The 48,459-nt window shown below is 31.4% G+C and carries 64 protein-coding genes, 3 tRNA genes and 1 pseudogene; 53 read left to right on the top strand and 15 right to left on the bottom strand.

The window, feature by feature from the left end; translation table 4 throughout:
- Positions 1-139: 139 nt before the first annotated feature.
- From secY to ACNQ2T_RS02535, 48 genes and pseudogenes are all read left to right on the top strand, one after another.
- Positions 140-1,540: a preprotein translocase subunit SecY gene (gene secY / locus ACNQ2T_RS02770; RefSeq protein ID WP_418006369.1), complete on the top strand. Its 1,401-nt coding sequence runs from the start codon at positions 140-142 to the stop codon at positions 1,538-1,540.
- Positions 1,534-2,199, top strand: coding sequence for an adenylate kinase family protein (locus tag ACNQ2T_RS02765; RefSeq protein WP_416755519.1), 666 nt, complete (start codon positions 1,534-1,536; stop codon positions 2,197-2,199). Before secY ends, ACNQ2T_RS02765 begins: the two co-directional genes overlap by 7 nt.
- 33 nt (positions 2,200-2,232) lie before the next feature.
- Positions 2,233-2,979: a type I methionyl aminopeptidase gene (map, locus tag ACNQ2T_RS02760; RefSeq protein WP_416755520.1), complete on the top strand. Its 747-nt coding sequence runs from the start codon at positions 2,233-2,235 to the stop codon at positions 2,977-2,979.
- 15 nt (positions 2,980-2,994) lie between these two features.
- Entirely contained in the window at positions 2,995-3,195 is a 201-nt protein-coding gene (gene infA, locus ACNQ2T_RS02755; RefSeq protein WP_465223544.1) for a translation initiation factor IF-1, read from the top strand.
- Between the two features lie 10 nt (positions 3,196-3,205).
- Entirely contained in the window at positions 3,206-3,319 is a 114-nt protein-coding gene (rpmJ, locus tag ACNQ2T_RS02750; RefSeq protein ID WP_078746966.1) for a 50S ribosomal protein L36, read from the top strand.
- Positions 3,320-3,332: 13 nt separating this feature from the next.
- The gene (gene rpsM / locus ACNQ2T_RS02745) at positions 3,333-3,701 is read left to right on the top strand and encodes a 30S ribosomal protein S13 (RefSeq protein ID WP_416738602.1); all 369 of its coding nucleotides are present in this window, start codon (positions 3,333-3,335) and stop codon (positions 3,699-3,701) included.
- Positions 3,702-3,703: 2 nt separating this feature from the next.
- Entirely contained in the window at positions 3,704-4,093 is a 390-nt protein-coding gene (gene rpsK / locus ACNQ2T_RS02740; RefSeq protein WP_257089267.1) for a 30S ribosomal protein S11, read from the top strand.
- Positions 4,094-4,121: 28 nt separating this feature from the next.
- Positions 4,122-5,132 carry a DNA-directed RNA polymerase subunit alpha gene (locus ACNQ2T_RS02735; RefSeq protein ID WP_416755521.1) on the top strand — a complete coding sequence of 337 codons (1,011 nt, stop codon included), beginning with the start codon at positions 4,122-4,124 and terminating at the stop codon, positions 5,130-5,132.
- Between the two features lies 1 nt (position 5,133).
- Entirely contained in the window at positions 5,134-5,496 is a 363-nt protein-coding gene (gene rplQ / locus ACNQ2T_RS02730) for a 50S ribosomal protein L17 (RefSeq protein WP_416738604.1), read from the top strand.
- Between the two features lie 191 nt (positions 5,497-5,687).
- Complete coding sequence (locus tag ACNQ2T_RS02725; protein WP_416755523.1) at positions 5,688-6,881, top strand: acetate/propionate family kinase; 1,194 nt, start codon at positions 5,688-5,690, stop codon at positions 6,879-6,881.
- Complete coding sequence (gene coaD / locus ACNQ2T_RS02720; RefSeq protein WP_418035901.1) at positions 6,871-7,302, top strand: pantetheine-phosphate adenylyltransferase; 432 nt, start codon at positions 6,871-6,873, stop codon at positions 7,300-7,302. The genes ACNQ2T_RS02725 and coaD overlap by 11 nt, the downstream gene beginning before the upstream one ends.
- On the top strand, positions 7,295-7,888 hold the full coding sequence (gene yihA, locus ACNQ2T_RS02715; RefSeq protein ID WP_416755527.1) for a ribosome biogenesis GTP-binding protein YihA/YsxC: 594 nt from the start codon (positions 7,295-7,297) through the stop codon (positions 7,886-7,888). Before coaD ends, yihA begins: the two co-directional genes overlap by 8 nt.
- Positions 7,875-8,798 carry an MAG1430 family protein gene (locus ACNQ2T_RS02710; RefSeq protein WP_418035900.1) on the top strand — a complete coding sequence of 308 codons (924 nt, stop codon included), beginning with the start codon at positions 7,875-7,877 and terminating at the stop codon, positions 8,796-8,798. Before yihA ends, ACNQ2T_RS02710 begins: the two co-directional genes overlap by 14 nt.
- A gap of 180 nt (positions 8,799-8,978) precedes the next feature.
- A complete protein-coding gene (gene pyk / locus ACNQ2T_RS02705; RefSeq protein WP_416755529.1) occupies positions 8,979-10,412 on the top strand; it encodes a pyruvate kinase in 1,434 nt (477 codons plus the stop codon).
- A gap of 123 nt (positions 10,413-10,535) precedes the next feature.
- A complete protein-coding gene (locus tag ACNQ2T_RS02700; protein ID WP_418035899.1) occupies positions 10,536-12,188 on the top strand; it encodes a ribonuclease J in 1,653 nt (550 codons plus the stop codon).
- Positions 12,189-12,258: 70 nt separating this feature from the next.
- Positions 12,259-12,600 (top strand): thioredoxin family protein, encoded by a 342-nt coding sequence (locus ACNQ2T_RS02695; protein WP_416755531.1) that lies wholly within the window; start codon positions 12,259-12,261, stop codon positions 12,598-12,600.
- A gap of 201 nt (positions 12,601-12,801) precedes the next feature.
- Complete coding sequence (gene rpsJ / locus ACNQ2T_RS02690; protein ID WP_416754667.1) at positions 12,802-13,110, top strand: 30S ribosomal protein S10; 309 nt, start codon at positions 12,802-12,804, stop codon at positions 13,108-13,110.
- A gap of 27 nt (positions 13,111-13,137) precedes the next feature.
- Positions 13,138-13,797 (top strand): annotated as a pseudogene (rplC, locus tag ACNQ2T_RS02685) (50S ribosomal protein L3); the annotation flags it as partial.
- A gap of 134 nt (positions 13,798-13,931) precedes the next feature.
- Positions 13,932-14,627, top strand: coding sequence for a 50S ribosomal protein L4 (rplD, locus tag ACNQ2T_RS02680; RefSeq protein WP_416755532.1), 696 nt, complete (start codon positions 13,932-13,934; stop codon positions 14,625-14,627).
- Entirely contained in the window at positions 14,627-15,100 is a 474-nt protein-coding gene (gene rplW / locus ACNQ2T_RS02675) for a 50S ribosomal protein L23 (RefSeq protein ID WP_416755533.1), read from the top strand. Before rplD ends, rplW begins: the two co-directional genes overlap by 1 nt.
- 106 nt (positions 15,101-15,206) lie before the next feature.
- Positions 15,207-16,052, top strand: a complete 846-nt coding sequence (gene rplB / locus ACNQ2T_RS02670) for a 50S ribosomal protein L2 (protein WP_416755534.1) — start codon at positions 15,207-15,209, stop codon at positions 16,050-16,052.
- Entirely contained in the window at positions 16,052-16,330 is a 279-nt protein-coding gene (rpsS, locus tag ACNQ2T_RS02665) for a 30S ribosomal protein S19 (RefSeq protein ID WP_416738616.1), read from the top strand. Before rplB ends, rpsS begins: the two co-directional genes overlap by 1 nt.
- Positions 16,330-16,671 (top strand): 50S ribosomal protein L22, encoded by a 342-nt coding sequence (rplV, locus tag ACNQ2T_RS02660; RefSeq protein ID WP_416755535.1) that lies wholly within the window; start codon positions 16,330-16,332, stop codon positions 16,669-16,671. Before rpsS ends, rplV begins: the two co-directional genes overlap by 1 nt.
- A 1-nt stretch (position 16,672) precedes the next feature.
- Positions 16,673-17,326, top strand: a complete 654-nt coding sequence (gene rpsC, locus ACNQ2T_RS02655; protein WP_416741781.1) for a 30S ribosomal protein S3 — start codon at positions 16,673-16,675, stop codon at positions 17,324-17,326.
- Positions 17,326-17,748, top strand: a complete 423-nt coding sequence (gene rplP, locus ACNQ2T_RS02650) for a 50S ribosomal protein L16 (RefSeq protein ID WP_416741782.1) — start codon at positions 17,326-17,328, stop codon at positions 17,746-17,748. The genes rpsC and rplP overlap by 1 nt, the downstream gene beginning before the upstream one ends.
- Entirely contained in the window at positions 17,748-17,942 is a 195-nt protein-coding gene (rpmC, locus tag ACNQ2T_RS02645) for a 50S ribosomal protein L29 (RefSeq protein ID WP_416755536.1), read from the top strand. The genes rplP and rpmC overlap by 1 nt, the downstream gene beginning before the upstream one ends.
- Before the next feature lie 2 nt (positions 17,943-17,944).
- Entirely contained in the window at positions 17,945-18,214 is a 270-nt protein-coding gene (rpsQ, locus tag ACNQ2T_RS02640; protein WP_416741784.1) for a 30S ribosomal protein S17, read from the top strand.
- Positions 18,214-18,579 (top strand): 50S ribosomal protein L14, encoded by a 366-nt coding sequence (rplN, locus tag ACNQ2T_RS02635; protein ID WP_416738622.1) that lies wholly within the window; start codon positions 18,214-18,216, stop codon positions 18,577-18,579. The genes rpsQ and rplN overlap by 1 nt, the downstream gene beginning before the upstream one ends.
- A gap of 19 nt (positions 18,580-18,598) precedes the next feature.
- A complete protein-coding gene (gene rplX, locus ACNQ2T_RS02630) occupies positions 18,599-18,931 on the top strand; it encodes a 50S ribosomal protein L24 (protein WP_416741786.1) in 333 nt (110 codons plus the stop codon).
- A 1-nt stretch (position 18,932) separates the two neighbouring features.
- A complete protein-coding gene (rplE, locus tag ACNQ2T_RS02625; RefSeq protein WP_416741787.1) occupies positions 18,933-19,478 on the top strand; it encodes a 50S ribosomal protein L5 in 546 nt (181 codons plus the stop codon).
- On the top strand, positions 19,478-19,663 hold the full coding sequence (locus ACNQ2T_RS02620) for a type Z 30S ribosomal protein S14 (protein ID WP_416738625.1): 186 nt from the start codon (positions 19,478-19,480) through the stop codon (positions 19,661-19,663). The genes rplE and ACNQ2T_RS02620 overlap by 1 nt, the downstream gene beginning before the upstream one ends.
- A gap of 2 nt (positions 19,664-19,665) precedes the next feature.
- The gene (rpsH, locus tag ACNQ2T_RS02615) at positions 19,666-20,061 is read left to right on the top strand and encodes a 30S ribosomal protein S8 (protein ID WP_416738626.1); all 396 of its coding nucleotides are present in this window, start codon (positions 19,666-19,668) and stop codon (positions 20,059-20,061) included.
- Between the two features lie 12 nt (positions 20,062-20,073).
- On the top strand, positions 20,074-20,613 hold the full coding sequence (gene rplF, locus ACNQ2T_RS02610) for a 50S ribosomal protein L6 (protein WP_416741789.1): 540 nt from the start codon (positions 20,074-20,076) through the stop codon (positions 20,611-20,613).
- Positions 20,614-20,637: 24 nt separating this feature from the next.
- The gene (gene rplR / locus ACNQ2T_RS02605) at positions 20,638-20,988 is read left to right on the top strand and encodes a 50S ribosomal protein L18 (protein ID WP_416741790.1); all 351 of its coding nucleotides are present in this window, start codon (positions 20,638-20,640) and stop codon (positions 20,986-20,988) included.
- A 2-nt stretch (positions 20,989-20,990) separates the two neighbouring features.
- Complete coding sequence (gene rpsE / locus ACNQ2T_RS02600; protein WP_416741791.1) at positions 20,991-21,626, top strand: 30S ribosomal protein S5; 636 nt, start codon at positions 20,991-20,993, stop codon at positions 21,624-21,626.
- A 3-nt stretch (positions 21,627-21,629) separates the two neighbouring features.
- Positions 21,630-22,070 (top strand): 50S ribosomal protein L15, encoded by a 441-nt coding sequence (rplO, locus tag ACNQ2T_RS02595; protein ID WP_474623435.1) that lies wholly within the window; start codon positions 21,630-21,632, stop codon positions 22,068-22,070.
- A 90-nt stretch (positions 22,071-22,160) separates the two neighbouring features.
- Positions 22,161-22,784, top strand: coding sequence for a uracil phosphoribosyltransferase (gene upp / locus ACNQ2T_RS02590; protein WP_416755538.1), 624 nt, complete (start codon positions 22,161-22,163; stop codon positions 22,782-22,784).
- 61 nt (positions 22,785-22,845) lie between these two features.
- Positions 22,846-22,929, top strand: a tRNA-Tyr gene (locus tag ACNQ2T_RS02585).
- 5 nt (positions 22,930-22,934) lie between these two features.
- Positions 22,935-23,009, top strand: a tRNA-Gln gene (locus tag ACNQ2T_RS02580).
- 78 nt (positions 23,010-23,087) lie between these two features.
- On the top strand, positions 23,088-24,533 hold the full coding sequence (gene proS, locus ACNQ2T_RS02575) for a proline--tRNA ligase (protein WP_416741793.1): 1,446 nt from the start codon (positions 23,088-23,090) through the stop codon (positions 24,531-24,533).
- A gap of 165 nt (positions 24,534-24,698) precedes the next feature.
- Positions 24,699-25,241, top strand: a complete 543-nt coding sequence (locus tag ACNQ2T_RS02570; RefSeq protein ID WP_416755539.1) for an MG284/MPN403 family protein — start codon at positions 24,699-24,701, stop codon at positions 25,239-25,241.
- A complete protein-coding gene (locus ACNQ2T_RS02565; RefSeq protein ID WP_418018325.1) occupies positions 25,234-26,493 on the top strand; it encodes an MHO_1580 family protein in 1,260 nt (419 codons plus the stop codon). The genes ACNQ2T_RS02570 and ACNQ2T_RS02565 overlap by 8 nt, the downstream gene beginning before the upstream one ends.
- On the top strand, positions 26,459-26,914 hold the full coding sequence (locus ACNQ2T_RS02560; protein ID WP_418035898.1) for an MHO_1590 family protein: 456 nt from the start codon (positions 26,459-26,461) through the stop codon (positions 26,912-26,914). The genes ACNQ2T_RS02565 and ACNQ2T_RS02560 overlap by 35 nt, the downstream gene beginning before the upstream one ends.
- A 13-nt stretch (positions 26,915-26,927) precedes the next feature.
- Complete coding sequence (locus ACNQ2T_RS02555; protein WP_416755545.1) at positions 26,928-27,146, top strand: acyl carrier protein; 219 nt, start codon at positions 26,928-26,930, stop codon at positions 27,144-27,146.
- 26 nt (positions 27,147-27,172) lie between these two features.
- Positions 27,173-27,247: transfer RNA gene (locus ACNQ2T_RS02550), tRNA-Trp, on the top strand.
- 46 nt (positions 27,248-27,293) lie between these two features.
- A complete protein-coding gene (locus ACNQ2T_RS02545) occupies positions 27,294-28,304 on the top strand; it encodes an NAD(P)H-dependent glycerol-3-phosphate dehydrogenase (RefSeq protein ID WP_418006449.1) in 1,011 nt (336 codons plus the stop codon).
- 62 nt (positions 28,305-28,366) lie between these two features.
- Positions 28,367-29,668 carry a trigger factor gene (tig, locus tag ACNQ2T_RS02540; protein ID WP_416755549.1) on the top strand — a complete coding sequence of 434 codons (1,302 nt, stop codon included), beginning with the start codon at positions 28,367-28,369 and terminating at the stop codon, positions 29,666-29,668.
- A gap of 103 nt (positions 29,669-29,771) precedes the next feature.
- The gene (locus ACNQ2T_RS02535) at positions 29,772-30,983 is read left to right on the top strand and encodes an SLAC1 family transporter (protein WP_418019770.1); all 1,212 of its coding nucleotides are present in this window, start codon (positions 29,772-29,774) and stop codon (positions 30,981-30,983) included.
- Between the two features lie 112 nt (positions 30,984-31,095).
- Here ACNQ2T_RS02535 and ACNQ2T_RS02530 read toward each other — a convergent pair whose 3' ends face one another.
- The 5 genes from ACNQ2T_RS02530 to gmk are packed head-to-tail and all read right to left on the bottom strand — an operon-like array spanning position 31,096 to position 34,954.
- Positions 31,096-31,761, bottom strand: a complete 666-nt coding sequence (locus ACNQ2T_RS02530) for a ribulose-phosphate 3-epimerase (protein ID WP_418006361.1) — start codon at positions 31,759-31,761, stop codon at positions 31,096-31,098.
- A 3-nt stretch (positions 31,762-31,764) separates the two neighbouring features.
- On the bottom strand, positions 31,765-32,613 hold the full coding sequence (gene rsgA, locus ACNQ2T_RS02525) for a ribosome small subunit-dependent GTPase A (protein ID WP_418035897.1): 849 nt from the start codon (positions 32,611-32,613) through the stop codon (positions 31,765-31,767).
- Positions 32,613-33,608: a serine/threonine protein kinase gene (locus tag ACNQ2T_RS02520; protein WP_416755559.1), complete on the bottom strand. Its 996-nt coding sequence runs from the start codon at positions 33,606-33,608 to the stop codon at positions 32,613-32,615. The genes rsgA and ACNQ2T_RS02520 overlap by 1 nt, the downstream gene beginning before the upstream one ends.
- The gene (locus ACNQ2T_RS02515; RefSeq protein ID WP_416755561.1) at positions 33,598-34,359 is read right to left on the bottom strand and encodes a PP2C family protein-serine/threonine phosphatase; all 762 of its coding nucleotides are present in this window, start codon (positions 34,357-34,359) and stop codon (positions 33,598-33,600) included. Before ACNQ2T_RS02515 ends, ACNQ2T_RS02520 begins: the two co-directional genes overlap by 11 nt.
- Positions 34,349-34,954 carry a guanylate kinase gene (gmk, locus tag ACNQ2T_RS02510; RefSeq protein WP_416741805.1) on the bottom strand — a complete coding sequence of 202 codons (606 nt, stop codon included), beginning with the start codon at positions 34,952-34,954 and terminating at the stop codon, positions 34,349-34,351. The genes ACNQ2T_RS02515 and gmk overlap by 11 nt, the downstream gene beginning before the upstream one ends.
- Positions 34,955-35,029: 75 nt before the next feature.
- Here gmk and truB point away from each other — a divergent pair, with 75 nt between their 5' ends.
- The 4 genes from truB (at position 35,030) to rpsO (ending at position 37,952) form a co-directional block, all read left to right on the top strand.
- Positions 35,030-35,866: a tRNA pseudouridine(55) synthase TruB gene (truB, locus tag ACNQ2T_RS02505; protein ID WP_418035896.1), complete on the top strand. Its 837-nt coding sequence runs from the start codon at positions 35,030-35,032 to the stop codon at positions 35,864-35,866.
- Position 35,867: 1 nt separating this feature from the next.
- Positions 35,868-36,686, top strand: coding sequence for a YcsE-related riboflavin metabolism phosphatase (locus ACNQ2T_RS02500; RefSeq protein WP_416755565.1), 819 nt, complete (start codon positions 35,868-35,870; stop codon positions 36,684-36,686).
- Positions 36,686-37,531, top strand: a complete 846-nt coding sequence (locus ACNQ2T_RS02495; protein ID WP_416755567.1) for an FAD synthase — start codon at positions 36,686-36,688, stop codon at positions 37,529-37,531. The genes ACNQ2T_RS02500 and ACNQ2T_RS02495 overlap by 1 nt, the downstream gene beginning before the upstream one ends.
- Positions 37,532-37,685: 154 nt before the next feature.
- On the top strand, positions 37,686-37,952 hold the full coding sequence (gene rpsO, locus ACNQ2T_RS02490; protein ID WP_416741809.1) for a 30S ribosomal protein S15: 267 nt from the start codon (positions 37,686-37,688) through the stop codon (positions 37,950-37,952).
- 43 nt (positions 37,953-37,995) lie between these two features.
- On the opposite strand, the gene ACNQ2T_RS02485 is transcribed toward rpsO, so the two are convergent.
- Both ACNQ2T_RS02485 and ACNQ2T_RS02480 read right to left on the bottom strand, forming a co-directional pair.
- Complete coding sequence (locus ACNQ2T_RS02485; RefSeq protein ID WP_418018169.1) at positions 37,996-38,844, bottom strand: ABC transporter permease; 849 nt, start codon at positions 38,842-38,844, stop codon at positions 37,996-37,998.
- Complete coding sequence (locus tag ACNQ2T_RS02480) at positions 38,845-39,780, bottom strand: ABC transporter ATP-binding protein (protein ID WP_416755571.1); 936 nt, start codon at positions 39,778-39,780, stop codon at positions 38,845-38,847.
- 284 nt (positions 39,781-40,064) lie between these two features.
- On the opposite strand from ACNQ2T_RS02480, the gene ACNQ2T_RS02475 reads away from it, so the two are divergent.
- The gene (locus ACNQ2T_RS02475) at positions 40,065-41,192 is read left to right on the top strand and encodes a DnaJ C-terminal domain-containing protein (RefSeq protein WP_418018168.1); all 1,128 of its coding nucleotides are present in this window, start codon (positions 40,065-40,067) and stop codon (positions 41,190-41,192) included.
- Between the two features lie 27 nt (positions 41,193-41,219).
- Here ACNQ2T_RS02475 and rsmG read toward each other — a convergent pair whose 3' ends face one another.
- From rsmG to ACNQ2T_RS02435, 8 genes are all read right to left on the bottom strand, one after another.
- Positions 41,220-41,912, bottom strand: coding sequence for a 16S rRNA (guanine(527)-N(7))-methyltransferase RsmG (rsmG, locus tag ACNQ2T_RS02470; protein ID WP_418035895.1), 693 nt, complete (start codon positions 41,910-41,912; stop codon positions 41,220-41,222).
- Positions 41,896-42,882, bottom strand: a complete 987-nt coding sequence (locus ACNQ2T_RS02465) for a ribose-phosphate pyrophosphokinase (RefSeq protein ID WP_416755577.1) — start codon at positions 42,880-42,882, stop codon at positions 41,896-41,898. The genes rsmG and ACNQ2T_RS02465 overlap by 17 nt, the downstream gene beginning before the upstream one ends.
- Before the next feature lie 97 nt (positions 42,883-42,979).
- Positions 42,980-45,277 (bottom strand): SGNH/GDSL hydrolase family protein, encoded by a 2,298-nt coding sequence (locus ACNQ2T_RS02460; protein ID WP_418035894.1) that lies wholly within the window; start codon positions 45,275-45,277, stop codon positions 42,980-42,982.
- A 54-nt stretch (positions 45,278-45,331) separates the two neighbouring features.
- Positions 45,332-45,808, bottom strand: coding sequence for a hypothetical protein (locus ACNQ2T_RS02455; RefSeq protein WP_416755580.1), 477 nt, complete (start codon positions 45,806-45,808; stop codon positions 45,332-45,334).
- Between the two features lie 4 nt (positions 45,809-45,812).
- Complete coding sequence (locus tag ACNQ2T_RS02450; protein WP_416755582.1) at positions 45,813-46,490, bottom strand: hypothetical protein; 678 nt, start codon at positions 46,488-46,490, stop codon at positions 45,813-45,815.
- 2 nt (positions 46,491-46,492) lie between these two features.
- Positions 46,493-46,837: a hypothetical protein gene (locus ACNQ2T_RS02445; protein WP_416755584.1), complete on the bottom strand. Its 345-nt coding sequence runs from the start codon at positions 46,835-46,837 to the stop codon at positions 46,493-46,495.
- Positions 46,838-46,839: 2 nt separating this feature from the next.
- Positions 46,840-47,346 (bottom strand): hypothetical protein, encoded by a 507-nt coding sequence (locus tag ACNQ2T_RS02440; RefSeq protein WP_416755586.1) that lies wholly within the window; start codon positions 47,344-47,346, stop codon positions 46,840-46,842.
- On the bottom strand, positions 47,339-48,442 hold the full coding sequence (locus ACNQ2T_RS02435; protein WP_416755587.1) for an SPFH domain-containing protein: 1,104 nt from the start codon (positions 48,440-48,442) through the stop codon (positions 47,339-47,341). Before ACNQ2T_RS02435 ends, ACNQ2T_RS02440 begins: the two co-directional genes overlap by 8 nt.
- Positions 48,443-48,459: the final 17 nt, after the last annotated feature.

Raw genomic sequence — 48,459 nt, 5'->3', positions numbered from 1 at the left:
AAGTTAATGTATTCAGACATTTTAATGAATTATTTAATTACTATTCAGTTTTCAACGAACATATAAATAACGCTAAAGGCGTTTTTTTATTTTCAAAAATAAGATATAATTACGCTGTAATACAAAAAAAGGGGAAATTTTGCGCACTTTAATATTTAAAATAAAGAACCAATGAAATAATTTCTGAAGCAATAAAGAACTAACCAAGAAGGTTATTTTTACCTCATTCCTTTTGATAATTTATATTATGGGTACAACAATTACTGTTCCATTTGTAAGACTAGTTAATGCAGATGAAATAGGTAATAACTCATTTTTAAACACCCTTAATTTAATTGGTGGTGGTGGATTAAGACAATTTTCATTATTTGCCTTAGGAATCAGTCCATTCATCAATGCCTCATTGATAATGATGATTCTTCAATCTAAAATCTTCCCACCAATTCATAAATTAAGTCAAAGTGGACCTCAAGGAAGAAGAAAGATAAATGTAATCACAAGATTTCTTACTCTTATTATTTCATACCCTCAAGCTGTCTTCTTGCTTAAGACTTTAACAGCTGGAGGAAGAAATTCATTTATTGGATTTGATCTAGCGGGTACAGGAATATCTGAAGCTACAATGGCTTATTTTATACTTCCAGTTATTCTTACTGCTACTTCATTATTTGCTCTTTTTATTTCTGAGCAAATTACAAATAAAGGTGTTGGAAATGGAACAAGCTTAATTATCTTTACAGGGATTGCTGCCAGACTTCCATTTCAATTTAAAGAAGCATTTATTCACTACATTGGATTAGAACCTTCAAAACTTTCTAGTTCATTAGTAGGAATTGTAAACTTTACAACATACATCCTAGTGTATTTAGTAATCATTATGATTATTGCAATTGTCTATACAGCTGAAAGACATATACCTATTCAACAAATTGGAGCTGGTAGATCAAAGAGCAAAAAAGATATGGGTAATTTACCTATTAAATTAAACCCAGGTGGAATTATGCCTATTATTTTCGCTATGATGGTATTATCATTCCCTACTATGATTGCTAATATACTTCCAGATACCAATGCTTCTAAGCAATGAATTAACCAAAACTTACAATTTACACAACCTATTGGATTTACACTCTTATTAGTTATTATTTTTGCATTCTCTTTAGTAATGGGAATTCAACAATCTAAAGTTGATAAAATTGCTGAAGACTTTGCTAAAAACTCAACCTTTATTCCAGGAGTTAGACCTGGAGAAGAAACACAAGATTATTTAATTGCTATTGTGTTTAGATTAAGTGTTTTCTCATCTATTTATTTACTAATATTAGGTGGAATGCAATTTGTTGAAATTATGGCAGGAATTTTACCAAGCGTAATTTCATTTGGTGGTACAGGATTAATGATTTTAGTTAGTGTATCACTTGAAACAGTGAGCCAATTGCAAGCTCGCAGAAAGACATATAGATTAGCTAAAGCTAAGAGAGAATCAATGAAAAATATTGAAAACTATGAAGCTAACAGCGTCGAAGGACTATTATGATAAACAATTTAAAAACTAACATTATTTTTATGGGGCAGCCTGGAGCTGGAAAAGGAACTGTAGCCTCATTAATTGCAAGTAAAAGCAATTTAATCCATGTTTCTACAGGAAATATATTTAGAAAAGAAATTGAAGAACAAACAGAATTAGGATTAAAAGTAAAAAATATTGTTACAACAGGTGGATATGTGCCTGATGAAATTACTAATGCAATCGTTAAGAATGCACTAGAAAAATTAAAGAAAGAAAATAAATATTTTATTCTTGATGGTTTCCCTCGAACAATAGCTCAAGCAGAATTTTTAAAAACATTAACTGACTTTAAATTTGTGGTTGTCGAACTAAAAGTTGACAAAGCAATTATTTTAGATCGTTTAAGTGGAAGAAGAACTTGTTCAAAATGTGCTGAAAGTTACCATGTAAAATACAAGCCTTCAAAAGACAATCGTACATGTGACTTATGTGGTGGAGAATTAATTCAAAGACAAGATGACACAGAAGAAAGAATCGCACATAGATTAGATTTATACGAAGAACAAACTAAACCATTATTAGATTATTATGCTAATTTAAACGAATTAAATGTAATAGATGCTTCGCAAACCCCTGATTTAGTGGCAGATAAAGTTCTTAAATTAATTGAAAAAAATGATAAAATATAAAAACTTTAGAATAAAGTAGAAAGGATTTTTACTATGATAACTATTAAAAATCCAGCAGAAATCGAAAAAATTTCTAAATCTTGCAAAATCTTGGCAGAAGTCAAACAAGTTATTTGGGACTTTGTAAGACCAGGTGTTTCTTTAAAAGATATTGATCAATTGGCTTTTAAAGAAATAATAAAACGGGGAGCTAAACCTGCATTTAAAGGTTTATATGGCTTTCCTGCTACAGCATGTATATCTGTAAACGAACAATTGATACATGGTATACCAAGCGATTATATTCTTAAAGAAGGTGACTTAGTTAGTGTTGACTTAGGTTGCATTTGAGAAGGATATAATAGCGATAGCGCATTTACTAAAGGAGTTGGTCAAATCTCAGCAGCTGATCAAAAATTAATTGATATAGCAAAAGAATCATTTTATGCTGGATTTAAAGCCATCAAAAAAGGCGCAAGAGTCGGAGACATCTCTTATGCTATCGGTAAATGCATTAAAGAAAATGGATTTTATACACCAGCTGAATTCTGTGGCCACGGAATTGGACGTAAGTTACATGAAGATCCTTATGTTCCAAATGATGGTGTAAAAGGTACAGGACCATTGCTAAAAGATGGTATGGTCATCTGTATTGAACCAATGATTACGCAATATCCTAAGATTAAAACTCTTAAGGATGGATGAACTGTAATTAGTGCTGATGGAAGTAATAATTCACATTATGAACACACAGTACTAATAAAGAATGGCAAAGGTGTCATTCTGACGAAAGGAATTTAATTGGCTAAAGACGCAATTAAACTAACAGGCATTGTTAAAGAAGCATATTCAACAGATGATTATTCTGTGGAATTAGAAAATGGCGTAGTAATTAAAGCGCATATCTCAGGTAAAATGAGAGTAAATCACATTAGAATCTTACCTGGAGATGCAGTAGATGTAGAAGTAAGTCCTTATGATTTAACTCAAGGACGTATTACATACAGACACAAATAAAGGAGAACTAATGAAAGTTAGAGCAAGTGTTAAAAAAATGTGTAAAGACTGTAAAATTATCAAACGTAAAGGAATTATCCGTGTTATTTGTGAACAACCAAAACACAAACAAAGACAAGGATAAGAAGGGAAATTAAATGGCTAGAATTTTAAACGTTGAAATTCCTAACAATAAACGTGTTGTTATTTCATTAACATACATTTATGGAATTGGAAACTCATTAGCAAAAGAAATCTGTGCTAAAGCAAACATCAGCGAAGATGCTCGTGTAAAAGATTTATCAGAAGAAGAATTATCAAGAATCCGTGAAATTGCTAAAGAATATACAACTGAAGGTGACTTACGTAGAGAAGTAAGCTTAAACATTAAACGTTTAATGGAAATTAAATGTTACCGTGGAATGAGACACCGTAAAGGATTACCTGTACGTGGACAAAGTACTAAGAAAAATGCTCGTACACGTAAAGGACCTAGAAAAACAGTTGCTGGAAAGAAAGGTAAATAATCATGGCACGTAAGACAAAGAAAAAGAACATTACAAGTGGTGTTGCACACATCCACTCAACAAACCAAAATACAATTGTTACATTTGCAGATGAAAATGGTAATGTTATTGCTTGATCATCAGCTGGAGCAATTGGATACAAAGGTACAAAGAAAAAGACTCCATATGCTGCTGGATTAGCTGCACAAGCTGCTGCAGAAGCTGCTAAAGAACACGGAATCAAAACAGTTAAAGTTGAATTAAAAGGACTTGGAGCTGGTAAAGACGCTGCAAGAAAACAAATCGAAGTTAGCGGAATTACAGTTACAGAAATCAAGGACGTTACACCAGTTCCACACAACGGAACAAGACCTCCAAAACGTATTTTAAAACGTGAACGTATGAAGAAATAATTCGTAAACATAAAGGAAGGTACAAACAATGGAAAAATTTAAAAAACCAAATTATTTAGAAAAACCACAAATTAGAGAAACTAGTGAATATGAAACTACATTTTCTTTACAAGGTTTAGAAAGAGGATATGCTAACACTTTAGGAGTTGCACTTAGACGTACACTTCTTTCAAGTGTTACAGCACTAGCACCATTCTGTGTTAGAATCGAAGGTGTTACACATGAATTCCAAACTATTAAAGATGTAGTCGAAGATGTACCAAGTTTATTTATGAACCTAAGAAAAGTTAGATTCACATATGATGCCAATGAAGTTTCAGATAATGAAATTATCAAGGTAACTTTATCTTCAAACGCAATTGGACCTGTGACAGCTAGATCATTAAAAGTTGTTAATAATCCAAGTGTGCAAGTTCTAGATCACAATGTGTATCTAGCAACAGTTTCAAGTGAAAATGCATTAAATCTAGAATTATATTTACGTCCTGGACGTGGATATATGTCATTTGATGAAAACAAAGCTTATGTATCAAGAAGAGAAGCAGAATTAGCAGCTTTAACAGACATTAAAAAGGCTAACTTTATTGCTATTGATTCAAACTTCTCACCAATTACAAAAGTTGCATATTCAGTTTCTGAATTAAACTCATCATCACCAAAACTAGAAGAAAAACTAGACTTTACAATCCACACAGATGGAACTGTAAAAGCTAAAGATGCTATTAAATCAGCTGCTGAAATCTTAATGGGATTATTCCAAGTAATTGGATCAGTAGAAGATATGAAACTTGACATTTTTGAAGAAGAAGCACCAAAGGTTGAAGAAAAAGAAGAAGATGATTTAGATATTGCTCAAATGGGACTTTCTGTTCGTTCAGCAAATGCTCTTAAGAGAATTAAGAGAACTAAATTATCTCAAATTAGAGAACTTACATTGAATCAACTTGAACAAACAAAGAACTTAGGTAAAAAGTCAATTCAAGAAATCATAGACAAATTAAAAGAATATGGTTACGAATTAAAAGAAGGAGATGAGTAATATGGCAAATCCAACTCAAATTTATTCACGTGATACAAAATGAAGAAATGGTGTAATGCGTTCATTAGTGAGCGAATTATACGTTAACGGTAGAATCGTAACAACTTTAACAAGAGCAAAAGAAGTAAGAAGACACGCTGAAAGAATGATTCAAAAGGCTAAAAACCCAACATTAGCTAACAGACGTGCTGTTGCTGCTTATTTACGTCCAATCCAAACAAAAGATGGAAAAGAAGTATTAAAATACTTATTCGAAGATATTGCACCAAAATACGCTGAAAGAAATGGTGGATACACAAGAATTATTAAATTACCTCGTCGTCAAGGTGATTCAACACGTATGGCAATTATTGAATTAGTTTAATTTTACAATTTTAATTACACGCAATTAGGTACTTATCGGATAATGAGATAAGTACTTTTTTATAGCTTTATCCTATGTTAAAAAATTGAATAATTGGTATAATTTAGCTATTAATTAATAGCTATTTTAAAAAATAAGCTTGTAAATTTGAAATAAGCAAGTGCTTATTAAAAGTAATAAAGGAGAAAGAAATGAATCAAAAAGTTTTAGTTATTAATGCTGGAAGTAGTTCAATTAAATTAAGTTTATTTGATAAAGAAACTTTAGAACTAATTGCTAGCGGTATTGCTGAAAGAATTACCTTACCAGAAGGGAACATCGTTTTAAAATACAATGGTGAAAAATATGAAAGAGTTGTAGCTATGCCTACACACGAAGAAGCAGTTAATGAGTTATATAAATTAATGCAAGAAATTAACTTAATTTCTAACCCTGATGAAATCTCTAACATCGGATTTAGAATTGTGCAAGGTGGAACATATTTTGATCGCACAACTAAAGTAACTGACAAAGAAATTGCTTTAATTGATGAATGTTCAATGTATGCACCTTTACATAACCCAGGAGCAGTTCAAGCTATTTTAGGATTTAGAAAAGTTTTCCCACATGCTAAATTATCTGCTGACTTTGATACTGCATTCCACACAACAATTGATAAAGTTAATGCAACATACGCAATCCCTAAAAAATTAACTGAACAATACAAAATCAAACGTTATGGTGCTCATGGAATTTCACACCAATACATCTCAGAAAAACTAGCTCAAATTCTAGGTAAAGAAACTGTAACATTTGTTAACTTACACTTAGGAAATGGTGGTAGTTTATGTGCTATCAAAGATTCAAAATCATTTGATACCTCAATGGGATTAACACCACTAGCTGGAATCATGATGGGAACAAGAAGTGGTGATATTGACCCTTCAATCCATGAATTCGTATGCAAACAAACAGGTATGGGAATTGAAGAATTTACTAATGTACTAAACAAACAAAGTGGTCTATATGGAGTATCAACAGTTTCAAGTGATATGCGTGATATTACAGCAGCTGCTCGTAATGGAAATGAAGATGCAGCCTTTGCTTTAGAATTATATGCACAAAAAATTGCTGACTATACAGCTCTATATGCTAACAAAATTGGTGGAAATCCAGATGCTATAGTATTTACTGCTGGAATTGGTGAAAACGTAGCATTAATTAGACAAATGGTAATTGATAAGCTATTTTTCAAAAACATTAAGCTAGATAATGCAGCAAATACTGCACCATTTGATGAATATGCATTAATTTCTGCACCAGATAGTGAAGTTAAAGTTTTCGTTATCCGTACTAATGAAGAATTAGTTATTGCACGTAATGCATTAGAAATCTATGCTAAATAATAAAACTGCCTTGTATGCTGGATCATTTGATCCGTTCCATCCAGGACACCAAGCAATTGTGACTAAAGCTTTACAATTGTTTGACTTACTTTATCTTGTAGTAACATGAAACCCTGATAAGGATAATTGCTTACAAGTTAGCAAAAATTATCAAATTATAACAGACTTGTATCAAAACGAGCCTAGGGTAATTGTGCTACAAAATACCACTAAATTAACTGCACACCTAGCTAAAGAACTAGGCGTGCAATGACTAATTCGTAGTGCCAGAAACAATAGCGACTATGGATATGAATTAGAATTAGCTTGCGGGAATAAAGAATTAAATCCCGAGCTAGAAACTATATTAATAGTCCCAGATTGCCAAGATATTAAATATCAATCTAGATTAATCAGACATAAGGAAAAATTCAATGTTTAAATTCGTAAAATCAGCTACTAAAAAAGAAAATTGATACGAGCATCCCTATAATGAGATTGCTTTTTGAGGGCGTTCAAATGTGGGCAAAAGCTCATTAATTAACACGATTGTTTCAAATAAGAAACTAGCTAAAGTGTCTAAAACACCAGGAAGAACGCAACTTTTAAACTTCTTTCAAAATGAATATGGAGCAGTCTTTGTTGATCTACCTGGTTATGGATATGCTAAAGTATCAAATTCCATCTTAGTTGAAATGAACAAAATGATTGATGAATACATTATTAATCGTAGCAATCTAAAATGCTTATATTTATTAATTGATGCAAGACATGGGATTACTAAAACTGATGTTGAACCAATTGAGTTTTTAACTCGTGTTGGTGTGCCTTTTAAAATTGTTTATACTAAAGCAGATAAATTAAAACAAAAGGAAAAACATCAATTATTAAAGGATATTCAAGCTGCTAGACAGCTATATGGGCCATTTCAATATTTTATTGTCTCAAGCGAAACTAAAATTGGAATTAATGACTTAATTAATGATATTAACGATACCTTATCAGGAGAAAATTATGAAGAAAAGTAATAAGCTATTTATAGCCTACGGAATAATTGGAGCCTTTGCACTTGGTGGAATAATTGGAACATCTATTTCAATTGCACAGCAACAAAAGAAATTAACTCTAGTACAAGAATTAGATAAGTATCAATTGCAAAAAACCTCTAGTTTAAACCAAGACGTCTTAGCATCACAATACGCAAGTAACCCACTGCAAGTAACAAGAGAAAAGTGAGATAGTGATGCTTGAAGCAAAGAATTAAAAATCGTTGAATTATTAACTCAAAAAGCAGTAGTTGATAATGATGGTAAAAAACCAAGGGTAGAATTTTATCTATATGATAAATCTAAACCATTAGCAGCAATTTTTAATAAAGATGATTATTCATTAATTAAATTTAAGTCATATGCTAACGATTTTGAGGGTGTTTTATATCTTGAAGTAACTTATCCAGTTACAAGCGCTATGAAAGCACAAGATGCTTCATTACAAGATAGTGCAACTAAAGTATATACACTTTCAGGATTTAAAAAGTTCCCTGAATTTAATCCATATCAATTAAATAATACTATTTCAATTTCTGCTAAAGAATCTGATATTACACATGACTTTGATTCGGTAGCTAAATTTAAAGCAAGTTATGATCAAATGCTAGCAGATATAGCAAAATCTAGCCAAGCTAGTCTGGATCGTGAAACTTGATTTAAGAAATATTTTGACTTTAACTTAGCTTCTGTAACAGCAATTGATTGAAATAAAGTTACTTTAGAATTCCAAAATGATACTGTCCAAATTCATTATACTTATGGTTACCAAGTACTTGCAGCAAGTAAAAGTGACCTAAGTAAAGTGGGAAGTTTTTACCCACAAAATGATGCCCAAGGTATGCAAACCTTTAATAATATTTTTAAAGCAGAAGAAAAAGTTACTGCCTAATAACATTCCTTGTTAATTTTCAAATTAACAAGGTTTTTTCTATGCCTTGTGCATTGATATAAAGGCGCCAAAATGCATTTTTTAAAAACTTTAAGTCCTAAAAATAGGTAAGAAATAAATTTTTAAAATTGTTGTTATTAGTGATAAAATACATATATAAAAATTACTTATAGGAGTATTATGAAAATTACTGATAAAAGAACTAAATTAGTAGCTACTATCGGTCCATCAAGTGATAACTACGACATGTTACTTTCACTTGTGGAAAATGGTGTTACAACAATTAGAGCTAACTTTAGCCACGGTTCACACGAAGAACAATTAAACAAATTCAAATTAGGAAAAAGAGTTTCACAAGAACTTAAAATCCCTGTTTCATTAATGTTAGATACAAAAGGACCAGAAATTCGTATTGGAAAAATGAAAGATGGTGCTCAAGTAGTACAATCAGGTTCTGAAGTTTTAATTCACACAACAAGTGATAAATACCAAACTTTAGAAGGAACAGCTACAGAAATCACAGTTGCTTACGATATGGCACAAGATTTAGCTGTTGGAAACCAAGTTTTAATCGATGATGGTAAATTATCAACAGTTGTTACAGAAGTAGGTAAAGGATACGTTAAAGTTAAAGCTGAAAACACACACAAATTAAAGACAAACAAACGTGTTAACTTACCAGGTGTTGACTTCTCATTACCATTCTTAGCTGAAAAAGACATTAACGACGTTAAATTCGGAATTGAAAATGGAATTAACTACGTTGCTGCTTCATTTGTTAACTCAGCACGTAATGTTAAAGAATTAAGAAAATTACTTGACGAAAATGGTGGAAGCCACATTCAAATTTTCTCAAAAATTGAATCTCACTTAGGATGTGTAAACATCGATGAAATTATTGAAGCATCAGATGGTATCATGGTTGCTCGTGGAGACTTAGGACTTGAAATCCCTTACTACGACGTTCCTTACTATGAAAAAATGATGATCAGAAAATGTCGTGAAGCTGGTAAACCAGTTATCGTTGCAACACAAATGTTAGACTCAATGGAAAACTCACCTCACCCAACACGTGCAGAAGTAACAGACGTTTACTATGCAGTTGAATTAGGTGCTGACTCAACAATGCTTTCAGGAGAAAGTGCAAACGGATTATTCCCACTTGAAGCTGTTAAAACAATGGCTGCTATCTCAAGAAGAGCAGAAAAAGAATTCTATGCAAGAAACTACTACGATGTGCAACTTGAAAAAGTTTGAGCAAACTCAGACCAATCAAACAAACGTTCACAAATCGCTTACAAAATTGCTGAAAAAACAAAAGATGGAAAATACAAATTTGTTGTTACATTATCTAGAACTGGAACATTATTAAAAGAAGTTGCTAAATTTAGACCAAATTCAACAATCATTGGTGTAGTTAACAACCCATTATTAGTAAACGCTTTTGGATCATACTCAAGTGTTTGAACATCTGTTGATTCTGAAGCTTTATTCCCATTAATTAAGAAAGATCACGAAAATGCTGTTACAGCTCTTGAACCATACGGAATTCAAAAAGGTGACCAATTCTTAGTTGTTGAAAACGATGTTATTACAGAACACGTTGTTAAATAATTAACTATTTAAATATTCGCTAATTGTGGCGGATATTTTTTTGCTTTAATGTTATAATTAAGCTAGTTAATAAATAATTATTAATTTTCATACAATCACAAAATAATACAACAGGAGAAAATAATGGATAATGTTAATATTTTTGCTCTAGGTGGGCAAGACGAAAATGGTAAGAACTGCTATATTTTTGAACATAATAATGATATTTATGTAATTAATGCGGGTGTAAAGGTACCAATTGATGCAAACAATGGTGTAGATACTTTAATTCCTGACTTTAGTTATTTAATTAAAAACAAGGACAAAATTAAAGGTATCTTTATTACTGATATTAAGAATGAATCATTCTCAGCTTTACCTTGATTATTAATGAAAATTCCTAACTTGCAAATTTATACTTCAGCCTTTAATAAAGTTATGGTGCTTGAAAGAATTTCAAAATACGGAATTGATCAAAAAAGCTTTAAAATCAATACTTTAAGAGGTAAAACTAAAATTGGATCAGTAGATGTTATTCCATTTAATTTAACTGGCTCAATGCCAGGAAACACTGGATTTAACTTTTCTACAGCTGCTGGTGATTACATCTTTATGTTTAACTATGTAGAAGGTGATTTAGGTATCTATGGCAGAACTAACTTTAAATCGCTAGCTAACTATTTTAGCCACAAGCCAGTTATTGCTTTAGTAACTGATGCAGGACGTAGTAATGTTACTGCTCGGGCAATTGATAAATATAAATCAAATCCTAAGCTTACTGCTGCCTTTGAAAATACTGCTAAAGATAAACGAATTATTGTAGGTGCTTATGGCGAAGAAATGGTTTCAATTCAACAAGTAATAGATCTAGCTATCAAACACAATCGTCCAATCATTCCTTATGGAAAAACATATGCTGACTTACTATATTTAATTTCTAAATTTAGCGATAATGTTAAGCTACCTGAAGTAGTTGATTATAAATCAATTGCAAAATATGATAATGCTGTTATTTTAGTTACAGCAGCTACTGAACGTTTATATAATCGTTTTGAAAGAATTGCTTCAGAAAAAGACGTTTATTTAAAACTTAATGCTGATGATACTATGATTCTTATGGCACCTCCAGTAAATGGACTTGAATCTAAGTATGCTGAAATGATGGACTTAGTTGCCAAAATCACACCTAATATTTATGAAATATTGGATAATGATTACTTCTATTTACGTCCAACTAAAGAAGATTTATTAAACTTAGTAAAACACCTTAAACCAAGTTACTTTATTCCAACTCAAGGTTTATATCGTTATTTAGTAGGGGCTAGTGAATTCATTTGTGATGAACTAAGCAAGAAACAAAGCATCGATCCAGTTGTGCTACTAAACGGGAAAATAGCGCACTTCCAAGGTGATAAGTTATTTAGCCACAATGGTAAGATTAAAGAAGTTGGAAACACCATTATTGATGGTTTTGGAGTAGGTGATATTTCTTCAGAAGTTATTGCTGAAAGAGAAGCTTTAGGAAGAGAAGGGGTCATAGTTATTAATGGGCTTTACTCACCTAAAACTAAGAAAATTGTTGGACAATTACATATCAGCTATATTGGTGTAATTGACCAAAGTGAAATTGAAGAAACTAATGCATTAATTACAGATTTAATTGTTGAAGTATTTAAGACTAAATCATTTACCTCAATGAGAGAAGTTAATGAAAAATTAAGAAAAACTATTCGTAAAAAGATCTTTAAACTCAAAGATAAAGACCCGATGGTAGCTTTAACATTAACTACAATTTAATAATTCAAAAAACACATTTATACTGTAAAATAATACAGATAAATGTGTTTTTATTTATAAAGGAGAAAATATGTTTAAACAAATGTCTTGAAAAGATGCGCAAGCTGTTATTGAATCTAACCCCGCTGACCATCTTTTATTCCTAAATTTCACAACCACTTGATGTGGTGATTGTAAGATGATGAAACCAATTGTTGAATCAGTAGCAAATGAATATGAGCATAATAACAAAATTACTTTCATTAATATTGATGCTGAAGAAGCTAAATTATTTAGAGAACACGATAATAAATGAAAAATACTTAAGGTACCAACTATGTTATTACTTCAAGGAGACGAGATTTTAGAACGTGGTTACGAGTACATGCCAATGCAAATTTTGAGCAATTGAATTAGCAAAAAAATCTCATAATAGCCCTTGTGATACACCAAGAGCAGTTGTTAAAAAAATAAGCAGAAAAAACCCTTCTGTTTTTTTATTTTTTCAATATAATACAAAAGCAACTATAGCTGTGATTTTTAAAGGTTGCTAGCTTGCCAAGATTCAGTTGTCGAGGACAAGTTAGGTTTTTTAAAAGGAGCTATTGTTCAAAAGAACAAAAGGAGACAACACATGAGTAAACTAAATATCAAAGTTAAAGGGTTTGACCACTCATTAGTTGATCAAGCTGCTAAGAAAATTTTTACAGTAGCAAAATCAGCTGGTGCTGAAAAAGTTAGTGGACCAATTCCTTTACCTACAAAAAGAGATGAAGTTACTATCTTAAGATCTGTTCACATTAACAAAAAATCACGTGAACAATTTGAAAGCAGAACACACCAAAGATTAGTTGTAATTACCAATCCTTCTGCTGAAACACAAGATAAATTAAACAGACTTGAATTACCAGCTGGTGTGGATATTCAAGTTAGAGTAAAATAAATTTAATACCCAAATTAAGGAGAACAAATGAAAGGAATCTTAGGACGTAAAGTTGGTATGACTCAAATTTTTACAGAATCTGGAAAAAGCGTTCCAGTTACTGTAATAGAAGTACAACCAAATGTTGTGTCAAAAGTTTTAACAGCTGACAAAAATGGTTACGTTGCTACTCAACTTGCTGTATTTGATAAAAAAGCAAGTCGTGTTAACAAACCTGAATTAGGTCACTTTAAAAAAGCTGATACAACACCTAAGCGCTTCGTTAAAGAAGTTCGTGATATGTCAGGTTATGAACTTGGAAGTGAAATCAAAGCTGACATATTCGCATCAGGTGAATTAGTAGATGTTACAGGAACATCAAAAGGAAAAGGATTCGCCGGAACAATTAAAAGACACAATCAACACATTGGACCAAAATCTCACGGTGGAGGTGGAGGATCTCAACCTGTTAGACAAACTGGATCACTTGGGGACATCGCAGGTAACAGAGTGTTTAAAGGTATGACAATGCCAGGGCAACTTGGAAATGTTAAAACAACAGTTCAAAACCTTGAAATCGTTAAAGTTGATGTGAAAAACAATTTAATTTTAATTAAAGGTTCAATTCCAGGACCTAAAAAATCTTTCGTAGTAGTTAAGGAAGCTGTTAAAGGTCTTCCAAACCGTGAAGGAATCAAACTTGTTGACATTGAAGAAGTTATGTTAATGAACGAATTAATCGAAAAAGCTAAGAAATTCAACATTGAAGTTACAGTTGGAATGAACTCAACTGAATTATCAGCATTAATTCAAGAAGCTGAAGAAAAAGGAGATAAATAGTTATGGCTGAAACAGTTAAAAAATCAACAAAAGCAACAACAGCTAAAAAAGCTACTGCTCCTAAATCAGCTAAAGTAACAGTTGCTAAAGACAAAAACGTTACTAAAGCTGCATTCAAAGCTGAATTACCTGCTAAATTATTTGCAAGCGAAAAAATTTATGAACAAGCAATTTTCGACTCTATTCTTTCAGAAAGAGCTTCAAGAAGACAAGGAACACACAAAGTTAAATCACGTGCAGAAGTTTCTGGTTCAGGTAAAAAACCATGAAGACAAAAAGGTACAGGACGTGCAAGAACAAGTTCAACACGTACACCTATCTGAGTTGGTGGTGGTAGAGCATTTGGTCCTACAGCCAACAGAAACTACTCATTAAAAGTTAATAAGAAAGTTAAACTTGCTGCATTCGTTTCAGCATTAACATTATTAGCTCAAGACAACGCAGTATTAGTTGACGATCTTGCTTTAGAAGCAGTATCAACAAAAGCTATGGCTGCTAAATTAGCTGAATTAAACTTAAGCAACTTAAGAAACGTATTAATCGTTACTGAAAGTGAAGCAGTTTACAAATCAGCAAGAAACATCTCAAACGTTGTTTTATCAAAAGCTAACTCATTAACAGTTGAAAGATTAATCGGAGCAGACGTTATGGTTATTTCAAATGAAAGCTTAAAACTATTAGAAGGGAAAGTTAAATAATGGAATTAACAAGAGTTATCATTGCACCAGTTCTTACAGAAAAATCAGATATTCAAAGAGCTAACGGTGTTTACACTTTCAAAGTAGATTACAAAGCTAACAAACACCAAATCGCTGAAGCTATCGAAACAATCTTCAATGTAAAAGTTGAATCAGTTAGAACAATCAAAGTTGAAAAACAACCTAAAAATGTTGGACGTTTCCACGGATTTACAAACCGTTACAAGAAAGCTATGGTTACTTTAAAAGCTGGTTCAGATATGAACTACTTACCAGCTGATGAAGAAGAAGCAACATTAGTTGCTGAAGAAACTAAAGCAAAAGAAGCTGCAAAAGCTGACAAAGCTGCTAAAAGCGCTGACGTTGAAAAGAAAGCTGCTGCTAAATTAGCTGCTAAAAAATCAACAGCTACAAAAGCAACAAAAACAGTTGCTAAAAAAGCTACTACAAAACGTAAAGTTGGTGGAGAATAATAATACTCCGATGAACTTTCGGAAAACAATTTAATTTAATGGGGTAAAAAAGCTTGCTTAAAAGACAGACCCCCAACTATTTTTAAGCAAAAGGAGAAAAGACACAATGGCGATTAAACATTATAAGCCAACGACAAATGGTCGTAGAAACATGTCTTCTCTTGATTACAGAGCAAACTTATCAGGTCACGCTCCAGAAAAATCACTTTTAGTGAATTTAAGAAACAACGCTGGACGTAACAACCAAGGTAAGATTACTGTTAGACATCACGGAGGGCGTGTTAAAAGATACTACAGAATTGTAGACTTTAAACGTAACAAAGATAACATCCCTGCAATCGTTAAAACAATTGAATACGATCCAAACAGATCAGCAAACATTTGTTTATTAGCATATGCAGATGGTGAAAAAAGATACATCCTTGCTCCTAAGGGTATTAAATTAGGACAAATCGTAGTTTCAGGAACAGAAGCTGACATCATGGTAGGTAACTCATTACCACTTGCAAACATTCCTGAAGGTACATTCGTACACAACATCGAAATGCAACCTGGAGGTGGAGGAGTTATAGCTCGTTCAGCTGGAACTTCTGCACAAATCTTAGGTAAAGACGAAGATGGTAAATACGTAGTGTTAAGATTAAAATCAGGTGAAACACGTCGTATTTTATCACGTTGTCGTGCAACAATTGGTGTTGTAGGAAACGAAGAACACTTACTTGTTAATGTTGGTAAAGCTGGAATCAACAGACACAAAGGTATTAGACCAACAGTACGTGGATCAGTTATGAACCCTGTAGACCACCCACATGGTGGAGGGGAAGGTAAGCAACCAGTTGGACGTAAAGCTCCACTTACACCTTGAGGTAAAAAAGCTCTTGGAGTTAAGACAAGAAAAACTAAGAAATCTTCAAATAAACTTATTTTAAGAAGAAGAAAGGATTCTAAATAATGGCACGTAGTCTTAAAAAAGGTCCATTTGCTGACGAACACTTACTTAAAAAAGTAGATGCAATCGTTGAAGGAAATGCACCAAAAAAACCAATTAAAACTTGATCAAGACGTTCTACAATCTTCCCAAGCTTCGTAGGATTAACATTCGCAGTACACAACGGAAAACAATTCTTAGAAGTTTACGTAACAGATGACATGGTAGGACACAAATTAGGAGAATTCGCACCAACAAGAACATTCTCAGGTCATGGTGCAGATAAAGGTAAGAAGAAATAATGGCACAACAAGCAAAAGCACACGTTAAATTACAAAGAGTTAGCGTTTCTAAAGCAAAATTAGTAGCAAACCTCTTCAGAGGAAAAGATGTTACAGATGCATTAGGACTTCTACACAACGTTAACAAAAAATCAGCTCCTATTTTTATCAAGTTATTAGAATCAGCAGTTGCAAACGCTACACACAACCACGGTATGGATGCAACTAAATTATATGTAAAAGAAGTTTATGTAAATGAAGGTCCTACTCTTAAGAGATTCCAACCAAGAAGTCAAGGACGTGCTTACTCAATCTTAAAACGTACATCTAATTTATCAATAGTATTAGAGGAGAGAAATTAATATGGGACAAAAAGTTAATCCAAATGGATTCCGTTATGGTGTTACAAAAGCACACAACTCAACATGATTTGCAGACAAAGATAACTTTGGAACATATTTAGTTGAAGACGCTAAGATCTACAAATTTTTCGATAAATTAGTACGTCAATACCAAATTGGTCAAGTAGAAGTTAAACGTAACAGAGATAATAAAGTTACAGTTGTACTTCACACAGCAAAACCAGCAGCAATTCTTGGAACAGAAGGTAAAAATGTTCAAGAATTAACAGTTCAATTACAAAAGAACTTAAAGAACAAGAACTTAAATGTAAACATTCAAGTTGTTGAACTTAAAAACCCTGATTTAAACGCAAGATTACTTGCAGAAATGATTGCTACAAAATTAGAAAACCGTGAAAGTTTCCGTTCAGCACAAAAAATTGCTATTAGAAATGCAATGCGTGCTGGAGCAAAAGGAATTAAGACATCAGTTAGTGGACGTCTTAACGGTGTTGATATGGCTCGTACAGAAGGATATTCTGAAGGTGAAATGAAATTACATACATTAAGACAAAATGTTGACTACGCTACAGCAACAGCTAGAACAACATACGGTGCTATCGGTGTTAAAGTGTGAGTATCATTAGGTGAAATTTTGGAAGGGGAAAATAAATAATGCTTCAACCAAAAAGAACAAAATACAGAAAACCATTTGTTGTTAAACACGACAAACGTAGAGCTACAAAAGGAAACACAGTAGCATTTGGTGAATTCGGATTACAAGCTACAACATCAGCATGAGTAACAGCTCGTCAAATCGAGTCAGCTCGTATTGCTGCTACACGTAGAATGGGTCGTGAAGGACAAGTTATTATCCGTATATTCCCACACTTTGCCAAAACATCTAAACCTATCGGAGTTCGTATGGGTTCAGGTAAAGGTACACCAGAATTATGATATACAGCAGTTAAAGTAGACACAATGATGTTTGAAGTTGGTGGAGTTCCAGAAGATATTGCACGTGATGCTTTACGTCTAGCTGGACACAAATTACCTGTTAAATGAAGAATCGTTAAAAAAGAAGAAGGAGATAAATAATGCTTTACAACGAATTAAAAGAAAAATCAGTTGAAGAATTACAAACTCTTGTAGCTCAACTTAAAGCAGAATTATTTACTTTAAGATACAGAAATGTTACAGGTGATTTAAAAGAAACACACAAAATTGCACTTATTAGAAAAGACATTGCTAAAGCTCTTACAGCTTTAAACGAAAAAAAAGGAGCTAAATAATTATGGAAAGAAACACAAGAAAAACACTTGTTGGTACAGTTGTTTCTGCTGGTAAATCAGCTAAAACAATTATTGTTGCAGTTGACACATACAAAACACACCCATTATATTCAAAACGTTTCAAATCTACAAAGAGATTTGCAGTACACGATGAAAATCAAGTTGCTCAACTAGGTGATATCGTTTTAATCATGGAAACTAGACCACTTTCAAGAACAAAACACTTCAGACTAGTTGAAGTTAAACAAGCAGCTACAGAAGGACAAAACTAATGTTACAAGAATTATCAAGAGCAAACGTTGCTGATAACTCAGGTGCTAAAGAAATCGGAGTTATCCGTATCTTAGGTGGGTCAAGAAAGAAAGTAGCAAACATCGGTGATATTATTGTATGTTCAGTTAAAAAAGCTATTCCTAACGGAATGGTAAAAGAAGGTCAAGTTGTTAAAGCAGTTGTTGTTAGATCATCATACGGAGTACACCGTGACAACGGTTCATACATTCGTTTTGACGACAACGCTGTAGTATTACTTAAGGAAGATTTAACACCACGTGGAACACGTGTATTCGGACCAGTTGCTCGTGAATTACGTGAAAAATTCCCTAAAATTGTTTCACTTGCACCAGAAGTATTATAGGATTTAAGGAAAACAAATTATGAACAAAATTAAACTTAGAAAAAATGACGAAGTAATCGTTATTGCCGGTAAAGAAAAAGGTCAAACAGGAACAATTGAAAAAGTATTACACAACGAAAACAGAGTTATTGTTAAAGGATTAAACTTTATCAAGAAACACAACAAACCTTCACAACAAAACCAAGATGGTTCAATTACAGAAAAAGAAGCTCCAATTCATGTTTCAAACGTGCAATTATTAGTGAAAAAAGCAACAAAAGACAAACCACACCAATCATCAAAATTAGGATACAAAATTGATGCTAAAGGAAACAAAGTAAGAGTAGCAAGAAAGACAGGAAAGGAAATCTAATATGCTTAAAAATGTTTATTTAGAAAAAGCAGTTCCTGCTTTAAAAGAAAAATACAATTACAAATCATCAATGGAAGTTCCTAGAATCGAAAAAGTTGTATTAAACATGACTGCTGGAAAAGAAATTAATAATTCAAAAGCAATCGAAGAAGTTTTAAATGAATTAACATTAATTTCATCACAAAAACCATATCAAACAACAGCTAAAAAATCAAACGCTTCATGAAAATTACGTGAAGGAATGCCTATGGGTGGAAAAGTTACACTTCGTAGAGACAGAATGTGAGATTTCTTAGACAAATTAATTAACGTGGCAATGCCTCGTATTCGTGACTTCCGTGGTGCAAATCCTAAAGCATTTGACGGAAGAGGAAACTACAACCTTGGAATTAAGGAAGAAATCATCTTCCCAGAAATCGAATTTGACAAAATTCGTAGAATCAAAGGACTAGACGTTATTATTGTAACAAACGCAAAAACTGATGCAGAAGCAAGAACATTACTTGAATCAATCGGTGTACCATTTGACAAAAAAGGAGCTAAATAATGGCTAGAAAAGCATTAATCGAGAAAGCAAAACGTCAACCAAAATTCTCATCACGTGCATACACACGTTGTGAATTATGTGGACGTCCACACTCAGTATTAAGAAAATATAAAGTATGTCGTATCTGTTTTAGAAATCTTGCTCACGAAGGTAAGATTCCAGGTATGAAGAAAGCGAGTTGATAATTATGTTTATTACAGATCCAATTGCAGATTTAGTTGTTCGTATTAAGAACGCTAACATTAGAAAACATAAAACAGTTACAATTCCTTATTCAAAACAAAAAGAAGCTATCGTTAAGCTTATTTTAGATGAAGGGTACATTGCATCATACGCAATCGAAGGTGAAGGCGTAGATAAAAACATTGTTGTTACATTAAAATACAAGAAAAATAAATCAGCTATCGTTGACTTTAAGAGAGTTTCAAAACCAGGTCTTAGAGTTTATGTTAAAGCTGAAGAAATTCCAAGTGTTATTTCAGGATTTGGTACAGTTATTATTTCTACATCAAAAGGACTTATGACAGGAAAAGAAGCTAGAAAGGAAAATGTAGGTGGTGAAGTTATCGCTTACATTTGATAATAGGTAATTAGTATGTCTCGTGTTGGAAATCGTGTTATCAACGTTCCTGCTGGAACAACTATTACTGTTGAAGGAAACAAAGTTACTGTTTCTGGAAAACACGGATCTCTTGTTAGAGAATTCAGTCCTTTAATCACAATCAATGTAGAAAACAACCAAGTTACAACAGTTCGTGCAAACGAAGAAAAACACACCAAACAATTACACGGTACAACAAACTCATTAATTTCAAACATGATCAAAGGAGTTACAGAAGGATTCCAAATCGATCTTGAAATTAAAGGGGTTGGGTACAAAGCTGAACTTAGAGGAAATGAAATCGTTGTTAATGCTGGATATTCACACCCAGTATCTAAAAAGATACCAGCTGAATTAAAAGTTACAGTTGCTAAACCAACAGAAATTTCTGTATTCGGAAACGATAAAGAAATCGTTGGACAATTTGCTGCTGTAGTTAGAGCTATTAGAAAACCTAATGTTTACTCAGGTAAAGGTATTTCATACAAAGGCGAAAAAATTAGACGTAAAGAAGGGAAAACAGCTTCTAAATAATTTAGAGGTTGTTAGGTTACAATTATGAAAGCAAAATCAAGAAACGCAGCTAGAAAAGTTAAACATGTTCGTTTACGTCAACACATTAGTGGTACAGCTTTAAGACCACGTTTAAATGTGTTTAAATCACACCAAAACTTTTACGCTCAAGTTATTGATGACACTAAAGGTGTTACATTATTATCAGCTACAACACTTCAAAAAGGTGTTTATGCAGGTAACATTGCATCAGCAGCTGAATTAGGTAAAAGAATGGGTCAAGAAATGGTTAAATTAGGTATCAAAGAAGTTGTATTTGATCGTGGTGGATACTTATACCACGGTAGAGTAAAAGCTTTTGCAGACGCAGTTAGAGAACAAGGAGTTAAATTCTAATTATGGAAAACAATAAAGAAGTTAAAGCAACAGAAGTTGCAGGTACACAAGAAGTTGTAGCTAAAAGAGCTCCTAGAGCTCCAAGAAAAGCTAACGAAGCAGAACAACAACGTCCACGTCGTAACGCTGGCGCAGCTAGAAAACCACGTGCACAAAGATTTGAATCAGAATTTAGTGAAAAAGTTGTTGACATCGCTCGTGTTACAAAAGTTGTTAAAGGTGGAAGAAGATTCAGTTTCTCAGCATTCGTTGTTGTAGGAAACAAAAAAGGTCTAGTGGGATTTGGACACGGTAAGGCTAACGAAGTTCCAGATGCTATTAGAAAAGCTATCAAAGATGCTCAAAACAACCTTGTATCAGTTCCAGTTGTAAACGGAACATTACCACATGAAATCGATGCTAAATTCTTAGCTTCACGTGTATTATTAAAACCAGCTCCTAAAGGAAAAGGACTTATCGCTTCAGGTACAGTTCGTGCAGTTGTAGAACTAGCTGGTTACACAGACATCGTAACAAAAACATACGGGTCACGTTCAAAATCTAACGTAGTTAAAGCAACAGTAAAAGCATTACAAAACTTAAGAACAGTTGAAGAAATTGCAGAAATCAGAGATAAACAAGTAAAGGATTTTCAATAAGATATGGCTATAAAATTAAATAATTTAAAATTTTCTGAAGGTTCAAGACCTGACAAACACCGTAAAGGTAGAGGTCACGCAGCTGGTAAAGGTAAACAAGCTGGTAAAGGACAATCAGGACAAAACAAACGTAAGGGTCACAGACTAGGATTCGAAGGGGGACAAACTCCTTGATTCCGTAGAATTGGTAAACGTGGATTTACAAACGTTAACCACATTGAATATCAAATTATCAACTTATCTGACTTAGAAGCAAAATTCAATGATGGTGATACAATCACATTAGAAACATTATTTGATACAAACTTAATCAAAAGACAAATGCCTGTTAAACTTTTAGGTAACGGTGAATTAACAAAGAAATTAACAATCTATGTTCACAAAGCTTCTGCTTCTGCTAAAGAAGCATTCGCTAAAGTTGGTGGAACAATCAACGAATTATAATAATCATTTCAAGCCAAGCGCAAGCTTGGTTTTTTTATTTTAAAATAACGCTTAAGATTGTGTATAATAAAAAGAAATTAACGAGGTAATATGATCACAGTAATTAATCACCCTTTGATTAATATCAAACTTACAAAAATGCGCCAAGAAAGCACTACACATAGCGAATTTAGAAGCAATTTAAATGAGATTGCATCATTGATGGTGTATGAAATCATGCGCAATTATCAACCTAAAAATATAAAAATTACCACTGCACTTAAAAGTGAATATATTGGTTATGCTTATGATAAAGAAATAGTTATTATTCCGATTTTAAGAGCTGGACTTGGAATGGTTGACGGGATTGTTAATTTAATCCCTCAAGCCAGAGTTGGACACATTGGAATGTACCGTAATGAAGGTACTGAACAAGTAACTGAATACTTTTATAAGATTCCAAATGTAAGCCTAGATAGCAAAATGATAGTTGTTGATCCTATGCTAGCTACTGGAACATCAGCTTCAGATGCAATTAGCAAGCTAGAGTCACAAGGTTTTAAAGACATTACACTAGTTTGTCTAGTAGGGGTTGAAAAAGGAATTAAGAAAATTCAATCAATGCATCCAAATGTTGATATCTTTTTAGCTGCACAAGATGATTACTTGGATGAAAACAATTATATTAGACCAGGGCTTGGGGATGCTGGAGATCGCATCTTTGGTACAAAATAAAAAAATAAAAAAATTCTATATTTTTTAAAAAGTTGCTATATAATAATATAGCAATTCAAATGGGGGGATAGCAAAGCGGCCAAATGCGGGTGGCTGTAACCCACTTTCTTAGGATTCGGGGGTTCGAATCCCTCTCCCCCCACCATTAATTGCCCCATAGCCAAGCGGTAAGGCAGCGGGTTTTGGTTCCGCGATGCGTTAGTTCGAATCTAACTGGGGCAGCCATATCACCTTGAAAAAAGGTGTTTTTTTATGCAATTTTAAAACAAAAATAAGGGTTTTTGTTTTATAATATACCTGATTATGAAAATAGATAGAAAATTAGAAAAAATTACTCCATTAGAACAAGATTTCTCACAATGATATACAGATGTTGTCCAAAACGGAAAATTAATGATGTATGGTCCTGCAAAGGGAACAATGATTTTATTACCAAATGCTTATGGTATTTGAGAACTAATCCAAGCTGGATTAAATGAAGCTTTTAAAGAAAAAGGTGTGCAAAATGTAAACCTACCTCTTTTAATTCCGGAATCATTATTTAATAAAGAAAAAGAACACATAGAAGGATTTAATCCTGAGCTAGTTACTGTTACTATGGTGGGTGATAAAAAGTTAGATGAAAAACTTTTTGTGCGTCCTACTTCCGAAGTATTATTTGCTCATTTATATAAGAATTCTATTAATTCATATAAGGACCTTCCAATTATATACAACCAATGAGTAAATGTTGTTAGATGAGAAAAAACAACTAGACCTTTTTTAAGATCTCGTGAATTCCTATGACAAGAAGGTCACACAGTTCATGCTGATCCTAAAGAAGCACGCGCATTAACAAAGGATATGATTAAACTATATGCTAAATTCTTAAAGAAATATTTAGCTATACCAACAATTATTGGGAAGAAAACTCCTAATGAAAAATTTGCTGGAGCATGTACTACATGAACAATTGAAGCTATGATGAAAGACGGACAAGCATTACAAGCTGGAACTAGTCACTATTTAGCTCAAAACTTTTCAAAACCATTTGAAATTACATTTAAAAACGAAGATAATGAATTTGATTATGCATATCAAACATCATGGGGTGTAACTACAAGATTAATTGGTGCACTTATCATGACACATGGTGACAACCGTGGTATCATTATTCCACCTTTTGTTGCACCAGTGCAAGTAGATATATTAGAACTATTTGCAAATAAAGAACCAAAAGTATCACAAGTTGCACAAGAACTATATAAAAACCTATCAAGAAAATATCGTGTTAGATTAGATAGTTCAGATAAGAATCCTGGATTCAAAGCTTCTAACTCAGAAATTCAAGGAGTTCCTGTTAGAATCGAAATTGGACCTAAAGATGTTGAAAATGATTGTGTTACTATAGTTCGTAGAGATACTCTTGAAAAAGTTCAAGTTAAAATCGCTGATGTTAAGAAACATATTAATAAGTTACTAACAGATATTCACGACAACTTATATGAACAAGCTGAACAAAGACTTATTCATAATAGAGTATATGTTTACAATTATGATGACTTTAAATTTGAGATTGCAAATCACAAATTTGTTGTGGCTCCATTTTGCTGTGGTGGCGAAGTAGAACAAAAAATTAAAGATGAAACAGGTGCAACAGCAAGATGTATTCCAATGTCACTTAACAAACCAAATAAAAATGTTAAATGTATTAACCCGGAATGCAATAATGAGACAAATCGTTATGTAGTTTTTGCTAAAGCATATTAATGAAAGTAGCATTTTTGCTACTTTTTTTTGATCAAATTTGTATTTAGGGCCAAAAACTGCTCATTTTTTACCAAAAATCATCAAAAATTGCCTAAATAAAAAAATTTTAGAAAAAAAACATGCAAAAAATAAAAAAATTAATGTATTAAGTGAGAAAGGAGAATTATGGACAAAAAAGAAAAGACCCATAAAGCGACTTTAGCTCGTGGCTATAAAGAAGTTATTAAGAATCTTAATGCTGCGCTAGATAAAGAAGCTCAAGATATAAAAGAATATGCTAAAACGGGTAATATTGATGCTCTAAAGAATATTTATGACTCAAATGGTCTTAATTTAAAAAGCCTTTATGATGCAATAGAAAATATAATTAAATATATTATTACAGCTCATAAAGAAACAGAGTCAAAAAATAAGCAAAGATTAGCATTGCTATGAATTCAATATATGACTACAAAAGACGAACAAATTAAAGAAACCATTGATGAAATGGAACAAGGGCTAAAAAGAACCAACAGCATTTTTAGTTATATCTTGGCAATGATGAGTGCTGAAAACTCATGAATCATACATAAAACATATATTGATCCTGAGACGAAAGACAATAAGCATTGATATCTCGAACATTTCTCAAAAACTACGTTTTACAAAAAGAAACATAGTGCTATATTAGAGTTTGGAAAATTTCTCTTGCAATTAGATTATGATTAATATAGATTACATTAATCAAAACGACACCTATATAGTGAATGAAAGACGGATTAAAGTTAATACGTTAGTTTCTGATCAAGCTATAAGTGGTTTTAATGCAAGATTTGCAGTAACAATAGATCGAATTGCGTCAAATGGCTTGGCTGATATAACATTTGGATTTGAAGATAGCCTATACGAGTGACGTAAAGATTTAATTAATAGTACTGATATTAATACATTAATCACAGAGAGTATAATCCCTCATAATGTAGTAAAGTTGATTAGGGACAGTATCATTAAGCATAGTCTTGATGTTCATGCCTCGGTCTACATAAATAAAAAACTATTCGTGGAATTTAGCACGTATAATGGTACATTTAAAAAACAGATCAAACGTGTTCCATATTCCACGTTAAATCAAAAATTCAGTGATATCGATAATATAGTTATCCAGTTTTGAACCGAAAAAGCTTTTAGTGATAAAAGAACCTTATTAAAAGAATATCAGTTAATTCTAGAAAAAGATAAGAACGAGAAAATTGTAATTAACCCTTATTCAAACACAGCAAAATTAAAGGTTCCATACTCATATAATATAAATTTTGAAAGTAATAAGAAATATTGGAAAGAATTGTATTATCACAATATTATTCTAAATTTTGAACAATTAGATAATAAAGGATATCACAGCAATATTATTTCAGGCTACGAATATAATGATAAAAAGCTACTACGATTTCCTGGCGAGTTAAATTTTAATGAGTATATCCCAATAACATTTGACTCAATATTATTAAGCCAGTTTAATAGTGAAAAAATCAAGCTTTCAACACAAAATGAATACAAAAACAATATCATGTTAAATAATGATATATATTACAAAACGGGTATAGCATATAATGCTCACTTAGGTGAGCTGCTATACACGAATGAAGTGGAACAAACAATAACAAAAAGCAATCTATCTCAAGGATCGTATGCAATTAAAATACCATATAAGTATGACGGGACAATTGATGCAATATATGATATCGACTATGCCTACGGAAAAATACAAGCAATAAAAAAGTTTAATGTCGTTGGAACTAATGAACATGATGAACAATTTAACAAGAAATTGAAGATAATTGAAATAGAACCACAAAAAGAAATTAAATATAAATATCTTATTAATTTAGAAGCAGACTATATAAATGTGCTAAGTGATGAATTTAAAATACAGGATTATCTACTAATTGAAGAAAACAAAAAACGTAAGCTCCTGAATTAAGCCATTTCTTTTGGTTGCTGTTTTAATTGGTGTAGCTAGTTTGATTGGTACAAGTAGTTATTATATTTATTCCTGAAAAATTAATAAAACCAGAAAAGATGATATTGAATCACTAGACAGTTCTTTGTACAAGGATAAAAGATACTTTTCTCAATATAAAAAGGAAAATTTTATACCCAACATAGAACCAAGATTTTTTGAGAAGTTTTTAAAAACAGATCAAAAAAACAACAAATTTATGGACGAGACTGTTATCCAAGAAATTGTTAAAGATGTGGTAAGAAGGCTAAGAAAAAATGATGGTAAGCTTTATTTCGATTATAAATTACTATCACAAAAACATGCTATTATAGACTTCTTATATATCGCAAAAAACAAAACATCAATGGATGAAAAATCTTTTGAGATTCTTATTGATTAGCTATAATATAAATATGGACAATAAAAAAGAAATCATTTTATTAGAATTAAAAAAGCTATCAAAGAAAAAGAACATTTCAGAAGACGATAATATAAAGGAAATAGGAATTGATTCTTTAGATTTAGCTGAACTTTTATTTGAAGCAGAAGCTAAATTTGGTATCGAGATTTCTGATGAACAATTAAGAAATGTTGAAACTGTAAAGGATATAATTTCTATTTTTTCTAATTAATTTTTATAGTATAATTCTAATGCGCTAGGAGTATAGTTCAACGGTAGAACAACGGGCTTCAACCCCGTGTGTTGTGGGTTCGAATCCTGCTACTCCTGCCATTTTTTTATACTCTTTTTTCGATAATAAAGTAAAATTATTACACATATGAAAGAAAACAAATTAAAATTCGGTGTTTTAGGAACTGGAGCATTCGGTTCTGCACTTGCAAACATACTGGTAGAAAACGGGAATAAAGTTGTAATGTATGGGATTTCAGAAGCTGAAATTGCAGATATTAATAATGGGCTTAACTCAAAATATTTTGGTGAAGTAAAATTCAGCAATCCTGAGTTAATTTCAGCAACAGATAATCTAGACTTCTTCTTAGATCAAATAGATACAGCCATTCTTGCTGTGCCTTCTGTTGCGGTGGGTTCTTTATTAACAAAGGTATCTACAATTCTAGGAAACAGAAAGATTAATTTAATTAATTTATCAAAAGGCCTAGAGCCAAATACAAAACAATTCTTCTCACAATATATTAAAGAAAATTATGGAGGCAATATCGCTAACTTCTCATCAATAATGGGACCTTCGTTTGCTGCTGAGGTTTTTGCTGGCAAGCTAACTATGGTAAATATTGTTGGTGTAAATTTAGAATTCAATACAAAGATAGCTCAATATTTCAATAATTCACATTTTTATGTAAAACCATTTAGCGAAATTAAAGGGGCAGAACTATTTTCTGCATTAAAAAATGTCTTAGCTATTGGCCTTGGAATAACTTCTGTTTTATACCCAGGACAAAATTCTCATGCAGGATTACTAACTATGGGAACAGGAGAAATATTTAATGTTTATAAAGCTATGTACCCACATGGAGAAAATACAATAGGTTATAATTTCTCGTCATTTGGTGATATCTTTTTAACATGTTCATCACCTTCGAGCCGTAACTTTTCATTCGGTGCTAAAATAGCTGAAGTTGGAGTTAATAAAGCTCTGGCAGAACAACAACTTACTATTGAAGGGTATGATACAGCAAAGACGTTGCAAAAACTGATTGCTGAGTATCAAATTGCTAATATACCATTCTTACAAAACATTATCAGCATCTTATTTGAAGGCAAATCTGAGCAAGATATATTAGATTTTTTTAAACCTAAACAATTCTAAAAAAACTAAAAACAATGTAAAATATAGATATTAATATTTAAAGTACATTAATAGGAGAAATAATGATTAAACACATAGAAGAAAAAGATAAAGCACAAGTAGTTGTTACACTTACTGTTGATGCTTCAGAATTTCAAAAGAAACTAGATGAAGTTTCAAACAAATTAATGAAAAGTGTAAAAGTTAAAGGATATAGACCAGGTAAAGCTCCTGAAGAAAAATTAAGAGCTCATTTAGACCCTCAAGTTGTACTTGGTGAAACAGTTAAACACTTTAATGGTCAACACTTTGGTGAAGTTATTGAATATACAATCAAAAACAACATTAAAAGTTATTCACAACCTTTATTATCATATGATTTAAACAAAGATGGTTTAGTATTAGAATATAAATTTGTACTTCAACCAAACTTTGATGTAGACATGAAAGACTTAAAAGTTAAATATGCAGCAATTAAGATTGCTAAAAAAGATGTTGAAGAAACTATCAAAGAACTTGAAGAAAACATGTCAGTTGAAGAAGCTGTTGAAGATGCAGATGCTACAACTAAATTAGGTGATACAGTTAATATTGATTTTAAAGGATTTATCGATAATGAACCATTTGAAGGTGGAGAAGCTAAAGGATACGATTTAAAATTAGGATCAAACACATTTATTCCTGGATTTGAAGATCAACTTGTTGATAAGAAAATTGGATACAAAGGTGATGTAACTGTTAAATTCCCTAACGATTACTTTGTAAAAGAATACCAAAACAAAGAAGCAGTATTCCAAGTAACAATTAACTCTGTTAAGAGATTAAAATTATTTAAATTAACAGATGAAAATGTTAAAATGTTCCAAGACCCTAATGTAACTGATTTAAAATCATTAGAAAATGTTTTAAAAGGAAACTTAAGAGTTAGAAAATTTGTTGAAGCAAATGTAAACTTCTATGAAGAAGTTGTAAAACAAATTATTGAAAAAGCTAAACCAGTTATCCATGAATCATTAGTTGTTGCTCATGTAGAAAACAGCAAAAAAGAATTCGAAAATTCATTAAAACAATACGGAATCAAGAAACAAGAATACTTAAACTTAATCAAATCAACAGAAAAAGACTTAGAAGAAGAATTCAAGAAACAAGCTCTTGACCAAGTTTCGAAAGCTGAAGCTTACAGATCATTAGTTGAAAAATACCATGTTAATGCTACAGCAGAACAAATTAATGAATTTACTAAGAAATTCGTTACATTTGGATTCTCACAAGAAGCTGCACATGAATTTGTAATTTCATCATTAAGAATGTCATTAATCTTAAGTGACATTAACCCAGAATTAGCAGAAAAACTTGAAAAAGACTTCCAAGAAATTGTTAAATAATATTTTAATAGCACAATACGTGCTATTTTTTATGCCTAATTTTTAAGAGTAAAAAAAATAGTTTTTTTGTGATACGGAATTAAAAAAGTTCTAAAATTGCAATATGAAAAAATTAAGAGATAAATTAGTTAAAACACCCCTTGGAGTCAATGGAGTAGCCTTAGGTACAATGGGAATTGCAACCACAGGTACATTCCTATTAAGTTATATTAAAGATAATCCAGCAATTAATTGATTTGGATTAGCATTGCAAATTTTATGCATGAGTATTTGTATTTTCTATATATCATTAACAATCATTAGATATAGTTTACAACCAAAAGTTATTTGAGAAGAAATTAAACTGCCTCATGTAGCTGGAATGATTGGTGTTCTATTTCTTTGCTTCTGCTTGCTTGGAAATTCTTGTGGTTGAATAGTATCAACTTTTGTTACCAACAACCCATCTCTTAAATTTAAACTCTTAATTGCACCTAGCATAGTAGTATTTCTAGCTGTCACATGTCAATTTATTTATTTAGGATTCTTTTTAAAAATTGTTTTATTTAAAAAAGAGACCTTCAAAGGTGAAGCTTATGCTTCATGATTCGTCCCTCTTGTTGGGCTAGCTATTTCTGCAGCTTACGCAGACAACTTAGGCGATGTATTACCATTATATTATTGACAAGGTATTTGATTTGTAGGATTCATTATCTTTATAATTATGTATCCTTTTGTCTTCTACAAATTCTTATTTAAACCACATAGCAAGGAAGAAAATATTCCTTCAATGGCAATTTTTGCTTCTCCAGCAAATATGCTTGCAGTAGGTTTTCTAGTTTCATTTAACCCACATAGAAATGCACAATACGGACTTGAACAAACAGTGCTTAATGATCAATTATTTTTCCAAGTGATATCAATTATCTTATTTTGCTTTGGAGCTGTATCAGTTGCATTATATTATGCTATCTTAGTTAAATCCTTAATTTTAAAGAAATATTCAATGACCTGAACTTCTTTAACTTTCCCTGCAGCAGTATCTGCAACAGGAACAATTAAGTTTGATGAATATTTCTTTAATAACTCAACAAATGAATATACATATTTAGGTGTTTACTATGTACTATTTATTATTGGATTGTTCTTATTCTTTACTTCATTAGCTCTAGTTATCTTCTGTAATATAAAATATGCACGTATAATGTATCATATATGAGTAATTGAGTCAGAAACATTACCATCAACTTCTGGTATTACAGCAGCAAAACAACGTAAGTTATTAAAACAACTAGCAGAACACTTCCATCGAAACAATAAAATCAACCATCATTAGTTTCGTATTCTTATGTACAGTGCAACGCAAAAACTCTATGTCTATTTTTAAGGCATAGAGTTTTTAATTTATTTTTAAATTAATTGCGATTAAAAGAAAAAAGGCCGAAGCCTTATTTTGCAAATTTACCTAAAACTGTTGCAATACGTTCTTTTGTTGGTTCAACAACAATATAAGTCCCAGCTACACAAGCATCAGCACCTGCCATAAAGCTTTCTGGGCCTGTTACAGCGTTGATTCCGCCATCAACTTGAATTAGGTAGTCATAACTATTATCGTCTCTTAAATGCTTTAATTCAGCGATTTTATCTAAAGCTGCTGGCATGAATTTTTGCCCACCTGCTCCAGGTTCAACTGACATAACTAAAACTAATGCTAAGCGATCTAAAAATGGTTTTAAAGCTGCTACAGGTGTAGCTGGTTTAATAGCTAATCCAATTTTTAAATCATGGTGGTTATTAGCTAAGAATTCTTCAAAACGTTCTAAATCATCTTCAATAGCTTCATAGTGGAATGTAATGATATCTACTATATCTTTTACTTCCTCTACATAATCATATGGATTAACAACCATTAAGTGAGCATCCTTAATGTGTGGTTTTCCATTGTGAGCAATATTTGCTATTTCTTCAATTTGAATAGCTGTGTTTGGAACAAATTTACCATCCATTACATCATAGTGGATTCATTTAATTCCATTTTCAACAAGTGTATTAGCCATTTGAAGTCTTTTATCAGCTTCAACATTTAATAAACTTGGTGTAACATATTTTTGCATATATTATTTCCTTCCATTTGTAATTTCGTCTAATAATTTAATATAGTTATTATATCTTATTTGAGGTATTAGTTTGCTGCCAACTTGTTGTTTTATTGCACAATCTTGTAAGCTTTCATTGAGGTGCAAGCAATTACGAAACTTACAGTAATTGCTTAGCTCACGGAATACTTTAAAGCTTTTAGCTAACTCTTCTTTATCCATGTCTAAGGTTAATGAAGAAAACCCTGGAGTATCAATTAAATAACCATCTTTAAAGTTGATAATAGATACAACTCTAGTAGTATGCTTTCCTCTCCCTAAAGCCTTAGAAATTTCTTGTGTTAAAAAATTATGTTCACCCAGAGCATTTAAAGTAGTGGTTTTACCTACACCACTTTGCCCCATAAAGACTGAATATTTGCCATCAAATAAGTTTTCTAAATGTGGTAAATAATTATCTGGATTACTATTATCTATTAGTTCAACACGATATTGCATATTTCGATACAGAGAAGCAATTTCAGCTGCATATTCTGGGTTTAAGTCAGTTTTGGTAATAAATAATACTGGCACAATATTTTTGCTTTCTATAATAGCAAAGTACTTATCTACTAGGAATGGTTGAAATTTAGGCTGCTCTATTGACATAAACACAATCATTTGATCAATATTAGCTACTTTTGGACGAATAAAACTATTCTTTTGAGGCAATATTTCAGTAATAACACCATTTGTTACAATTACATCATCACCAACAACTGGGGATTGTTCAAGATATCTAAGCTTACCAGCAGCTGGTATTTGTAGCGTTTCAGTACCATTTGACACGGTATAGATGCCTGAAACTATTTTAGTAACTTTATATTGCATTAAATATACTCCAATACTACTAAGGTGACTGTTACTGCAATAATTAATATCGCAATAAAACATAAAGCAGTTATTAAGAAAGCATTTGAATTAATAATATCTGCTACCTTGCGTTTTTTCTTTAAGGTTTTTGGGCTTAATGGTGCTTCAAAACGACGTTCTGGACTTAAACAAGTCTTGAGGTCTTTTTGAAATTCGTACACACTTTGATAACGATCTTCTGGTCTTTTAGCAGTGGCCTTAATTACTACGTTACACATAGCTTGTGGAATGTCAACAAATTCTTTTGGTGAAGGGAAAGTGTTTTTATAGTGCATCATAATTGTATCTTGATCCCGAGCACCTTCATATGGATATTGACCTGTTAGCATTTCAAAAAGAACTACCCCTAAGGCATAAATATCAACAGCTTTAGTTATTGGGGCACCTTTAATCGTATATTCAGGTGCTGCATAGTATGGGCTGCACACTACAGCATTAACTTTAGTAAGACGTTGAGATTCTGGAGTTAAGCTAATACCAAGGTCAATAATTTTTACATTATGTGAGTCATCAATTATAATATTTTGACTCTTGATATCACGGTGGATAACACCATTATTGTGCAGTTCACCAATCCCTTCAGCAATTTTATTGATATAAGTTTTAGCCTTTTTTATATTTAATGATCCATTAGCACGAATTATGTTATATAAAGTATTCCCAGAAATGTATTCCATAACATAGTATTGTTCAACATTATCGCCATAATACTCAATAAGTTGTGGAATATGCTTAGAATGGACTTTTCCAAGTAAGCTAGCTTCATCATGAAAACGTTGATATGCTACTTTATCATAAACATTGGTCATAAGTTTTAGCGCATACTTTTTATTTGGATCAGATTTTAGTACCACTAAAAAGACAGTACCCATTCCACCACTACCTAAGATGCCTTTAATTAGGTATTTATTATGGATACGCGAACTTGAGGGAACATTATAATTAGTTGCCATTGTTGCCTCCTTGCTCAACATCTAATATTACTAATGTCATATTATCTGTAGATTCAGAGACAATAGCTAAATCAAGCACTTCTTTTGCAATTTCTTTTAATGGCTTATCTTGCAAGATAAAATATTCTAGTTCACTTTTTGACATAAAGCCATGAATTCCATCGGAAGTTAATAAAATCTTTTTAATATTATGAAACCCTTTTGGGGATACCTCAAAAATTTCAATTAAAGTATTATAGTTTGGCAAAATTGCACTTGTTAAATACTTACGCATTTCTGGATTATATTTTTCAATATCTTCACCTTCAGAAATGAGTTGATTTTCGACATTATGATCAATTGTGACTTGAACTAATTCATGTTCTTTGGCAATATAACATCTGCTATCACCTGAATTAAAAATAATAACATTTTGGGTTTCGTGCAAAATAAGACAACCAACAGCTGTTGTCCCCATTGATTCTTTTCCGACTTGAGTAGTTGATAACTGTTTTAAGGTGCTTTTGGCTTTATCAAATACTGAAAAGACCCATTGCTTTGCAGTCAGATTATTTTTAACATAAAAATTGTGCATGAATTCTTGTTTAAAAGTGTCTATAACAGTTTGAGCTGCTTCATCACCAAAAGAATGTCCACCAATTCCATCGCACAAAATAGCAAGTGTTGCTTTTTCGTTTTGAAAAACACTTGCTCGATCATCATTTTTAGCTCTGATTCCTTGCATGGACTCTAAGTAATAATTAATCTTCAATACCTAACTCCTTGTGAAGGATGGCACGAATTTCCTCAGCTGCTCTCTCAGGCACATCGTTAATAATTTTGTACTTGAATAGATATGAATCAGCTATTTCTTCTTCAGCCTTCTTCAATCTTTGTTTTAATGTTTCGCTGTTTTCTGAACCACGTTTTAAAATACGTTCACGTAAATCAGAAACAGATGGAGGTGCTAAGAAAATGGTAATTAAATTATATTTTTCAGCTTCTTTAGAATCTGAAGAGAATTTCTTGATAATTTGTTTTGCACCATTAGTTTCAATTTCTAACATTGGTACTTTATTTTTGGCATGAATTTTGTCTAATTCAGAATAAAGTGTTCCGTAATAATTTGATAAATGATATGAGAATTCAATAAATTTACGACTTTTGATTTTGTCTCTAAATCTATCAACATCAATAAAGTGGTAATGGATACCATCTAATTCCCCCTCGCGAGGCAGACGAGTAGTCGCAGAACAAGATAACGATAGGTTTAACTCATCGTATTCAAAAAGCAATCTTTCTACAGTTCCTTTACCAACGCCACTTGGTCCAGTGAAAATAATAATTGGGCTCTTCTTTGTATCCATAATTAAAGTTATTATAACATTATTTTATTTTTATATTGCTATAATTATTTTAATATTTATATTAAAAGAGGTCATATGTTTTACAAGTTTTATAAACCAACAGGAGTGTTTGCAAACAAAACCGTTCGCTCCTTGCAGAGAGAGCTAAAAGCAAACAAAATAGGTCATATTGGGATACTGGATCCATTAGCAGAAGGGCTCATGATTGTAGCCACTGATTTTGAAACAAAATTACTGCAATATGTTGATAATAAAAATAAAAGTTACATTGCTAAAGTTAAATTTGGCTATTTTTCAGATACTTATGATAGTGATGGTAATGTTCAAAAGGCTAATGAAGATCCTATAACTTTAGACCAGTTGCAAAAAGCTATTGATTATATAAGTCAAACTACTAGTCAAATCCCTCCTATTTATAGTGCTAAAAAGATAAATGGGAAGAAGGCTTATGAGTATGCTCGCAATAATGAAGAAGTTGAACTTAAACCACAAGCAATCAAGATAGATGAATATAAACTTTTAGATTTTAATTTTCAAACTCAAGAAGCAGAAGTTTCTTTATCAGTTTCAGAAGGTACCTATATTAGAACTATCTTAGTTGATACTGCAGCTTATTTAAACAAACATGCAATTATGACTGCATTAAAAAGAGTGCAAGTTGGAAATATTAAACTTGATAATTTAAAAGCCGATGAATATGGAACAATCAAAATTAGCGAACTTATTTCATTGCCAATCTTAATTTTAAAAAATGAAAATATTAAAGCGATAGAACATGGAAATTCATTTAAAATAGTAACTGCTGACGGGATGTATTTATTACAAAATCCTGCAAATAATTTAATATGTGCAATTGGTGAAGTAAAAGATAATGTTTTCTGGCCTAAAAAAGTTGCACTTGAAAGGATATAAAATGAAACAGCTAAAAGATTTAATCAAGATTGCTGCCTTTGACGTAGATGGAACAATTTTGCCAAATGGTACCACTACATTTTCACTTAATACAAGAAAGATTTTTCCACTTCTTAAAATGAATGGAATTACAACTGTAATTTCATCAGCTCGTGAATTTGCAACTATTGGGGACTTTCTTGATCAATTAGAACCTGTAGACTACTTTATTGGAGCAAATGGAGCATTTATTTTTGATAATAATAAAAAAGAATTTGTTTATAAAAATACCTTAAATCGTGATGAAGTAATTCAAATGTATCATGCTTTTAAAGACAAAGTTGCAGCCTTTGCGGTTGCTGACTTTAACAAAGTATTTAAGACGCCTGGAATGAACTTAAGTTCATGATTTATACGTCCATTTGTATCAAATTATTATAATTTTGATGAATCTGAATTAAGTAAGGATGATTTATATGTTATTACATTAAATGTCGATGGTTCAGATGAAATTGCTAAAGAAGTTGAACAATATATTTTAGATCATAATTTAAACATGGAAGTATCTGCTAAATGATCAAGAGGAATTTTTATTGGTCCTAAAAATGTATCTAAAAGTCATACTTTAAGCATTTTATGTGATATGTTAGGATACAAAATTGGTGAAAACTTAATCGCATTTGGCGATAGTTCAAACGATTATGAAATGTTACGTGATGCATATTATGGTGTAGCTATGGAAAGAGCAAATGAATGAATTAAGTCAGTTGCTAAAGATATTGCACTTGATTGTGAATATGATGGTGCATATTTAAAACTAAAGGAACTTAAGTTAATTTAATGGATCAATTAATTGTTTATGAATTAGAAGACTTTAATTCTCAAGCTGGTGATAATTTTATTCTAGGTTCATTTGAATCATTCCATCTTGGACATTATCAATTATTTAAACAAGCTAGAGCAAATGGTGGTAGAGTCATTCTGGTTTGTTTTAATGCTCAAAAAGGCATGCCAAAGTTTAAAGACTCAATTTTTACTGATAATTATGCTAAATATGAACAATTAGCTCGCTTGCCTTTAGATGCTATAGTGCAACTTGATTTTAATGAAGTTAAAAATTACGAAGGTATTAAATTCTTAGCTAAGCTAGCACAAGGAAATTATGTAACTTTTATAGCTGGGCAAGATTTTAAATTTGGTGCTAATGCAGCCTACACGTTAAGTGATTTTAGCACACCTGATTATGAAAACTTATTTAGAGTGCAAGAAGTAGAATTAATGCAAGATATAGGAACAAAAATTTCAACTTCCAAGTTAAAAGAAAGTCTAGAATTTGGTGATATCGATTTTATTAATTCACTACTAGTTTATGACTATGCTTTTTCTGGAATGTTGAAAGATAATAATATCGAAGTAATTGAACAACTGGCTAAAATTCATGCAGGATTGTATTGTGCATTATTCCATATTAAAGAGTTAGTTTACTATGGTATTTTGCATGTGACAAAAGTTGGATTAAGAGAAGTATTTTTGATCGGATACCAAATTAATGATTCAGTACAAGATACTGTTGTGGTTTGTGAACTCAAACATAAGCTTAGAGTTGCTATCTCAAACTTTGATGATAAGATTACTGAAGAAGATATTGCTCTAGCAAAAGATTATTTTGCCCGTAGCAAGAAGTAAAATATCTTTATTTTCTTATTTTATAAGTCTAAAAATATTTTATATAAAATCAAATATCTTATATAATACTTAAAACTATTAATTAAACATAAATTTTAAACTTGGTTGATATGTAAATACCAGCTAGGCTTAAAACATAATAAAGGAGAATATTATGGTTTCAAAAGAAAGAAAAGCAGAATTAGTTAAACAATTCGGAAAAAACGCTAAAGATACAGGGAATACAGCAGTTCAAATTGCTATTTTAACAGAAGACATCGAGTTATTAAAACCTCACTTCTTAAACAACCCTAAAGATAACCACTCAAGAAGAGGTTTCTTAGCTAAAATTTCTCAACGTAAAGTGTTATTAAAACACTTAAAAGAAAATGACTTTGATGAATACAGCAAAGTTATTGAAGCTTTAAACATTCGTAAATAATGAGTGTTTTAAAAAACAACAAGCTAAAACTTGTTGTTTTTTCTTATCTTGATTTCTTAGCATTAAATCTAAAAATGTATGAGAAAGCAATTGAAACTACTGCGAATGCTGAAACATAGACAAATGCAACTCAAGGTTGGAGTATTTTTCCAACTAGCACAATTTGATAGTATGATGGTGAATGTGACATAAAAGACATTCCTGACATTGCATAATATCTAATTAGGTTTGTAATTTGTGTCCCTGGTAATACAGATAAGACATATTTTAAACCTGTTGGGAAGATTTCAAGTGGTACAAAGGCTCCAATAAAGAATCCTGACATTGAAGAAATCATTCCCATTAATGCTGAATATATTGCAACATTTTTAACAAAACTGAAGATAAATGTGAAAATCGCTGAATTTAAGATGGCTCCTAAAACGACTACACCAAAGACATTAAATGCTGAAATAACTGTAAATAATTCAATTGTTCCATTTATGGCCATATAAGCAATAAATAGTATATAAAGCACAATGCAAATTAGTACATTTAAGAGAATGTTAACCATTAAGTAACTAAAACGAATTAGTGAAGGCTTAATTGGTGTTATAGCAAGATCGTTGAAAATTTTCTTTTCAGCATCTTGCACAATAAAGACAGCTAAAGATAGTGCGGTTGTAATGGTTGATAAACTTAATAAACCAGTGAGCATGGAAGCATCAACAAACATATCTTTTTCTAAATTAGATATAGGTAGTTGCTCTACTTGTTGAGAAAATAGATATTTACCAAATAATATGAAACAAAAGACAGTGATAATTGGTGAAATAAAAGTTGTTAAAATTTTTCTTGGGTCTTTAAAGAAGAGTAAAAAGTTTCTTCTGACTAATCAATGGAGTTGAAACATTTATTTTTCCTCCTTGTTATTTTTAGTTACATTTAAAAAGACATCATCCATAGAACCTTTAATTAATTCAAAATCACTTAAGATTGGGCCAAATTTCATAACAAATGATTGAGCAGCTTGGTTTGAAGCAAATTCAACAATATATCTTTTGTTTATATATGACATAGTCCCACCATTATCTGCAATGATTTTTTCTAAAACTGAATTTTGTTCTTGATAAATAATTACTTTGGTTTTACTATATTGATTTTTTAATTCAGCTGGAGTACCTTCAGCTAGCTTGTGACCTTTTTGCAATATGATTGCATAATTACAGAAGTTTGCTTCTTCCATATAGTGAGTGGTTAAAAGAATAGTTAAGTGTCTTTCGGCTTGAATTTTTTTCAATATTGATCAAACTAATTCACGAGAATTAGGGTCCAGTCCAGTAGTGGGCTCATCTAAAAATAAGATTTCAGGCTTATGCACAAGTGAACGTGCAATATCCACTCTTCTTCTTTGACCACCTGATAGAGACGCATAGCTTTTCTTTAATAAATCTTGCAATTGAAAATCATTAATTACGTCTTGAACTAAATTTTCAACTGGAGTATCTTTAAAATATTTTTTATACATTGCTGCACGTGACATTAAGTTATCGTAAACAGTTAGTTTACCATCTAAAATTGATTCTTGGAAGACGATTCCGATTTTACGGTTAATTTCATGTGCATTAGATTTATCAAGATCATGCCCGTCAACAATAATTTGACCTGAATCTTTCTTAGTAATCCCTAAAATAATGCTTAATGTAGTAGTTTTACCAGCACCATTTAGGCCTAAAAATCCAAATAATTCTCCTTTTTTAACTTTAAAGCTTAAGTCATTTAAAGCTTTATTTTTCTTAAAGGATTTATTTAAGTTCTTAATTTCTAATGTATATTCATTTGATTCCATAAATTGTTTTCTCCTTTTGTATAAATTTTAATATTAAAGCCAAAATTTCTAACTTATTTTTTAAAAATATTAGTTAATAATTGAATCAATATCGAATTTTTAACTTTTTAGTCCAAATTGGGTGCAGGCATAGACAGATCTCTAAATATTGATACTAATAATTTAATCTTTTTCTAGTTATATTATTGGTGGAAGATAACTATTTTTAGATTTGACATTAGATTCAACTTATTTTTATAAAAAATTAGCAAATGAAGTAAAAATATGCTAAAATATAAAACATTATGGAAAAAGATTATTACAAAGTACTTGGAGTAGAAAAAACAGCTACTGAAAAAGAAATTAAAACAGCTTATAGAAAACTTGCTATGCAATACCACCCTGACAAACTTAAAGATGGTTCAGGTGATGAAAAAATGAAAGAGCTAAATGAAGCTTATCAAATCCTTTCTGATCCTGAAAAAAGAAAGATATATGATATGCATGGTGCAGATGCAGCCAATGGAAAAGGATATGCAGGTGCAGGTGGATTCAATGGTCAATATCAATCAGGTGGATTTAATGCTGGTGATTTTCAAGATATTTTTGAAAACATTTTTGGTGGTTTTGGTGGCGGAAGAAGAAGTAGAACTTCTTCTCGCACGATGAGACAAAAAGGAGACAACTATAATTCAGTGTTAAATGTTTCATTCATGGATGCAATTCATGGAACAACATTAAAACAAAAACTTGACAAATGAGAATTATGCTTACATTGTGGTGGAAGTGGTGCTGAAAGTACAAGCGATATCTCTACATGTAATGACTGTAAAGGGCAAGGTTATACAACAAAAGTTGTAAATGGCTTCTTTGGTCAACAAATGGTGCAAGAACCATGTCGTACATGTTCTGGAACTGGAAAAATAATTAAAAATAAATGTACACACTGCCGTGGAGAAAAATATTTAAAAGTTCAAAAGACTGTTACAATCAAAGTTCCTGAGGGTGCTGATTCTGGACTAACACTAAAACTTGCTGGATATGGTGCTCCCGGAACTAATGGTGGAGAACCTGGTGATATGATGATTCATGTTCAAGTACAAGAACACCCATATTATCACAGAGAAGGACTTGATCTAGAACTAGATTTTCCAGTTTCATTTATTGATATAATGCTTGAAAATAGTGCAAAAGTTCCGACGCCTTGAGGAGATGTCTCAATCAAACTTAAAAAGAGCTACACTGATGAAAAAACTATTAAAATTCCTCAAAAAGGTGTTAGATATAAAGGATCACAAGGTGATTTACGTCTTAATTTAAGAGTTATAATTCCAGATCTTGATCGTAAGGATCGCAAAGCTATAGTAGAAACTATCGCTAATGCAAACGATACTTCAAATGAAAAATTTGTAAACAAAGTAAATATGGCTTAAAATAATATAAAAAATAGAGGATGGCCTCTATTTTTTCTTTATATCTTTTCATAAATAAGGAAATTCTTTTGGTGTTGAACGATGTTTTGTAATTGTAAGAATGAAATTATCACGTTTCACATCAGGCTTAATGAATTCTTTTAAGTCTATGGTGTAGTCGAGTTTGTCTAAAATTTCACTAGCTTCTTTTAATTCTTCATGAACCTTTATTCCTTTTAGAAGTGCCATATTACCTTTAACTTTTACTAAATGGAATGAAGACATTAATAGTGCTCTAACGTCAGCTACAGCACGGGCTGTAACAACGTCAAATAAATTCTTTTGTGTTTGTTCTTCTGAACGCATTTTTAAGACTGTGACATAGTCTTGCAAGTTAAGATTGCTAATTACTTCATTTAAAAAGTTAACTCTTTTTCCAATTGGCTCATAGATAGTTACATGATTATCAGGTTTAGTAAGAACATAAGGTATTGACGGAAAACCAGCTCCTGCACCAATATCTAAGATTTCACCATTATGTAGCCCTTTGGTGATTTCTTCCATAAAATAAAGTGATTCTAAGATTCCTTCTTCTCACAAGCGATCCCCTGTAAAGCCAGTTAGATTCATAACTTTATTTTTTTCTTCAATTAAATTTACATATTGTTCAAACAGTGAAAATTCCCAACCATGTTCATTACATAATTGTTGGACTTTTTCTTTTTTAGTCATTTTGTCCATATTTATTTATTTCTTCTTTCATTTGTTGATATACACTAGTAATTGAGCTGCCTTCTAGTGTTGCATTAATTACTCTTCCTAAAAAGTCTCCAAGTGAAACAATTTCTAGCTTAGTGTATTTTTCAACTAATTCAGCATTATCAATACTATCAGTAACTATAACTTTTTCTATATTAGGATTATTTTCAAATACATCAAATCCTTTAGTAAAAATACCATGAGTTGCCATAACAATGATACGTTTAGCACCATGTTCTTTTAAAGTATCCGCTGCTTTAATGATTGTACCACCGGTATCTATAATATCATCAACAATAACAGCATTTTGGCCTTCTATGTTACCAATAATTCCCATAACTTCTGTCTGGTTAACACCAGTACGTCTTTTGTCAATAATACAAATTTTTACAGTATTTGCAATTAGTTCTGCAAGTTTTCTTGCTCTAACTGTTCCACCATGGTCAGGAGAAACAACTGTAAAGGATGTATTGAGCTTTTTAAGAGCCATAGCAAGAGGATATTGACCTCTTAAGTCATCAACTGGTATATCAAAGAACCCTTGAATAGAAGGGTTGTGTAAGTCAACACATGTTAATTTTGTAACACCAGCAGTTTGTAATAAGTCAGCTACTAGTTTAGCTCCAATTGGTTGTCTTCCACTTACTTTTCTATCTTGACGTGCATATCCATAGTAACTTAAACAAACATTAATAGTTCTAGCACTAGCACGTTTAAGTGAATCAATAAATAATAATAATTCCATTATATTGTCATTTACAGGACGTGATGTGCTAGCAATAATAAAAACATCTTTGTCTCTAACAGTGTCAGCAGCCCCGATCATAACTTCTCCGTCAGCATAAACTGTACGGTTAATTTCAGATAGTGGAATTCCGATTAGATCTGAAATTGTTTGTGCTAATTTTTGGGCATTTTTCATTCCAAAAATAACAGTTTCTTTTTTGTTCATTTAAAACCTCTTTAATTTAATTCACTTGAATTTTACAGTTTTTTTCAGGCTATTTTTTAAATAAATCAAAAATCCAGCCAAAACTGACTGGATGATGTTATCTGATGTATCATAAGATTTTAAGTAATGATTTCTTGTCTTTTCAATTAAGTTTAGTAAAGATGAACAATAAGTATCTTCTAATTTTATGATTATGTAAAAGCTTACGTTTAAGACTAGAGATAAATTGTTGATAATCCTTGCTAGATAAGATGTCTTTAAAAACAACTTTAATAGTAGAGTTAATAAAGGTTAAAGCTTTTAATAAGTTTTCATCAGCTAACATAAGGTGTAAAACATTTTCAAATAGCTGATTAAATTCTATACTAGTAATTTTATCGCTTGTACTATTGAGCACTCATTTATTGGCTAAGGTAAATGTAATTTTCTTTAAAGGTTTTTGTGCAAACCATAATCTGACTCATTTTAAAATATATCACGATAAATCTGTGTATAAACGCATATAGTGCTTATTGCTAGAACTATTAGTTAATACATATAGTAACTTATCGTATGATGTTAATTGATTACTGTGTCTTATTAGTTGCTCTAGCACAATTAGAATCAAGGTTGGAATATCATTGGTAAATACATTAATTTGTGGCTCTTCTTTTAGCTCTTTTTTCAATTGAGCTATTTCTGCTTCATAATTTCAATTAAATTCTTTGGATGTTGAAATGGCTAAGTTAGATATCAGGTTAATAACTTTTGGAGCAATATAGGTGGCTAGATTATAAATAATAACCTTAGTAATTTTAATAAATTGTTCCTTATCATACTGTACTAGACTTGAATTAAGCAATGTATAAATGGCTTTTAGAATTAGATTTTTATTTCTAAAAATACTAAAAACAACTTTCAATATATCGTCGCTAGTAATGGTTTGTGTATGAATTAAATCATCTAAGCCCTCTTGCAGGTTATTAAGTACATCAGAAAGTAGGTCTGATTTAATTCCTGATTGCATAATTTGATTAATTAAGCTATCTATGTCTGTATATTGTTCAATATATTTAATTAGTAGTTTATCAGGATCTAATTTAGCATATAAATCAGTATTAAATATGTTACGTGAAATTTTAGTTGAGCTAGCTAGGATTCAACCTGTAAATTGAGATAGACGTAGAGGATAATTTTTATAATTTCTACGTGGAATCATGTTTTTATCAAACTCATTAATATTGTCTAAATAATCCTGTGTGTTAGGTCCAAAAATATCTAATAAGTTAGGATACTGCTCAAGTTGATATTGGTAGAACCTATAATCTGATAGCCAATAAGTTTTATTAAAGTCATATTCTGTTAAATTATGAATTGTTACTTGTTGAGTAGATAATTTAATATACAAGTCCATAGCCATCTTTTTGTAAGCAATGTAACTTGGGTGAATATCATAATAGATAGCACTCATTTGGCTAGCGTGTGCATGTCAATAATCATTATTATAAAGCGAAACATAGTTAAGCCCTGAACGATAGCTAATTGTCTTTAAGTTATTATTTAAAAGGCCAATTAAGCTTTCAAGTACATTAGTTCCTGAAGAAGAGATATTATCAAGCTTAAAGATATGTTCTTGTAAAGCATTTTGCAGCATTAGAAATGGTACAGGATAAGCAATAATATTAATGTTTGCATCTGGGGCTGCTAATTCTTTGATACGGTTAACAAATTCTTGCAGTGAATTTGTTGCTATATCCATAATGTTATCATAGCCATCTTTTAAATAATTGCTAAAGATTTGATATCCATCTTGAGACTCAATACTGTCTAAGAGTTCTTGAGTTTTGTTATTAAAAATGTATCAGAAAACTAAGTAAAAGAAATCCATAGCTCCTATTGTAATGGTAATTAAATTAGCTTGCTTAATGTCTAAAAGAACTTGCTCATGGGCATATCCTTCTTTTTCAAGTGCATCTTGAACAATATTATTTGTTTCAATTTTACTTTCATCATCTTCTAAATAATTTATTCAATCTGTAATACTGGTACCTGAAACTGCATAATTTGCAAAATGCACTAAATTATTTGTTTTAGCCAATATTTCAGCAAAATATGATCCAAGTGAGCAACCATTAACGACTTTACCATCAACAAATTGTCCTGGGTAATCTTTATCAATAAAGCCATCGAATCCTGCTGAGATTGAATCACCTAATGCAACATACCGTATAGGCTTATCAAGTGATATAACATTAGGTGAATGTTGCTTATTTAGTTCATTTATATCTAGCTCCAAGCCATTTAAGTATTTGTGGCTTATTTCACTACGGAGTTGGCTTTTGTCACTTTCGATCTTGTCAGAAAGGACTTTTCCCATCATTTCTAATAATCTAGCTATTAAATCTTTTTTGTTCATCTCAATTCCTTAATTAAATTATACAAAAAGTAGCCCATAAGGCCACTTTGTAATTTATTTTTTCAATGCACTTGGAAGAAATACAACATAGCATGTAATTTGTAAAATTAAGGTTACAAAGAAATCTATATTGAATGGATAAAATGTTCGTTCAAGAATTGTACGCTCATTTAATGAAACCATACCTTTAAATAATCCATAATTTATGATTAGTGAAAGGGTGATAAATAAGAAGATTTGAATAGGTTGAATAATCATTATCGCTATTGCACAATTTCTGGGTTCATATGTGTCAATCATCGTCTTAGCTATAAGGATTATAATTACAAGGCTAAACACAAATATCATTGTATAGCTTATAAGCAATATAATAACAGCTCAAAATAATTCACCAGTTGACGGATTAATTTTTGATTCACTAGCAAAATATGATTCGGATACTATTCTATATACTCCAATTGTTAAAAGTGCGATATTGAAGAATAAAACAGCTAGCATAAATTTTTTTCAAGGTTCAATAATCTTTTTCATAAAACTATCCTGCTACTGCACCCATTACTACCCCAACAATGATCATAATTATTAATACAATTGTGAGGATTCACCAAATAGCTTTTGATCCTTTTCTAACTGTTTCAATTTGATCGTTTCGTTTATTAATTACTTCAGCTTCAGCACCAATTGATTCTGCTGTTCTTGAACCAAAGTTTACTAATGTGGTTGTAGGTACAAGCAAGAATCCATTGTTAGAGCTAATTAAGTTTATTAGTTCCTTATCATTTGGATCACGGTGATTTTTTTCAGCAAATTGATCTCTTAAGATGTCTAAGAATGTGTAGTAATCATAAACAATTCCGGCTTCATATGCTCTTTGCATTAATTCACGTGGAATGAATAAATAGTAGGCTTGAATTCCATTTGTTAGAAAATGATGTGCATTATCTGGCATTATGCTTAGTCATTGATTTAAAATTGCTTCATGATTTAATGTAGCTGAATCATAGATAAAATCAGCTCCATCAATATAAGTTCCAATTATGTACTCATTGTTAAATTCTTGGCAAAGTTGTCTAAAGCCAATAGGAGTTAGATCTTGGTCAGTTAAATTTCTCCCATGTCTATTAAGCATTAATTGAATATTGAAGTTAGTAGCATCTAAAAATCCAAATTCATTATGTGGATCGACTATAACTAATAAGTTAGTGTCATTCATAGTTACTTCTTAGATGCAGCACATACAATTAGATAAATAATTGCTGCGGGTGAAAATATAATTAATAGAACAATAAATAAACCTCAATTTATTCAATCCTTGTTGCTAGTTTGAACATTGTTTGCATATGATGTGCTTGTGGCTTGTACAGGGACAGATGAATAATTACTTGAGTTAGTAAAGTCCATTTTTGGTCTATTTGCATTACCACGTGCACCTGCAGCTCCAGTTGGAGATTCATAATATTTATTAGGTTGTGCACAATATTTGCACGTACGTTGTGTCTTACTTATTGATGCTCCACATGATGAACATTCTAGTGTAGTAGTATTAGTGGTGTTTTCCATTTTTAATCTCTCTTTCTCATGTTAGAAAATCCATCTTCATCAGCAACTTCTTTTCTAACAGGAATGTCTTCAGGTTCTGCTATTTTGTCTCTTTCTAGCATTTTATTATTTACTTTGAAATATAGGCCAATTGGTATAAAAATTAGTGTAAAGGCAACTAGTAAGTAAATAACATATCATAATACTTCTAGTTTTGTTTCACCAAACGCATATCATCATACACGTCCGATTAAAGGAATTAGTTGAGCTGCAAGAACAGATAAAATGACAATAATCATAATACCTGAATTAGCAAATGGCTTTGGCTTAATTACATAATAGACAACAAAACCTATAAAGTATGCTCCACATAGTATTTTTGTAATAATGTATAAGATCAATCATGTTTTACATGAAGTACTGTTTCCAAATGGTCATTGACCTATCCCGATAGGGATTAGGTTGATAATTAAAAGTATGATGGCAGATACTAAGATAACGCCTCATTTTGACTTAATAGAACTAAACATTTTGAACTCCCTTTCCACATTCAGGGCAGAATTTAGCACTTGGTGTTAATTCAAAATTACATCCAGAGCAACGTTTAGAAGTAGGACTTCCACATTCTGAACAGAATTTAGCTGTTGCACGATTTGCAAAACCACATGCTGGACATTCTTTTGTTTCTTGCACTGGGCTTGCTACCGTAGTTGCTTTAGCAGGTTCAGGATTTTGAATCGGAGGAATAATATTGCTATTCATAGCGCCCATTCCTAATCCCATTCCCATAAAAGCCCCTGCAGTTCCTTGATTAGTTGCTGTTTTTTCTAATACATCATAGCCTTTAATTAATCTATAGTCATTTCCAAATGTATCAATTTCAGCTTTCTTTTCAAGGAATGAATTTATCTTTTGTCTGTCTTCTTCAGGAATGTTGATACTATCAAATGATAGTGTGACAATCTTAAATCCAAACTTGTCAACTTCATCTTTCATTTTTTCACTAAATTCATGTGCAATATTATTTAAATGTAGGTTGACTTTATCATAAGATATTTGGTTTGAAATTAGATAGTCTAAAATAATTGATTTAATATTTTGATTAATTCACCCTCTAAATTGTTCTTCGATGAAATCGAAACTTAATACACCTTCAGGGGTAAATGAACCCACAAGTCTTTCAAATAAATATTGATAGTCTTGCACTTGTAACCCAAGTTGACCTCTAGCACGTAGGCGTAATAGTAATCCGTACACAGGATCCTTGATTTCAAGAGGTGTAGTAGTACCAAATAAAACATTTAATTTTAAAGTAGTGTTAACAAAATAAATATTAATTGGATAGGCATTTTTATTACCATGTACAGTAAAAGTAATATCTTTTAAAAATGGGTAATATTCGGAATTAATTTTTGTAGTTCCTTCTTTTACGATTCTTTCCACTTTACCATTGTGGACAATTATTGCAACTTGCCCAGGTTGCACAACTAATGATGAGTTTTGATTTATATTATCTTCATCATAGCGATACATTAACCAATTTAGGTTATAATCATCACCATCGTATGAAATAACATCATAAACCGGAGTGTAGCTATTTTTCGGTGTTGAAGCTGATCCCCACATGTTTACTCCTTTTTGTA

This window comes from Mycoplasma haliaeeti (assembly GCF_048284645.1).
GTDB lineage: Bacteria > Bacillota_I > Bacilli_A > Mycoplasmatales > Metamycoplasmataceae > Mycoplasmopsis.
The sequence above is the reverse complement of the archived record's forward strand: the minus strand, read 5'-3'. Positions and strand labels throughout refer to the sequence as shown.